This window comes from Marinobacterium maritimum (assembly GCF_039523155.1).
Classification (GTDB): domain Bacteria; phylum Pseudomonadota; class Gammaproteobacteria; order Pseudomonadales; family Balneatricaceae; genus Marinobacterium; species Marinobacterium maritimum.
This window is the reverse complement of the sequence record NZ_BAAAET010000001.1, coordinates 1291295-1348370: the sequence shown is the minus strand read 5'-3', so window position 1 is coordinate 1348370 and position 57076 is coordinate 1291295. Positions and strand designations below refer to the sequence as shown.

The 57076-nt window shown below is 56.9% G+C and carries 53 protein-coding genes and 2 tRNA genes (1 of these 55 only partly in view); 38 read left to right on the top strand and 17 right to left on the bottom strand.

Annotated features, from left to right (window positions below; genetic code table 11):
- The 11 genes from ABD013_RS06185 to ABD013_RS06135 form a co-directional block, all read left to right on the top strand.
- Positions 1 to 590: the 3' portion of a response regulator gene (locus tag ABD013_RS06185; protein ID WP_343803772.1), read on the top strand. It extends 1 nt beyond the left edge of the window; the window shows 590 of its 591 coding nt (coding positions 2–591); only part of the start codon is in view: it crosses the left edge, with 2 bases visible at positions 1 to 2; it ends in the stop codon at positions 588 to 590.
- 42 nt (positions 591 to 632) lie between these two features.
- Positions 633 to 1706, top strand: coding sequence for an HDOD domain-containing protein (locus ABD013_RS06180; RefSeq protein ID WP_343803769.1), 1074 nt, complete (start codon positions 633 to 635; stop codon positions 1704 to 1706).
- The gene (locus ABD013_RS06175; protein WP_343803766.1) at positions 1696 to 2970 is read left to right on the top strand and encodes an ATP-binding protein; all 1275 of its coding nucleotides are present in this window, start codon (positions 1696 to 1698) and stop codon (positions 2968 to 2970) included. Before ABD013_RS06180 ends, ABD013_RS06175 begins: the two co-directional genes overlap by 11 nt.
- Positions 2971 to 2993: 23 nt before the next feature.
- The gene (locus tag ABD013_RS06170; RefSeq protein ID WP_343803763.1) at positions 2994 to 5366 is read left to right on the top strand and encodes an ATP-binding protein; all 2373 of its coding nucleotides are present in this window, start codon (positions 2994 to 2996) and stop codon (positions 5364 to 5366) included.
- Between the two features lie 124 nt (positions 5367 to 5490).
- A complete protein-coding gene (locus ABD013_RS06165) occupies positions 5491 to 6387 on the top strand; it encodes a PhnD/SsuA/transferrin family substrate-binding protein (protein WP_343803760.1) in 897 nt (298 codons plus the stop codon).
- Entirely contained in the window at positions 6384 to 10175 is a 3792-nt protein-coding gene (locus tag ABD013_RS06160) for a response regulator (RefSeq protein WP_343803756.1), read from the top strand. The genes ABD013_RS06165 and ABD013_RS06160 overlap by 4 nt, the downstream gene beginning before the upstream one ends.
- Positions 10176 to 10195: 20 nt before the next feature.
- Positions 10196 to 12295, top strand: a complete 2100-nt coding sequence (locus tag ABD013_RS06155; protein WP_343803753.1) for a putative bifunctional diguanylate cyclase/phosphodiesterase — start codon at positions 10196 to 10198, stop codon at positions 12293 to 12295.
- On the top strand, positions 12295 to 13389 hold the full coding sequence (locus ABD013_RS06150) for a methyl-accepting chemotaxis protein (RefSeq protein WP_425543392.1): 1095 nt from the start codon (positions 12295 to 12297) through the stop codon (positions 13387 to 13389). Before ABD013_RS06155 ends, ABD013_RS06150 begins: the two co-directional genes overlap by 1 nt.
- 527 nt (positions 13390 to 13916) lie before the next feature.
- A complete protein-coding gene (locus ABD013_RS06145; RefSeq protein WP_343803747.1) occupies positions 13917 to 15470 on the top strand; it encodes a methyl-accepting chemotaxis protein in 1554 nt (517 codons plus the stop codon).
- A 165-nt stretch (positions 15471 to 15635) separates the two neighbouring features.
- Positions 15636 to 16559 (top strand): tRNA 2-thiocytidine(32) synthetase TtcA, encoded by a 924-nt coding sequence (ttcA, locus tag ABD013_RS06140; RefSeq protein ID WP_343803744.1) that lies wholly within the window; start codon positions 15636 to 15638, stop codon positions 16557 to 16559.
- Between the two features lie 99 nt (positions 16560 to 16658).
- A complete protein-coding gene (locus ABD013_RS06135; RefSeq protein ID WP_343803741.1) occupies positions 16659 to 17438 on the top strand; it encodes an enoyl-CoA hydratase in 780 nt (259 codons plus the stop codon).
- Positions 17439 to 17462: 24 nt separating this feature from the next.
- Here the strand turns inward: ABD013_RS06135 and ABD013_RS06130 are convergent, their stop codons facing one another.
- From ABD013_RS06130 to ABD013_RS06115, 4 genes are all read right to left on the bottom strand, one after another.
- Positions 17463 to 18200 (bottom strand): sulfite exporter TauE/SafE family protein, encoded by a 738-nt coding sequence (locus ABD013_RS06130; protein WP_343803738.1) that lies wholly within the window; start codon positions 18198 to 18200, stop codon positions 17463 to 17465.
- An 84-nt stretch (positions 18201 to 18284) separates the two neighbouring features.
- Complete coding sequence (locus ABD013_RS06125; RefSeq protein WP_343803735.1) at positions 18285 to 19022, bottom strand: DUF3726 domain-containing protein; 738 nt, start codon at positions 19020 to 19022, stop codon at positions 18285 to 18287.
- A 10-nt stretch (positions 19023 to 19032) separates the two neighbouring features.
- Positions 19033 to 20742: a hypothetical protein gene (locus ABD013_RS06120; RefSeq protein ID WP_343803732.1), complete on the bottom strand. Its 1710-nt coding sequence runs from the start codon at positions 20740 to 20742 to the stop codon at positions 19033 to 19035.
- A 314-nt stretch (positions 20743 to 21056) separates the two neighbouring features.
- Positions 21057 to 21962 (bottom strand): LysR family transcriptional regulator, encoded by a 906-nt coding sequence (locus tag ABD013_RS06115; RefSeq protein WP_343803729.1) that lies wholly within the window; start codon positions 21960 to 21962, stop codon positions 21057 to 21059.
- A 268-nt stretch (positions 21963 to 22230) separates the two neighbouring features.
- Between ABD013_RS06115 and ABD013_RS06110 the strand changes: the two genes are divergently transcribed.
- The 5 genes from ABD013_RS06110 (at position 22231) to ABD013_RS06090 (ending at position 28043) form a co-directional block, all read left to right on the top strand.
- On the top strand, positions 22231 to 23121 hold the full coding sequence (locus tag ABD013_RS06110) for a porin (protein ID WP_343803726.1): 891 nt from the start codon (positions 22231 to 22233) through the stop codon (positions 23119 to 23121).
- A 316-nt stretch (positions 23122 to 23437) separates the two neighbouring features.
- Complete coding sequence (locus ABD013_RS06105) at positions 23438 to 24880, top strand: aldehyde dehydrogenase family protein (RefSeq protein WP_343803723.1); 1443 nt, start codon at positions 23438 to 23440, stop codon at positions 24878 to 24880.
- A 12-nt stretch (positions 24881 to 24892) separates the two neighbouring features.
- Positions 24893 to 25894 carry a dipeptidase gene (locus ABD013_RS06100; protein WP_343803720.1) on the top strand — a complete coding sequence of 334 codons (1002 nt, stop codon included), beginning with the start codon at positions 24893 to 24895 and terminating at the stop codon, positions 25892 to 25894.
- Between the two features lie 109 nt (positions 25895 to 26003).
- Positions 26004 to 27575, top strand: coding sequence for a BCCT family transporter (locus ABD013_RS06095; RefSeq protein ID WP_343803717.1), 1572 nt, complete (start codon positions 26004 to 26006; stop codon positions 27573 to 27575).
- Between the two features lie 90 nt (positions 27576 to 27665).
- A complete protein-coding gene (locus tag ABD013_RS06090; RefSeq protein WP_343803714.1) occupies positions 27666 to 28043 on the top strand; it encodes a RidA family protein in 378 nt (125 codons plus the stop codon).
- Positions 28044 to 28111: 68 nt separating this feature from the next.
- On the opposite strand, the gene ABD013_RS06085 is transcribed toward ABD013_RS06090, so the two are convergent.
- The 4 genes from ABD013_RS06085 to ABD013_RS06070 form a co-directional block, all read right to left on the bottom strand.
- Positions 28112 to 29539 (bottom strand): two-component system sensor histidine kinase NtrB, encoded by a 1428-nt coding sequence (locus ABD013_RS06085; RefSeq protein ID WP_343803711.1) that lies wholly within the window; start codon positions 29537 to 29539, stop codon positions 28112 to 28114.
- Positions 29540 to 29718: 179 nt separating this feature from the next.
- Positions 29719 to 29817 carry a cytochrome bd-I oxidase subunit CydX gene (cydX, locus tag ABD013_RS06080; protein WP_343803708.1) on the bottom strand — a complete coding sequence of 33 codons (99 nt, stop codon included), beginning with the start codon at positions 29815 to 29817 and terminating at the stop codon, positions 29719 to 29721.
- Positions 29818 to 29833: 16 nt separating this feature from the next.
- The gene (gene cydB / locus ABD013_RS06075; RefSeq protein WP_343803705.1) at positions 29834 to 30976 is read right to left on the bottom strand and encodes a cytochrome d ubiquinol oxidase subunit II; all 1143 of its coding nucleotides are present in this window, start codon (positions 30974 to 30976) and stop codon (positions 29834 to 29836) included.
- Between the two features lie 17 nt (positions 30977 to 30993).
- Positions 30994 to 32571 carry a cytochrome ubiquinol oxidase subunit I gene (locus ABD013_RS06070; RefSeq protein ID WP_343803703.1) on the bottom strand — a complete coding sequence of 526 codons (1578 nt, stop codon included), beginning with the start codon at positions 32569 to 32571 and terminating at the stop codon, positions 30994 to 30996.
- A 266-nt stretch (positions 32572 to 32837) separates the two neighbouring features.
- On the opposite strand from ABD013_RS06070, the gene ABD013_RS06065 reads away from it, so the two are divergent.
- The 12 genes from ABD013_RS06065 (at position 32838) to ABD013_RS06010 (ending at position 42959) form a co-directional block, all read left to right on the top strand.
- Positions 32838 to 34160, top strand: coding sequence for a sigma-54 interaction domain-containing protein (locus ABD013_RS06065; protein WP_343803700.1), 1323 nt, complete (start codon positions 32838 to 32840; stop codon positions 34158 to 34160).
- 106 nt (positions 34161 to 34266) lie between these two features.
- The gene (gene soxC / locus ABD013_RS06060) at positions 34267 to 35601 is read left to right on the top strand and encodes a sulfite dehydrogenase (protein ID WP_343803697.1); all 1335 of its coding nucleotides are present in this window, start codon (positions 34267 to 34269) and stop codon (positions 35599 to 35601) included.
- The gene (locus tag ABD013_RS06055) at positions 35585 to 36607 is read left to right on the top strand and encodes a c-type cytochrome (RefSeq protein WP_343803694.1); all 1023 of its coding nucleotides are present in this window, start codon (positions 35585 to 35587) and stop codon (positions 36605 to 36607) included. The genes soxC and ABD013_RS06055 overlap by 17 nt, the downstream gene beginning before the upstream one ends.
- 99 nt (positions 36608 to 36706) lie before the next feature.
- Entirely contained in the window at positions 36707 to 37066 is a 360-nt protein-coding gene (gene soxX, locus ABD013_RS06050; RefSeq protein ID WP_343803691.1) for a sulfur oxidation c-type cytochrome SoxX, read from the top strand.
- A gap of 31 nt (positions 37067 to 37097) precedes the next feature.
- Complete coding sequence (soxY, locus tag ABD013_RS06045) at positions 37098 to 37559, top strand: thiosulfate oxidation carrier protein SoxY (protein WP_343803688.1); 462 nt, start codon at positions 37098 to 37100, stop codon at positions 37557 to 37559.
- Positions 37560 to 37586: 27 nt separating this feature from the next.
- A complete protein-coding gene (gene soxZ / locus ABD013_RS06040) occupies positions 37587 to 37895 on the top strand; it encodes a thiosulfate oxidation carrier complex protein SoxZ (RefSeq protein WP_343803685.1) in 309 nt (102 codons plus the stop codon).
- A gap of 20 nt (positions 37896 to 37915) precedes the next feature.
- Positions 37916 to 38782 carry a sulfur oxidation c-type cytochrome SoxA gene (gene soxA, locus ABD013_RS06035; RefSeq protein WP_343803682.1) on the top strand — a complete coding sequence of 289 codons (867 nt, stop codon included), beginning with the start codon at positions 37916 to 37918 and terminating at the stop codon, positions 38780 to 38782.
- 12 nt (positions 38783 to 38794) lie between these two features.
- Positions 38795 to 39220 (top strand): SoxAX-binding protein, encoded by a 426-nt coding sequence (locus ABD013_RS06030; protein WP_343803679.1) that lies wholly within the window; start codon positions 38795 to 38797, stop codon positions 39218 to 39220.
- A 76-nt stretch (positions 39221 to 39296) separates the two neighbouring features.
- A complete protein-coding gene (gene soxB, locus ABD013_RS06025) occupies positions 39297 to 41078 on the top strand; it encodes a thiosulfohydrolase SoxB (protein ID WP_343803676.1) in 1782 nt (593 codons plus the stop codon).
- Between the two features lie 63 nt (positions 41079 to 41141).
- Entirely contained in the window at positions 41142 to 41882 is a 741-nt protein-coding gene (locus tag ABD013_RS06020) for a hypothetical protein (RefSeq protein WP_343803673.1), read from the top strand.
- Entirely contained in the window at positions 41879 to 42433 is a 555-nt protein-coding gene (locus ABD013_RS06015; protein ID WP_343803670.1) for an elongation factor P hydroxylase, read from the top strand. Before ABD013_RS06020 ends, ABD013_RS06015 begins: the two co-directional genes overlap by 4 nt.
- The gene (locus ABD013_RS06010) at positions 42426 to 42959 is read left to right on the top strand and encodes a hypothetical protein (RefSeq protein WP_343803667.1); all 534 of its coding nucleotides are present in this window, start codon (positions 42426 to 42428) and stop codon (positions 42957 to 42959) included. The genes ABD013_RS06015 and ABD013_RS06010 overlap by 8 nt, the downstream gene beginning before the upstream one ends.
- A gap of 29 nt (positions 42960 to 42988) precedes the next feature.
- Here the strand turns inward: ABD013_RS06010 and ABD013_RS06005 are convergent, their stop codons facing one another.
- The 3 genes from ABD013_RS06005 to ABD013_RS05995 are packed head-to-tail and all read right to left on the bottom strand — an operon-like array spanning position 42989 to position 44597.
- Positions 42989 to 43459 carry a copper chaperone PCu(A)C gene (locus ABD013_RS06005; RefSeq protein ID WP_343803662.1) on the bottom strand — a complete coding sequence of 157 codons (471 nt, stop codon included), beginning with the start codon at positions 43457 to 43459 and terminating at the stop codon, positions 42989 to 42991.
- A gap of 8 nt (positions 43460 to 43467) precedes the next feature.
- Positions 43468 to 44085 carry an SCO family protein gene (locus ABD013_RS06000; RefSeq protein WP_343803659.1) on the bottom strand — a complete coding sequence of 206 codons (618 nt, stop codon included), beginning with the start codon at positions 44083 to 44085 and terminating at the stop codon, positions 43468 to 43470.
- Positions 44082 to 44597, bottom strand: a complete 516-nt coding sequence (locus ABD013_RS05995; RefSeq protein WP_343803656.1) for a hypothetical protein — start codon at positions 44595 to 44597, stop codon at positions 44082 to 44084. The genes ABD013_RS06000 and ABD013_RS05995 overlap by 4 nt, the downstream gene beginning before the upstream one ends.
- Before the next feature lie 148 nt (positions 44598 to 44745).
- Between ABD013_RS05995 and ABD013_RS05990 the strand changes: the two genes are divergently transcribed.
- Positions 44746 to 45606, top strand: coding sequence for a diguanylate cyclase domain-containing protein (locus ABD013_RS05990; RefSeq protein ID WP_343803653.1), 861 nt, complete (start codon positions 44746 to 44748; stop codon positions 45604 to 45606).
- 325 nt (positions 45607 to 45931) lie between these two features.
- The gene (locus tag ABD013_RS05985) at positions 45932 to 46234 is read left to right on the top strand and encodes a hypothetical protein (protein ID WP_343803650.1); all 303 of its coding nucleotides are present in this window, start codon (positions 45932 to 45934) and stop codon (positions 46232 to 46234) included.
- A gap of 104 nt (positions 46235 to 46338) precedes the next feature.
- Here ABD013_RS05985 and trpB read toward each other — a convergent pair whose 3' ends face one another.
- Entirely contained in the window at positions 46339 to 47541 is a 1203-nt protein-coding gene (gene trpB, locus ABD013_RS05980; RefSeq protein ID WP_343803647.1) for a tryptophan synthase subunit beta, read from the bottom strand.
- 137 nt (positions 47542 to 47678) lie between these two features.
- Positions 47679 to 47918 (bottom strand): hypothetical protein, encoded by a 240-nt coding sequence (locus ABD013_RS05975; protein WP_343803644.1) that lies wholly within the window; start codon positions 47916 to 47918, stop codon positions 47679 to 47681.
- 120 nt (positions 47919 to 48038) lie between these two features.
- On the opposite strand from ABD013_RS05975, the gene pdxB reads away from it, so the two are divergent.
- Genes pdxB through ABD013_RS05960 form a run of 3 tightly spaced genes read left to right on the top strand, consistent with a single transcriptional unit; the run spans position 48039 to position 51018 of the window.
- Positions 48039 to 49193 (top strand): 4-phosphoerythronate dehydrogenase PdxB, encoded by a 1155-nt coding sequence (gene pdxB, locus ABD013_RS05970; protein ID WP_343803641.1) that lies wholly within the window; start codon positions 48039 to 48041, stop codon positions 49191 to 49193.
- Positions 49190 to 49903, top strand: a complete 714-nt coding sequence (locus ABD013_RS05965) for a flagellar brake protein (protein WP_343803638.1) — start codon at positions 49190 to 49192, stop codon at positions 49901 to 49903. The genes pdxB and ABD013_RS05965 overlap by 4 nt, the downstream gene beginning before the upstream one ends.
- Positions 49900 to 51018, top strand: coding sequence for an ATP-NAD kinase family protein (locus ABD013_RS05960; RefSeq protein WP_343803635.1), 1119 nt, complete (start codon positions 49900 to 49902; stop codon positions 51016 to 51018). Before ABD013_RS05965 ends, ABD013_RS05960 begins: the two co-directional genes overlap by 4 nt.
- Before the next feature lie 65 nt (positions 51019 to 51083).
- On the opposite strand, the gene htpX is transcribed toward ABD013_RS05960, so the two are convergent.
- Positions 51084 to 51974, bottom strand: coding sequence for a protease HtpX (htpX, locus tag ABD013_RS05955; protein ID WP_343803632.1), 891 nt, complete (start codon positions 51972 to 51974; stop codon positions 51084 to 51086).
- Between the two features lie 125 nt (positions 51975 to 52099).
- On the opposite strand from htpX, the gene ABD013_RS05950 reads away from it, so the two are divergent.
- Positions 52100 to 53014 carry a class I SAM-dependent methyltransferase gene (locus tag ABD013_RS05950; RefSeq protein ID WP_343803629.1) on the top strand — a complete coding sequence of 305 codons (915 nt, stop codon included), beginning with the start codon at positions 52100 to 52102 and terminating at the stop codon, positions 53012 to 53014.
- On the top strand, positions 53011 to 53490 hold the full coding sequence (locus tag ABD013_RS05945) for a 3'-5' exonuclease (RefSeq protein ID WP_343803626.1): 480 nt from the start codon (positions 53011 to 53013) through the stop codon (positions 53488 to 53490). The genes ABD013_RS05950 and ABD013_RS05945 overlap by 4 nt, the downstream gene beginning before the upstream one ends.
- Here the strand turns inward: ABD013_RS05945 and ABD013_RS05940 are convergent, their stop codons facing one another.
- Both ABD013_RS05940 and ABD013_RS05935 read right to left on the bottom strand, forming a co-directional pair.
- Positions 53491 to 53859, bottom strand: a complete 369-nt coding sequence (locus ABD013_RS05940; protein ID WP_343803623.1) for a hypothetical protein — start codon at positions 53857 to 53859, stop codon at positions 53491 to 53493. It lies immediately after the preceding gene.
- Between the two features lie 114 nt (positions 53860 to 53973).
- A complete protein-coding gene (locus ABD013_RS05935) occupies positions 53974 to 55188 on the bottom strand; it encodes a pyridoxal phosphate-dependent aminotransferase (protein ID WP_343803620.1) in 1215 nt (404 codons plus the stop codon).
- A gap of 205 nt (positions 55189 to 55393) precedes the next feature.
- On the opposite strand from ABD013_RS05935, the gene ABD013_RS05930 reads away from it, so the two are divergent.
- The gene (locus tag ABD013_RS05930) at positions 55394 to 56062 is read left to right on the top strand and encodes a DNA-3-methyladenine glycosylase I (protein ID WP_343803617.1); all 669 of its coding nucleotides are present in this window, start codon (positions 55394 to 55396) and stop codon (positions 56060 to 56062) included.
- Here the strand turns inward: ABD013_RS05930 and syd are convergent.
- Complete coding sequence (gene syd / locus ABD013_RS05925) at positions 56059 to 56631, bottom strand: SecY-interacting protein (RefSeq protein WP_343803614.1); 573 nt, start codon at positions 56629 to 56631, stop codon at positions 56059 to 56061. The two genes, ABD013_RS05930 and syd, sit on opposite strands and share 4 nt — an antisense overlap.
- A 214-nt stretch (positions 56632 to 56845) precedes the next feature.
- Between syd and ABD013_RS05920 the strand changes: the two genes are divergently transcribed.
- Positions 56846 to 56922: transfer RNA gene (locus tag ABD013_RS05920), tRNA-Asp, on the top strand.
- Positions 56923 to 56968: 46 nt separating this feature from the next.
- A tRNA-Val gene (locus ABD013_RS05915) sits at positions 56969 to 57044 on the top strand.
- The last annotated feature ends 32 nt before the right edge of the window (positions 57045 to 57076 follow it).

Here is a 57076-nt window from a genome sequence, read left to right as displayed (position 1 = left end):
TGAAAACACTCACCACTGGTGAAATCGCCAAAATGTGTGACGTCAATCTGCGGACGGTAATCCGCTGGATTGATCGCGGTGACTTGAAAGGCTTCAAACTGCCGGGTCGCGGGAATAATCGTGTCCAGCTTGAAGATTTTCTGCACTTTTTGCAAGCGCATGGCATGCCGATACCGCCTGAGCTCAGTAGTGAGGAGAACTCCCGCATACTGATTATCGATGACGAGGCGGCTGTAGCCCGCTCCATTGGTCGAGTCTTGCGCAGTGCCGGCTATGACACGGAAATTGCAAACGATGGTTTTCAAGGCGGCAGCCTGCTGATGAAGCAGCAGCCAGCCCTGGTGACCCTCGACCTGCGCATGCCTGGCATTAGCGGTTATGACGTCCTCAAGTTTATTCGCACGACGCCTGAAACAGCGACGACCAAGGTAATCGTGATCTCGGCACTTGACCAGCCCTCGCTGCAGCGCGCGCTGGATGAAGGTGCCGATGCTGTGTTGTCGAAACCTTTTGATAATCAACAGCTGACCGACCTGGTCAAGGCGCTCTTGCCGTTGCAGGGGCAGCAGCACACGAGTCCGGCAGAATAACGCGACATAAGGTGAAAGGGCGGTCGTCAGGAGGTCGTTGTGATGGAGTGTCCGGCAATTGTATTCATTGATGATGAGCCGAGTGTGCTCAATGCCCTGCGCAGGCTGCTCAGGATCAGTCACCGGGACTGGAAAATGCACTTTTTCAGCTCACCAGTGCAGGCTCTGGAGGCTCTGGCAGATATAGCCCCGTGGGTGGTGGTGGCGGACAAACGCATGGCCGAAATGGACGGCGTAGTGTTGCTGCAGCAGGTTGCAGAGCGCATGCCGGAAACGATACGGGTTCTGCTGAGTGGCGATGCCCGTCTCGACAGCGCCATGGAAGGGGCGGTGGCCGCTCATTTCGTGCTGCGCAAGCCGTTCGAGCGTGAAACCATCGACCACTTGCTGACGCGAAGCCGCGTACTGCATCAGTTGCCCTTGAGTCTGTCGCGTCGTCGCCAGCTGGGACAGATAAACGGCCTGCCGGTGTTACCCCGAATCTATCAGCAGATCACTCTGGAGCTTGATCAGGAAGAGCCTGATGTGGCTGTGGTTGCGAGCCTGATCCGGGAGGATCAGGGGTTGTTGAGCCGGGTACTGCAGTTGGTCAACTCGCCGTTCTTCGGTTTCACTGCTCGCACTCAGGAAGTCGAGGTTGCCGTGATGCGCCTCGGTCTGCAGACAATACATAACCTTGTGCTGATCACTGAGCTTTATCACCAGGGGCCTTCGCGCCTGCTCAAGGTTGGTGAGCGCCTGATGCGGGAGGCCTTGCTGCTGGCTGAGCAGGTTGGGACTGTCTGTGATTTGCGTAAGGTCAGCAAGCAGGTCAGGAATCTGGCGGTTATCAGTGGGTTGCTGCACAACATTGGTGAGCTGGTGCTGGCGCTGCATGCAGTGCCAGCAGAGGGAGATGCGTCGATCGTCGAGGATGAAATGCAGCTGGTGGGTGCCTATCTGCTTGAGCTTTGGGGCTTTGAGTCGGGTGTGGTGGAAGCAGTGCAGCACCAGCGGGATGAGGTATTGCCTGAGGACAGCGAGCCCGTAGCCGAGCTTCTTAACATGGCGCTGAAAATTAAGTCGGGCAGCGCTGATGAAGCACAGATATTGAAGATGGACCAGGATGAGCACTGAACCGACTAGCCGGCATGATCCGGAGTTGTATGCACGTATCGTCGACCAGATGGGGCATAGTGTCATCGTTGTCGACGGTAGTCGCTGGGTGCACTTTGTCAGTCGCTCCCTGGCGCGGCAGCTGGGAGAACCCTCTGATGCGATGTTGCACACCTCGCTTTATGACCTTTGTCCTGGTTTGCCTCGGGCCTGGATGGAAGAGCAGTTTGCTCAGTTGGAGCAACTGGGCGAAACCGGCACTGAAACGATTCGCTGGCGGGTAAGCAGTAACCTGTTCCAGCCACTGGTCGAGCTGCACACTGAGCTGGTGGGTGGCCGAATGTATTACCAGTGCGAACTGTTTCTGCTGCAAGGTCAAGCTGAGCCTCTGTTCTGCCTCACCTTGGATGGCCCTGTTCCTGAAACGGCGGGACAGAATGAAACCTTTACGGATTTTTGTCAGGCGCAACTGGATCAGGCTGAGCAACGGCTGCAGCACTCCGAAAAGCTGGTGACACTGGGGCAGCTGGTCGCCGGCGTGGCCCACGAGATCAATAACCCGGTTTGTTATGTCAAAACCAATTTGCAGACACTTCAGCAGTATGTGGGTCACCTGGACCGCCTGTTAAGTGAAAGCCTGACGTTGGCTGAAACCAGCGGCAACGCCAGCCTGTCTCAAGAGCTGGGTCAGCTGAAGCAAAAGTTCGACTATGACTTCATCCATGAAGAGCTGCCGCTGCTGTTGGCGGAAACGACCGAAGGGGTGCAGCGCGTCGAGGAGATTATCTCGACCTTGCGTGATTACGCGCGCAATGATGCCAGTGAAGGAGAGTGGGTTGATCTGAATGAGCTGCTCGAGGCTGCGTTGAAGCTGGTACATCATGAAATCAAGTATGTGGTGACGTCAGTACAGCGAGATTACGACAGTTTGCCCAAGGTCTGGTGCCGTCCATCGCAATTGACCCAAGTGGTGGTCAATTTGCTGGTGAATGCTGCACAGGCGATGTCCAGGGGAGGGGAAATTGAACTCAGGACGCGCTTTCTGGAAACAGAGGGTCAGGTTGAGATCGACCTCTGTGATCAGGGAGAGGGGATTGATCCCGAGATCATGCCGGTGTTGTTCAATGCCTTCGTGACCTCCAAACCGCCCGGCAAGGGAACGGGGCTGGGGTTGTCGGTTTCACAGCAAATCATCAGCAGTCATCAGGGAACGATCAGCGCCAGCAACCGTGAAGGGGGTGGCGCCTGTTTCAAAATCCTGCTGCCGGTTGGGGCCAGGGATTAATCATTCAGTTCGAGAGCGCACCTATGGGCAAGCATCGCGGTGGACAGGACAAAAGTGTTTTCCGGGTACTCTGGGGTACCTACATTCGGAATGCGTTGATTCCGATCGTTTTCATTGAGCTGGCCCTGATCGTCGCTTATCTGGCTACCAACTACCTGGTTCGTGACCAGAATATCGCCACCATGCAGCGCAGTGCTCAGGAATCGCTGCTGGAAACGGCACGGATCGAATCGGATGTTATTACCACGCAGCTGCAGGGAGTCACCGAAATGACCGACCTCTTTGCAGCGATGATGCGGCATGCCTATGATCAGCCCTTCAAGCCCGATGAACAGGAATTGGCGCGTTACAGCCTTAGCGATAACGGGGTCTGGTATACCCGACCGGATACGCCGGGTGCGGCCGTGTTCTACTCAGCCTTTACCAAAGTTGGTGAGGCAGAAAAAAACAAAGCCTGGCAGCTGGCGCAAATCGATCCGCTGATGAAGCAGATTGTGGACAGCAGTTTGCTGGTCACTCAGGCCTATCTGAACACCCACGACTCGATGAACCGGATCTATCCGGGCTTCGACGTGCTGGCCCAGTACCCCTTCGACATGAATATCCCGGAGTACAACTTCTATTACGAGGCGGACGCCGAGCACAACCCGGAGCGCCAGGTCGTGTGGACCGATGTCTACATCGATCCGGCGGGGCAGGGCTGGATGGCATCGGCGATCGCACCGGTTTATCGCACCGGTACAGACTTCCTGGAGGGTGTTGTGGGCCTGGATATCCGGGTGTCCGAAATCATTCGTCAGGTACTCTCGTTAAAGCTGCCCTGGGACAGCTATGCCCTGCTGGTGGACAGCACCGGTACCATCATGGCCATGCCGAAGGCCGCCGAACGGGACTGGCAGCTGCGGGAATTGACGGATCACGACTATGCCACCGCGATCATGCAGGATACGTTCAAGCCGGAAGAGTTTAACCTGTTCCGACGTGATGACAGCCAGCCACTGGCGCAGGGGCTCAATCAATCCGATTCGGGCGTTGTCGCCCTGGAACTGGATGGGCTGCCCAAGCTGGCAGCCTGGTCGCGGATTCCCGGAGCTGACTGGCACCTGCTGGTGGTAGCAGACCAGTCGAGCCTTTATGCCGATGCCAATGCGTTGAAGGAACGTGTGGACCAGATTGCCGTGGGCATGATTCTGGCGTTGCTGGCCTTTTATCTGCTGTTCATGATTTATCTCTACCGCAAGTCGGTCAAGGTCAGTCTCCGTTTGTCTGAGCCGATGCGTGCATTAAGGGCGATGATCTATCAAATTGGCGAAGGCCAATATCGGCCACAGCCGGCAGCCAGCGATATTGTTGAGCTGTCCGCGGTCTCTTCCGGGTTGAAGGATATGGCGTTGACCCTGGAGCAGAGTCGCAATCAGCTGGATGAAGCAAACCGGCGTCTGGAAAGCATGAACCAGGCGCTGGAGCAGCGGGTAGAAGAGCGCACCCAGAAGCTCAAGCAGACGAATGAGGCGCTGCGCCACGAGCGTGAGGAGCAGGCCCGACTGATCCAGAAGCTGAAGGACACTCAGGCGCAACTGGTGCAGTCGGAAAAAATGGCGTCTGTCGGTGTGCTGGCGACGGGGGTCGCGCATGAGATCAATAATCCTCTGGCCTTCGTCAGCGCCAACGTGTCTATTCTCAACGACTACGTGCCTGCCTTGCTGCGGTTGCATCAGGGGGCGGTGGAGCTGATGGCCGAGGCCGAGCGTACGGCACTGAAAAAACTGGAGGAGCAGGAGAAGTTCTCCTATATCGAAGAGGATCTGCCGGATCTGCTGGCCGACTCTCTCGAGGGGATACGCCGAATTCGTCACATTACCGAGAGCCTGCTGGAGTTTTCCCATGCCGGTGATACGGCGTGGCAGTCTTGTGATATCAACCATTGTGTCGAGACCACCCTGGTGATCTGTCACCATGAGTACAAGAACAAGGCGAAAGTCCTGAGCGAACTGGATCCCTTGTTGCCGAAGGCGCAGGCGGTTCCGGCCCAGATCAATCAGGTGATCATGGCGCTGGTCGTGAACGCGGCTCAAGCAACCCGGGTGAATGGCCTGATCCGCATCGCTACCTCCCATACCGGCAGCGAAATCCAGATCCGAGTTGAGGACAATGGCTCGGGCATTGCGCCCGAGGATCTTGATCATATCTTTGAGCCCTTCTACACCACCAAGGATGTAGGGCAGGGGACCGGTCTGGGGCTGGCCGTGACCTACGGTATCGTCAGCGCTCATCATGGGCGTATCGAAGTGGACAGTACCCCGGGTGAGGGCAGCAGCTTCAATGTCATTTTGCCGATCAAACAGCAAAGTGTGACATCTGCTAACGACAAGCGGGTTGAGGTTGAAGGCGCCTGACGTCTTTTCCTGGGGCATCAGCAACAGACATGCGCAAATAAATGTCTAATTTAAACAGCTGTTTATTGCTATTGGCGGATGCCTGAGGGATGATGAATTCAATACTTTTGGTTGGACTATAGATGTGTCTGGAATAAGGCTCTGGGGCGCTCAACTGGCGCTTTTTCTCTCAGTGTTCATCTTTACGCATCAGCTGGTTCAGGCTGAACCGTCCGGGCCGGTTGTCCGGTTCGCGCCCTTGCCGATGGTCAGTCTGGAGCAGATGACGCGGGAATATTTGCCGTTTCTCGACTATCTGGAAAAGCGCTCAGGGCGTCGTTTTGAGTTGGCTTACCATGCCTCCTACGATGAACTGCTTAATGCCCTGGTCGCCGGTGAAGTTGATCTGGCCTATCTAGGCCCTCTGCCCTATGTCGCGCTGACCGAACAGACCGATAGCATCATTCCCATCGTGCAGCTGCTGGACAGCAAAGGTGCTTCGGATTACACCTGTGCCATCGTCCATTTTGCCGATCATCCTGCCGAACTGATGCATAGCGGCAGGCCCCATCGTGTGGCTCTGACGCAACCTCTTTCGACTTGTGGCTATCTCTCGGTCGAACGTTACCTGAACCAGCACCAGACCAGTCTTGAAAGTGAGCATTACGAATATACCTACACCGGCAGTCACGAAAATGTGGCCATGTGGGTTATTCTGGATGACTTTGACTTGGGGGGCATCAAAACCCAGATTGCCCGTCGTTATCAGCACCTGGGACTTCGGATCGTCGATGAAACGGACCCCGTACCCGGTTTTGTGCTCGTGGCCAACCGGGCAACCATGGATGCCGGCCTGATCGATCTTATTCGAGAATCCATGCTGAGCCTGCATCCGCGCGAGAATGAGTCTGATCGCGATGTGGTCAGGGCCTGGAGCGCTAACCTGCGTTACGGTGCCCGCACAGTGGATGAGCAGGCCTACGAAAGTATCCGCAACCAATGGCGGGAGCTGAAGGTCGACTTGATGAGGAGTGCCGAGTGAACCTGCGCATCTTCGCCATCGCCCTGGGGGGCTTTTTGCTGTCGGCATCGCTGGGTGTAGCCAGCATTCAGCTGCTGGTCAACTTCGAGGTTCGCAACCAGCTCGATGCGCGGCTTGAGCAGGAGTCCGTTGCCTATCGGGCGGTTCTTCAAGGCCTCAGCAAGGTTTCCCGCACCCTCTACGATGAAACCATCAATACCCCGGCAGTGACGGCCCTGGTACACGATATCCTGCACACTCATGGTGATGAGCAGGATATTGCCCGGGGTAAGTTGTTGCGGGAACTCTATCCTTCCTATCTGCGCCTGCAAGAGCAGGGGATCAGGCAGCTGCATTTTCACAGCCCTGATGGTTTGAGTCTGCTGCGCTTTCACCGTCCGCTCAAGTACGGTGATTCCCTGTTCGAATTGCGAGAGTCGGTCCGGCTTGCCAATACAGAGCTCAAGCCTGTCGAAGGGTTTGAAGTGGGGCGTCTGTTTCACGGCTTTCGCTTTGTGTTTCCTCTGTTTCATGCAGGGGAGCACATTGGCAGTGTGGAAAGCAGTGTCTCTTTCAAAACAATCGAGGATAGTCTGCAGGCATTGGTGTCCAATGAACTGTTCGAGTTTGTGCTGAACCGGGATCGGGTGTTCGCAATGTTGTACCCCAGCGAACGCTCCATTTATCAGCCTTTTGGGCTCAATGATGAGTATGTGATCGAGGATATAGGCGCCAAGCTTGGTACGCCGCGTGTCGTGCCCGAACTGCAACAGCAACTGGAACCCATGCTGGTTCCAGATCAGGCGCAGATTCATGCTCGGATGATCAAAGGAAAGCCTTTCGGGCTGACGGTCAAATTGAAGGGCCAGCGTTATGCTGCTCTGTTTCTGCCGGTTTTCGATGTGTCAGAAGAGGTTGGGGCCTATATTCTGACTTTTGCCCAAGTGCCGGAGATTGAAAATATCTACCGCAACGGTCTCTGGATTCAGCTGTCATCTCTGGCGCTGTTGGCAAGCCTGGCCATGGGCTATTACCGGCGTCAGACAACGAATATCACCATCGCGCGTGAGCGCGAGAAACTGCAGTCGATCACAGAGCGTATGGCCGAAGGCCTCTTTGTGCAGGATACAGAGGGACGTATCACCTTCCTCAACGAGGCGGCCGAAAGGATACTGGGGGTGAAGGCAAAAGAAGCCATCGGACAGGTCGCTCATGACCTCTTTCATGTGCACTACGATGCCAATGGTTGCCCGGTATCCATTGATAATTGTCCCATACGCACGGTGACGTATCAGGGCGATGTTTACGAGAGTGAAGATGAATACTTCCGGCGCGTATCTGATCAGCAACTGGTGCCGGTGCAGGTGACCAGTGCCCAGTTCCTTGTGGCAGGGGAGCCCGCGGGGTCGATCACCATCTTCCGAGACATCACCCAGCGCAAGCTGGATGAAGAGCAGCTTAAGCTTTCGGATATCGTGTTCAGCACTACCCACGAAGGTATTGTTGTAACCGATGCTGAACTTCAGGTGCTGGCCTGCAATGACGCCTTTGTAAATTTGACCGGATACACTCGTGATGAGTGGCTTGGGCGTCATATCCGCATGTTGCGTTCTGCTGTGCATGATAAGGCCTTCTATGAAACGATGTGGGCACAGATAGGTGAGCATGGACATTGGGAGGGGGAAGTCTGGAACCGTCGCAAGGATGGTTCACTCTATCCCCTGGCGCAAACAATCAATGTTGTGCGCGACGAGGTCGGCCAGATTACGCACTTTATGTCCGTGATGTCTGATATCACCGAACAAAAGCGTTACGAAGAAGAGCTGAAACAGGCCCGACATGAGGCGCTGGAAAGTGCCCATGCCAAAGCCGAGTTTCTGGCCAACATGAGCCATGAGATCAGGACGCCGATGAATGGCATTCTGGGGATGCTGGAACTGGTTCAGGAGACAGAACTGTCACCTGAGCAGAAAGACTTCCTGGGCATTGCGCAGAGTTCAGGGCGGACGCTGATGTCGTTGCTGAACAGCCTGCTGGATCTGTCCAAATACGAAGCAGGCAAGGTCGATATGGAGCAGATCGACTTTACACTGCGCCGGCTGCTGGAGGAAACCGTTAAGCTGTTTGCCCCACAGGCGCAGGGCAAGGGGCTGGAGATTGCGGCCCTGATCGATGACAGTATCCCCGAGTATGCCAACGGTGACCCGACGAGGTTGCGTCAGGTCATCACTAATCTGCTGGGCAACGCCATCAAGTTTACGGAGCAGGGTGAAGTGTTGCTCACGGCAACGGTGGTGGGCACAGAGGATACCGGGATGCGTCTGCATGTGGTGGTCAAGGACACGGGTATCGGTATTGCTACTGAAGCACAAAGCCGAATCTTCGACAGCTTCAGCCAGGCAGACGGCTCTACTACACGCAAGTATGGGGGAACCGGGCTCGGCTTGACCCTGAGTCGTGAGATCGTAACTCATCTGGGCGGGCAGCTCTGGCTGGAGTCCGAGTTGGGACAGGGCAGTGCCTTTCATTTCACGATTCAGTTGCGGGAAGCAATCGAACCTGCCGCCCTGTTTGTCCCCAATGCAGAGCTGAGAGGTTTGAGAGCACTGATTGTCGATGATAACGAGACTAACCGTTTGATCGTGGAGCGTTACTGCGACAGCTGGAATATTTTCCACCAGAGTGCGGCGGATGGTGAAGAAGCATTGCGTCTGATGGAGGGAGCCTGGATGAAAGGGAAGCCTTTCGACCTGGTGCTGACTGACATGATGATGCCGGAAATGGACGGTATCGCGCTGGCCAAGCGGATCAGGGCGGATAATCGTTTTGACTCGGCCCGTCTGTTGCTGATTACCTCCTACACAGGACGTGCGCTGCATCGACAGGCGGATGCGGCCGGTTTCATCTGCATGCTGGCCAAACCGATCGGGCGCGATGAGCTCCATGATGCGATCGAGCGAGCTATTGCGGCGGCCCCTCAGGCGCTGCCGTACACGTCGTTAACAGCTGAAGGTACGCCAGCTCGACCGCTCAACCTGCGCGTGCTGCTGGCTGAGGATAATGAGGTCAACCGCCTGGTGGCGACCGCCAGTCTGGATCGCTTGGGCTGCACGTTCGTTGTTGCCGAAAATGGCGAAGAGGCTTTGCAGTGGCTTAAGCATGAGAGCTTTGACCTGGTCTTGATGGATTGCCAGATGCCGGTAATGGATGGCTTAACGGCAACCCGGAAATTCAGAGAATTTGAACGGCATGAAGGGCGCGCGGCAATACCGGTCATCGCCATGACGGCTTTTGTTTCAGGGGATGATATCCAGCGCTGTTTGGCGGCCGGGATGGATGCCCATATTGGCAAGCCTTTTGATCCCGAGGCCTTGCGGGCCTTGCTGCTGGAATATGGGGGCGCCCCGACAGCTTCAGAAAGCACGGATAATGCCAACTGCGTTCAGGCTGAGGCGGCAGAAGAAGATGTCCCTGTGTTGAAGCAGCAGGTACTGGATGAACTGGAGCAATTGTTGGATGGCGAGCTGGATGTGATTCTGCAGCCGTTCATTGAGCAGATGCCCCAGTTGCTGGAGCAGGTGCGCACGGGCCTTGAAACGGATGATCTCGACCTGTCCCACCGCGCGGCCCATACGCTGAAGAGCAGTGCGGCCAATGTTGGCGGAATGCGGGTGTCTGAGTTGGCCAAGGCCCTGGAGCAAAGCGTGTACAAGCAGGACTCGGCGTTGCTGAAGCAGCAGTATCAGCAGTTGGCCGATGCTGCAGATCAATTAATTCAGGCACTGACCGGCTTTATGGCCGTACGTTGAAACAGTGACTTCAGGAGTGAATGTTGGTTGAGCTGAATACTTCCCCACTTTCGGATAGCCGGATTCTGGTGGTCGATGATGACCTGAGCACGCGGCTGATGTTGGTGAAGATCCTGCAGAAAGAGGGGTATGAAGTACTGCAGGCACCGGATGGTGCTGCGGCATTGGAGCTGCTGCGGCCTGGCAGGATGCCGGATCTGGTGTTGCTGGACGTCGTGATGCCCGAGTTGGATGGTTTTGACGTCTGTAAACATATCCGCCAGCAGAAGTTGACGATGCCGATTGTCATGCTGACCGGTCTCGATGATGTGAGTGCGATTGACCAGGCGTTTGGCTGTGGCGCGACGGATTTCATAACCAAGCCAATCAACTGGCCGCTGCTGATTCGCCGTGTTCGCTATTCTCTGCGTACCTACAGAATGACCTGTGCACTGGATCAGGTCCGCGTCATGCAGAAGGAAGCCCAGGAGGTCGCTCAGCTCGGCTTCTTCGAGTGGCGCCCGTCGTGTGGTCGGTTGGACTGGTCGACCGGCCTGCTGGAGCTGTTCAGTCTGCCGACCGATATCGGGCACAAGGGGGTAAACGGTTATCTCGAACGGGTCAGTTTGACCGATCGTGAACAGGTACATCAGCATCTTGAGCGGGTGGCGGCCGGACATCTTGAAAAAGCGACCTATGCCCATGGTTTCAGTGCCGGTGACAATGAGCGCTATGTGCGGGTCATTGCGCGCAGAACGGCGGCCGATAGCATCCTGTGTGTGCTGCAGGACATCACGGACTTTTACCAGGCGCGCCAGACCGTTGATTTCCAGCGCCGCCATGACAACCTCACCCAGCTTTACAACCGCAGCAGCTTCTATTCACGTGTGGATGAGGCGCTGGCCGGAGACGGCAGCTGTGCGGTGCTGAGCATCGACATCGATCGCTTCCACATGATTAATGAAACCTTTGGCCAGGGTGAAGGCGATAAGGTATTGCAGCTGTTTTCACTGCGTCTGCAGGCGGCAACTCAGGGTTTTTACTCGCTGGCCCGCCTTAGCGGGGATGAATTTGCGCTCCTGATTGCCGATCTCGATGATGTTGAAGGTCTGGCAGCATGGGTGGAGCAGTTGCAGTTGCGACTGGGAGAGGCGTATGACATTGCGGACCAGCCGGTGTTTATTGAGACCAGCATCGGTATCGCACTGGGGCCGGAGCACTCAACTGAAGCCAGTCATCTGATCAGTGCGGCGGTGCAGGCGCGGCTGGTCGCCAAAAAAGCCGGGGGAAGTCGCTTCAAGATTTTCGACGAAAGCTGTCAGCAGGACTACGCACGTCAACTCTATATCGAGTCGGAGCTGCGGCATGTGCTGCAAAGGCGCGAGCTGAAACTGTTCTATCAGCCACAGCTCGATCTCAAAACCGGAACAGTGGTGGGTGTCGAGGCACTGATTCGCTGGCAGCATCCGGAAATGGGCCTGGTGTCACCGGTCGAATTCATTCCAATTGCGGAGCAGATGGAGCTGATCCATGGCATAGGTTATTGGGTTGCTGAAGAGGGGATCCGGCAGGCCAAGGCCTGGCATGACCAGGGAATGCCGTTGCGTGTTGGTATCAACCTTTCTGCCCGTCAGTTCAGCGATGAGATGCTGGCAGACAAGCTGTCGAGAATGCTCAAGGACTCGGCGCTGCCGCCGGCGTTGCTGGATGTGGAGATTACCGAAAGTGTTGCCATGGATAACCCTGAGCAGGCGTTGTTCATGCTGCGCAAACTGCAGGATCTGGGAGTGTCCCTGGCGCTTGATGATTTTGGTACGGGCTACTCGTCGCTGGAATATCTGCAGAAGTTCGCGGTCGACTACATCAAGATCGACAGAGCTTTTGTCAGTAACCTGATCACGAACCCGGCGGACCAAGGCATTGTCAGAGCTGTCCTGGGTATTGCGGAGAGCCTTGGGTCCCGAGTAATCGCCGAGGGCGTTGAAACGGAGGCGGAGCTGCAGCTGCTGAGCTCCCTTGGTTGCGACGAAATACAGGGCTATCTGATCGGACGCCCCATGCCTGCCAGTGAAATTCCAGCGGTCATTGCGCAATACACGCATAACGAAAGCAGAACAATAATTCACGAGACAAGCCTATGATGTTCTTTGGAAAGGCTGCAAGGCAGAGAGAGATCAGCGCACTCAAGCATGAATTGGCGAGCACGCATGAGCGCTATGAACAGCAGCTGCGAGAGTTGAAGGACCTGGTCGCTGAAAAGGACCGCCAACTGGTACAGATTCAGCAGCATGGAGACAGCGAAGCTGAGATCATGAAGTATCAGCTTCAAGGCGGCGAGATGCTCACCTCCATTCGGGAAGGGCTGGCCAGTTCGGCAGAGCAACTGATCGATGAGCGCAAGTCGCTGAAACAGCTTGACGAAATTTTTGATCATACCCGCCAGGCGTTGCAGAAGCTTAGCCAGAGAGCGGATCTGATTAATGAGCACGCCAATGTCAGTATGGAAGCTGCCACGGTGCTGGATACAACCGCCAACTCCATCAGCCAGCTGGTTGCCAGCATTCAGGAGATCTCTGATCAGACCAATCTGCTGGCCCTGAATGCGGCGATTGAGGCGGCCCGTGCCGGTGAGGCAGGGCGTGGTTTTGCCGTAGTCGCCGACGAGGTGCGTAACCTTGCAGGCAAGGCGCATTCTGCCAGCCAGCAGATCGAAAAGCTCGTGGGCCAGGTGCTTGAACAGACTGTCTCGATCAAATCCATCGTGCATGACAACCAGAACAGCGCCGCGGATGTGTCCGCCTCTTCAACGCAGATTGACGGTGTGGTCGGCGATGTTATTGTGCGTTCTGATCGTATGCAGCGCGTGATCCGTATTGCCACCACGGCCTCGTTCCTGAACACGGTCAAACTTGATCATGCGGTCTGGAAAAACCAGGTCTATGGTCTGATTGAACGGCACGATTTTTCAGTCGGAGCCAACCGGCACACCGAATGCCGTCTGGGCCAGTGGTACTACGAAGGTTATGGCAGTAATAAATACTCCGACCTGGGCAGCTTCAAAGCGCTGGAAGAGCCACACCGCCAGGTGCATGATTCCGGTCGAGAGGCGCTCGCCTGCGGTCTGCGTGGTGATTACAAGGCCATGCTCAAACGTCTGCAGCAAATGGAAAGCGCCAGCCTCAAGGTGGTGAAGGGGATTGATACCTTGTTAATGGATGTAGTCCGTACTTTGTAAAGGATGAGAGCAATACCTTCCATCTCAACCGTTCTTCAACTCATTTCCCTGGTACTCCGCAAGCAGAGGCAGGCTTTTAGCCTGCCTCTTGCGCCACAAAGATAGCTTCCTGCGTTTTTGTCCAGATACTTACGAGTCTGTCAGTACTGATCCAGTCGCCCGATCTCCCATTCCAGCTGATTCATTTTGGACTCCGGCGCCCTATTTGCTGCGCAATTCGTTGCCATTACTTGCCTGAAACCAGTTTCTCTGGGCTTTCTCAACCACTTACAGGTCCCGCATAGCGTGAAAGGGCATTCACGGGGCCGTTGTTGTGTTGAGACCTGGTGGATAGAGGGTGCGGTATGATGTCGCATATTGCGTTAAACAAATATAAAACCTGTTTGTCATAAATGTCACATGGTATATCATGCACGCAGCAGCAAAGGGTATTGATTCGAAAGTCCCAAGGAGCGACTGACCAAGTTGAGATATCCCAAGTAGATCTGAGCTGCGTCGAATAACCTCTATCGCATGGGAGATGTGTGATGAAAAACAATGGCCCCCTGTCCAATCGTGAACAGCGTTTTGGTTCGGATGTGAAGCTGATCTCGGCCACGAACCTGAAGGGTGTGATTACGCACTGTAATGACGCTTTTGAGCGTGTCAGCGGTTTCAGTCGGGATGAGCTGATTGGCCAGCATCACAACATTGTTCGCCACCCGGACATGCCGGCAGAAGCCTTTGAGGTGATGTGGCATCACCTTCAGTCCGGCCGCCCCTGGATGGGGATGGTGAAGAATCGCTGCAAAAACGGGGATTTCTACTGGGTCAGTGCCTATGTTACGCCGGTAACGGAAAATGGTGAGGTAGTCGGCTATGAGTCTGTTCGCTCCTGTCCAGCGCGTGAAGACGTTCAGCGGGCCGAGAAGCTGTATCAGCGGATCAATAAAAAAAGACGTCAACTGCATGTGCCGCGTTATCTTCAGCAGTTGTTGCTGGCCTTGGTCTTTATTGCGCCGGCGCTTCTGTTGGCGAATACCGTGTCTCTGCTGGCCAGTACCCTCTGGCTCATGGTCGCGTTACTCGGGTTTGGTGGCCAGCAGTACCTGCAGCACCGTCATGACTTGAACCTGCTCCGGAATGAACTGAAGGGGGTTTTCATGCACTCACTGGCGGCCGGTACTTATACCAATCAGCAGGGTATGATCGGCAATGTTATGGTCGGCGTGATGAGCCTGAGAGCCCATCTGGATGCGGTCTTGACCCGAATTGAAGATGCTTCTGGTCAGGTTGCACAACAGTCTGACCTGGGGTTGAAACTCTCCGAAGTGGCACGTGAAGAGATGCTGACGCAGCGCCAGCAAACGGATCTGGTGGCCACGGCGATGCATGAGATGTCTCAGGCAATTCATGAAATCTCAAGCAATGTGCAGAAAACGGCAGGTCAGGCGGATCATTCGCGTGAACTCGCGAGCCAGGGCGGGGAGATTGCTCAAGTTACCCGCAGCTCGATAGAAGAGTTGCGTGACAGTGTCTCGGCGATAGGTACTGCTGTGCGTCAGTTGGCTGAACAGACCGGTGCTATCGCGCAGGCCGCGGAGTCGATTGAGGCCATCTCCGAGCAGACCAACCTGCTGGCGCTCAACGCCGCTATCGAGGCGGCTCGTGCCGGTGATCATGGGCGAGGTTTTTCCGTGGTGGCGGATGAGGTGCGAGCACTTGCTGCCAATACCCGTGAATCTGCACAGAATATCCGGCAAATCGTGGAGGGTTTGACCGGGCAAGCCCATTCCTCGGTTTCAGTTGCTCAGGAAGGTGCGAAGGATGCCGAAACAGGCCTCCAACGTGTGATTGAGTCGGAAACCATGCTGCAGGGGATCGCAGACGCCGTAAACCGCATCTCCACCATGTCTGAGCAGATGGCAGCAGCAGTTGAAGAGCAGGCGCTGGTGTCAGAAGAAGTGAATCGACAGGTTAAGGAGATTTCTCTGCTGTCCGAAAGCAGCTTGGCCCGTACCGAAGAGAGTGCGGACAGCATTCGACGTTCGCAAAAGGTCTCCGCAGAGCTGCATGAGTTGGTCAACCGGTTCAAGCAGTAGTCGGGAAGTGTGCAGGGGCGTGGGCATTAACTCCTGTTTCGTTGAGAGGCTTGAAGCAAGGCCTCAAACACCTGTCAGGCCTGTCTGTGGTGTTGATAGTAGTGATTAGCCCGAATCATGTATAATTCGCGCTCAGTTTTTAACCCGTGGATTTCTCAGCGCCCTATGCACACCGACAGCCTCGACAAACAGACCAAAACCCGCCTGAACAAGCTGCAGAAGCGTCTGCGCCGTGAGGTGGGCCAGGCAATTGAAGCCTTCAACATGATTGAAGAGGGCGACAAGGTAATGGTGTGTCTGTCCGGTGGCAAGGACTCCTACGCCATGCTCGATATTTTGCTTAACCTGCAGAAAAGCGCGCCGATTCGCTTCGAGCTGGTGGCGGTAAATTTGGATCAAAAGCAGCCGGGCTTCCCGGAAGAGGTGCTGCCGACCTACCTGGAATCGATCGGTGTGCCTTTCCACATCGTTGAGCGTGATACCTATTCTATCGTCAAGGAAGTGGTGCCTGAGGGTAAAACGACCTGTGCGCTCTGCTCGCGTCTGCGTCGCGGTACCCTGTACGGCTTTGCCGATGAGATCGGTGCCAACAAGATCGCGCTGGGACATCACCGTGATGACATTCTGGAAACCTTCTTCCTCAACATGTTCTACGGCGGCAAGCTGAAGTCCATGCCGCCGAAGCTGGTGTCCGATGACGGCAAGAACATGGTGATTCGCCCGCTGGCCTACGCTCGTGAGAAGGATATTGCAGAGTATGCAGAGCTGCGTGAATTCCCGATTATCCCGTGCAACCTGTGTGGTTCTCAGGAAAACCTGCAGCGTCAGGTGATCAAGGAGATGCTGCAGGGCTGGGACAAGAGCCATCCAGGCCGCATCGAAACCATGTTCCGCGCCCTGTGCAACGTGGTGCCTTCACATCTGGCTGACCATCAGCTGTTCGACTTCAAGGGCCTTCAGCTGGGCTTTCCGCATGGCATCGCGCCGGATACCGGCAGTGCGCTGGGTCCCCTGGGTGATGATGAAGAAACCGGCGCCAACGGCTCCGGCGTTCAGGTGATGGAAAAGATCGACATCCTCTCGGTTTGACACTTAAGCCAAATCGCAAGGCTTGACCTCTGCTTCCCTTTTGCGGATATTCGGGTTTACCCTGATCAATAAGCCGCATAACAACAAAAGGGAGTTAGCATGTCTCAGTCACTTCTTCAGCGTCAGGATCACGAGGGTGTGGCCACCCTGACGCTGTCCCGCCCCGATGCCTACAACAGTCTGTCACTGGAATTGATGCAGGCGCTGCATGCCGAACTGGATAGTATTGCCGATGATCTGGCTGTGCGCTGCGTGGTGATCAGAGGTGCCGGCAAGGGCTTCTGTGCCGGGCACGACCTCAAGCAGATGCTGGGTGAAGGCGAAGAAAGTTACTATCGCTGCACCTTTGAAACCTGCTCCGGACTGATGCAGCGCATCGTCAATCTGCCGGTGCCGGTGATTGCTCAGGTCCATGGCGTAGCCACCGCCGCCGGTTGCCAGTTGGTGGCCAGTGCTGATCTGGCGGTTGCCGCCGACAATGCCCGTTTTGCCACGCCTGGCGTCAATATCGGTCTGTTTTGCTCCACGCCGATGGTGGCGCTGAGCCGAGCGGTGCAACCCAAGCACGCGATGGAGCTGCTGCTGACCGGTGAGCTGATCGATGCTCAACGTGCCTTCGATATGGGGCTGATCAACCAGCAGGTACCCGAAGCCGAGCTGGATTCGGCGGTGGCGACTCTGGCCGCGAAGATCGCCTCCAAGTCCCGCAAGACGCTGCAGATCGGCAAGCAGGCATTCTATCGTCAGCGTGAGTTGCCGTTGGCCGAAGCCTATGCTCACTGCAGTGAAGTCATGGTAGGCAATATGCTGACCGATGATGCCCAGGAGGGGATCGACGCCTTCATCAACAAGCGCAAGCCGGAGTGGACTCACCGCTGAAGTCCGGCTGGGGCCACCTCGGGCTCAAATCGTCCCGTTCAGAGCCAGAATCCCTTTGGTGATGGGCAGCAGGGCGGCGAGCAGCGAAATGGCCAGAATCCAGGGTTTCAGGGTGTTGATTTGCCAGAAACGCTCCGAGCGATACCCCAGATAGCTGCCCAGCGCCATGCCGGGCAGCAGTTTCAGTGATAGCAACAGGTGCTGCTCGACCAGCTGACCCGCACCGAACAGCATCCCCAGCGAAATCAGTGTGCCGATCAGAAAGAATCCGGCCAGTTCAGCCCGCGCAACGGCCGGATTATGCGCCTGATAGACCAGCGCCATTGGTGGGCCACCGATGCCGGTTGCGGTGCCAACCAGGCCGGAAAAAAAACCGCCCAGTGCCAGATTGCGCCCGCTGGTGCGCAGTTTGATGGCACGCCAGCTCAGCAGTGTCGCCAGCAGCAGGGTGGCGCCCAGAAACAGACCCAGCAAAGCCTGACTCATCGCCTGTACCAGCAGTGCACCGCACCAGGCACCGGGTACGCGTGCGACAATGGCCGGAAAGATGCGGCGCCAGCGCAGTGCATCCAAACCCTGCAAAACCATCACCACCGCAAGACTGAAGCCGATGATCAGGATGGGACCGGGGACATAGGCCGGATTGATCTGATACAGAATGGGCGCGGCCAGCAGGCCGTAGCCGATGCCGATACGGGACTGGACGAAGACGCCGGCGGCTACGACCAGCAGGGCGAGAAGCTCTGGGGCTGTATAGAACATCGATCAGATCCTGAAATGGAAAAAGCCCCCGAAGAGGCTAGTGCGTGACCTCAGGGGGCTTTGTTGAACTGGATAATACCGATTTCAGCGGCCGCCGGCATCCGCGCGGGAGCGTTCGCTGTTTTCCACCAGAACTTCTGCACCGATGCGGTTGATCTCGTCCCAGAGGGCGGGCTTGATCTCGATCCCCATATCGACGCTATGTTCCTTGTTCTGCTCGACCTGAGAGGCGCTGAGCAGACGGGTCTTGCGATGATTGAGGGTCGTTGAAAGATCTACCCGGGAACTGCAGATGATGGTCAGTGCTTGCTTGTCTTCTGGACTGGCATTCAGGCAGGTGGTTGCTTCGCTGTAGCTGGGATAGCGCTCTCCCGCCTTGATGGCGGCGGTGTGCTCGCTGATGTTGCGTTCACCGTTCTGCCAGTAGGCCGCCACGCTGATACCGCGTCGACCGCAATCAGTCAGCGCTTTCAGAATGAACATGCGGTTGTGGCAGTTATGTACGGTCACGGTGGCAATACCGCTTTCGAGCGCCTTGGCGTGGGCCAGGTCCACGGCGGCTGCAATGCAGTTCAACGCGCTGCGGCCGTGGCTGTCGATAATCGCCGAGGTGCTGTCCTCGTACACCACACTGCTCAACGGCTTGTCACTGTCATTGCGGATATAGGGCAGGGCACGTTCCAGCTCACCAAGGCCGTTGAGGCCGTGTTTTTCCAGCCAGAGGATCATGTTGGCGGCGTCCTCGTAGTTGCCGACAAAGTAGCCACTGGCTTCGAAGCAGCGACGCAGGGCCGCTTTCAGTTCGTTCATGGAAATATTCATGGGCTACTCCTTACTGCTGTGGTGCCAGAGGCATGAACCAGTCATCGCCGAATTGCTTGCCGATATCTTCCAGCAGCGGAGCGCCCTGGAACATGGTATTGCGTACCCAGAGCCGGGAACGCGGATCGAACTTGCTGACGCCGAAGAATGCCAGCTTGCAGCGCAGCAGGTGCATCGGCAGAACGTTGCGGTCCAGCAGGTTGGCCTGAATATCACCGTAGATGCAGCGATTCATGCTCTGGATGCGACGCACGATACCGCGCATCTTGGGCCGTGCGACCATAAAGCGTGCCGTGGTGTGATCCGGGTGCTGTTCAACGTACTCGCATAGCTGGTCGTAGCACTTGCGCACGGCATAGCCTACGCCCAATGCCATCTGCTTTTTCTTGGCCTCGGCATCGGCCACGCTGCCTAGGCGTGGTTCCATCTTTTCTTCCGACCGGTACCAGCAGGTTTCACGGGTGCCCTCAACGCTGAAATCGATCGCCAGCGCCCAGGCGTAGCGGTTTTCGATCACGTCTTTCAGGGTCTGCAACGGCATCAGCGGATCCAGATCGAGGAATTCCTCGGCACAATGAAAATCTTCCAGATCGTCCACCAGCTCGGGATAGAGCTCAAGCAGAATGGAGACCAGCATCTCCTGTCCCTGCAGGGAACAATGTTGCTGACTCCAGTCGAGCAGCCCGTCCCAGTTCTCGAACGGCTGTGCCGCCTGAGCTGCAAGTGCTTCCAGGTCGACCAGCACCTGCTGGTTGTTGCGGGTTTGCCACTCGTCCTCGGTCCAGATTTCACGGGTATGTCCGGTGCAGCGGTTGATCAGCTCGTTAAGCTGCTCGCGTATGCGTGGCGTAATGGCACCCAGAGTCCGCACACGGGCCAACGCCAGCTCACGCATCTCGACCCACTGGTTGATCAGCAGTGGGTGGTTGACCAGATAAGGCGCCATGCCCAGACCGGTTGAATTACCGATACCGAAGTAACGCTTGATCTCCGGTTTCATCGGCTGGAAGCGTTCGGGAGCACGGTGACGCGCAATATGCTCCGCCTGCAACAGACTGAAGTTGCGCAGCATCAGGCAGACAAACATTTCGGCTGCAAAGGGGCGGGCAAAGTCTTTGTAATGGGTTCGAACCTTCTCCCAGTCGGCCATGCCCAGCTTTCCACTGCCATAAACGGCTGTGGTGCGGTACAGGTAGCCCACCTTGGCGATGCGCTCGATGTCGGGCTGTTCACCCTTGGCGAGTTGCTCGACTACATAGTCGAAGTTGCGTGCACTGCGGTTGGCACGGGAGAGGACAAAGACGCGGGCATCGACACGGCCCGCTTCCTGTTTGGGCACGTTCTGGCGCAGCTTTTCCAGATAGATGTCATCGACTTCGCCTTCTACCAGTGCCATGGTCAGGTCCCACTGGGTGGCGATAACGCGGTCATTACGCGCTTCCGGCGACAGGTAGTTGGAGAACAGCACGAAGCTGTACAGGCCCTGGGGGGCGCGTACTTCATAGACCACGGTGCCGTAACCGTCCTGGTCCAGTTCAAAGCGGGCCGGCTCGATCTGCCAGCGCTCGCGCATGATGCGACGTACCAAGGTGCGCATGAAGCTCAGGCGGCTCTGGTGCATGGCACCGAGTCGTTCCAGATTCATGACCTGCTCGGCGGGGCGCAGGGGAAGCGCATTGTCACCCCGCAGTGAGGTTTGGATAGCAGCAGGCGTTGTCATTATTATGATCCTCTATTTTGCTCCACATCTTTTTGGGTAGTTGCTGCCACAAGGGGCAGCGCAGCATAGATGTGATGGAAACCTTGCGCTCTGGGTCTCTGCTGGCTTCCTGTTTAGTTATAGTCGGCAGAGAGAGGGACACCGGTGGTGACGGAGTTATCTTGGTGCAAAGCCGGGTGTGAGGACAAATGAAAAGGATCTATCGCCTGATAAGCTGGGCTTATCGAAAACGTTTTGGCTATTATTTTTTCTATGTATATCGGCTGCTCAGGCTCGGTATTTCTGAATGTTCAGAGCTGCCGAGCTGAATGCCGTCAGTCTGTTTCGGGCTGAGGGTTCTGCTCCAGAATGAATTGCACCAGTGCCTCGGCTGCGGGCGACAGCGACTTGTTACTCAGGCGTACGATACCGATGCTGCGCACAACCTGAGGTGTGCTCAAAGGGATGAATACCAGGGTGCTGCTTTCCTCGGGAAAGGCGAATCGGGGGAGAGTGGTTACTCCCAGACCCGCTTCCAGCATCGCAACCAGCGAGATCATGTTAGAGATGTAGAACTGAGAATCGTGCAGTATCGGTTCCGCTTCTGTCCCTTCCAGCAGTCGTGAGGTGCCGTTGCTGATCAGGCGATGTTCGCGCAGGGTTTCCCAGTGCAGTTCTTCCTGTCCCGCCAGCGGATGGTCGCGGCGGCAAACGACGCCGACATGGTCTTCCCAGATCGGTGTAAAACTCTTGTCACCATGCTCCTCGGCATGCCACAAGCTGGCAATGCCAAAGTCCACCTGCTGATTTTCCACCATGCTGAGCACTGCGGCAGCGTTGTCGTCATAGAAGCTGATATGCAGGTCGGGGGCATTTGCTACGAAGCGGGACAGGATGTCGGGCAGCATGCGGCTGGCGATGGAGGGGACCGAGGCCAGGCGTAAATGGCCGGTCTTGTGTTCGGCCATAAGTGTCATGTCTTCGGCGATGCGGTCGTGATGTGCGATCAACTCCTTGGCCTGGGGCAGGAAATGGCGGCCGAAAGGGGTCAGCTCGGCGTTGGCCGATTTGGCATTGCGCTTCTCGAACAGCGACTCGCCCAGCTTGTTCTCAAGATCCTTGATTGATAACGAGATGGCCGGTTGAGTCCTGTGGGCTTTTTCGGCGGCCGCATGAAAGCCTTTCAACTCGGCGACCCAGACGAAGTGTCTGAGCTGGGCGATTTTCAATTCGGGCAGCATGACAGGACCTCCAGAGGCATCGGGCTACTATCGATAAGATAGTCTTATCGTCAGATATTTTTTATTAATTTTTGTTATTAAAAAACGGGCTCTAGCATACCTTCATCCACAGGGTGGACACCAGACCAGAGGGGGCGGGTCGATCTCGAACCAGGCTCCGAAGGGCTGGTGATGTGCAGAGGCTGGCTCTCGGCTTCTGTGTTCAAGTCAAACAACCATGAACCGTCTCAGGTGCCTGTAGTCTGGAGTACCCATAATGAAAATAAGAATGACATGTCTTTCACTCGCTTGTGCTTCCCTGATGCCGCTGGTGGCCACCGCCACTGAACCGGAGATCAACTTCTATGGCAGCCTGCGTGTCCAGCTGGAGAAGACCGGTCATACCGAAAGTACAGATTTCAAGGATGCGGCCAGCCGTATTGGTGTTGAAGGTCGCCATCAGCTGGATGAATCTCTGGCCGCTTTTGCCAGGTATGAAGTCGCGCTTGATCTGGACGAGCGCGAGGTCGGGGATGAGCGTCAAGGCTATGTTGGCCTGACAGGCGATTTTGGTACCTTGATGGCCGGACGCTACTGGTCAGCCTTTTACAATGCGGTCGGCTATGCCGGTGACCAGCTGTGGTGGGATTCGGCCCCGGCCTACTACTCTCTGGATGGTGATTTCCGCATTGGTGATTCGATCATGTACACCAGCCCGGATGTCAATGGACTTCAGTTGTCGGTGCTGGCCCAGTTCGATGATGACTCCAATGATGATGAGGTGGAGCAGTCACAGTACACCGCAACCTATCAGGCCAGCGACAGCCTCAGGCTGGCGGTGGGCTATATCAATGATGACAATGACTCTGTCGGGATTGCGGCTTACTACACGGGTGAAGGCTTCTACATCAACGGTGCCTATATCGACAAGGACAATGCTGGCAAGGGTGCCGACCTGATTGGTGGTATCCGGGCGGATAAAAACCTGTATACCCTTGCCCTGTCCACCCTCGAGGATGAGTCAGGGGCCGGTAACGACTTTGATGCCGTGACCCTTGGGTACCAGTATGACCTGCATCCCAAGGTGAAGCTCTGGGTTGAGGCGATGGCCTGGGATGGTGTTCTTTATGGCAATGAGGATTCCCATACGATCAACATTGGTATGAATTACGACTTCTGATCTTCGCTCCAATCCGCCCGTGCGTAATGGTGTCCCCTTCTGTTACGCATGGGCACTTAATCGTTTTACCCCGTCCTGGCTTCATCACGGCACGTCTGCCCAGACTTTCGCTATGCCTTTGAGCGCCTGATCCCTGTTTTCAGTGTACTCCAGCCAGCATGTCGGCCTGGTCTCGTTGGGCCGGAAGGCATGTCTGGGTCGTCCCGCCGTTAAACCTGCCCATGATAAGAAAGACTAATCATTAAATATTATTTATTAATTTTTATTATTAAATCGTCCTGCCTAAGATGAACTCATCAACTTGGTGGAGGTAATCATGTCTGAATCAATCTTTCGTAACTATATCGCCGGTGAATGGGTCGAAGGCGCGAGTGTCATCGCGAATATCAGCCCGGCCGACATCAGTGATGTGATCGGTCAGTATGCTCAGGCTGACAAGGCACAGACTGAAGCTGCAATCGCCGCGGCCATCAAGGGACAGCAAGAGTGGCAAAAGAGCGGCCTGGAGCAGCGTTACTCCGTCCTAATGTCAATCGGTGACGAACTTATTGCCCGCAAGGATGAGCTGGGTGAATTACTGGCGCGCGAAGAGGGCAAGACGCTGGCCGAAGGTGCGGGCGAAGTCTATCGCTCAGGTCAGTTCTTCCATTACTACGCTGCTGAAGTGCTGCGCCAGATGGGCGAAACCGCCGACTCCGTACGTCCGGGCATCGAGGTGGAAACCCGCCGTGAGCCGGTGGGTGTGGTTGGCATCATCACGCCCTGGAATTTCCCGACAGCAACCGGCGCCTGGAAGATTGCACCGGCGCTGGCCTTCGGTAACGCCGTGGTGTGGAAGCCGGCGAATCAGGTGCCGGCATCCGCCTGGGCGCTGACCGAAATCATCTCGCGTCAGGGGTTGCCGGCCGGTACCTTCAACCTGGTGATGGGGCCGGGAGCCGAGGTCGGTGATGTACTGATCCACTCTCGCGATATCAATGCGCTGACCTTTACCGGCTCGCTGGAGACTGGTCGCAAGGTGGCTGCCGCCACGGCTGTAAACCTGGTCAAGTGCCAGCTCGAGATGGGCAGCAAGAACGCCCTGGTGGTGCTGGATGACGCCGATCTGGACAACGCCGTGGAATGTGCCGTCAACGGTGCCTTCGGGGGAACCGGCCAGAAATGTACGGCCTCTTCCCGCCTGATTGTAACCGAAGCTATTCACGACCGTTTCGTTGCCGCCGTGATCGAGCGCATGAAGAAACTGGTCGTGGGCCACCCGCTGAAAGAGGGCGTGCATATCGGTGCCGTAGCCGATGCCCGTCAGATGGAGCAGAACCTGGCTTACCTGGAACTGGCCAAAAGCGAAGGCGGGCAGCTGGCCTACGGTGGCGAAGTACTGAACGAAGACACCGAGGGTTACTTCATGCAGCCGGCGTTGTTCACCGGTACCACCAACGAGATGCGCATCAACCGTGAAGAGGCCTTTGCGCCGATCGCCTGCGTGATCAAGGTGAAGGATTATGAAGAAGCACTGGCGACACTGAACGATACCAACTTCGGTCTGACCGGCGGCATCTGCACCCAGTCACTGAAGTATGCCACCGACTTCAAACGTCGCGCCAAGACCGGTTGCGTGATGATCAACCTGCCGACGGCCGGTACCGATTATCACGTGCCTTTCGGCGGCCGCAAGGACTCCAGTTTCGGCCCGCGCGAGCAGGGCAGCTATGCCAAGGAGTTCTACACCGTCGTCAAAACCACCTACATGCGTGCGTAAACGGAGCCGGCCATGAACCAGAACCTGCACAAAGACCTGGTCGTGATCGACGGCCTCCAGTACTCCAACTGGAACCGTCAGATCTTCGAACAGTTGCGCGAGGGCGGCGTCACGATGGTGCATGTCACCATCGTCTATCACGAGCAGATCCGGGAGACCCTGCTGCGCATCGCCGAGTGGAACCGCCACTTTGAGTACAACAGCGACCTGATCATGCCGGTGAAATGCGCGGAGGATATCCGTCGCGCCAAGGCATTGGGCAGAGTGGGCATCATGTTCGGTGCCCAGAACTGCTCGCCGATCGAGGATGATATCGGCATGGTCGAGGTGATGCGCGAGCTGAACCTGATGATCATGCAGCTGACCTACAACAACCAGAGCCTGTTGGCCTGCGGTTGCTACGAAGCGGAAGACAGCGGTGTGACCCGGTTCGGTCAACAGGTGATCCGGGAGATGAACCGCGTCGGCATGGTGGTGGACATGAGCCACAGCGGCGAGCGCAGCACTCTGGATGCGATCGAGCTGTCAGAACGTCCCATCGTGATCTCCCACGCCAACCCGACCAGCTTTCATGCGGCCAAGCGCAACAAGTCAGACACTGTGCTGAAGGCGCTGGGCGAGTCCGGTGGGCTGCTGGGGTTCAGTCTTTATCCGTTCCATCTCAAGAACGGCTCCGACTGCACGCTGGAGGAGTTCTGCGACATGGTAGCGCGCACCGCCGATCTGATGGGCGTGGAGCATATCGGCATCGGCACCGACCTGTGTCAGGAGCAGCCGCTGTCGGTGCTGGAGTGGATGCGCAACGGTCGCTGGTCGAAGGAGATGGACTACGGCGAAGGTTCCAAGTCCAATGCTGACTGGCCGCGCCCGCTGTCCTGGTTCCGTGACAGTCGCGATTTCCCCAACCTGACCGCTGGCCTGCAGGCACGTGGTTTCAGTGATGAGGATGTGGCCCGGATCATGGGGCTGAACTGGCTCAACTTCCTTGAGGACGGGCTGATGCCACGCAGCTGAGCGGGTTTCAGCCGGATTTGAAACATCGTGCGGCCTCAGCAGTGAAGCCGCACAGCCCCCACAGAATCTCCGAACAATCATAAATATAACAGCTCGCCAGGAGACTATTATGAGTACAACCACACAGGCTGCGACCGTCAGTCGGGAGCTTGATATGCCAGGAAAATCATGGCTTTCAGGCGTGGACCTCCCCGTATTCCTGATCAGCGGTGGGATTCTCGCCCTCTTTGCCGCTTTTGCCCTCTATGACATCGACCTGGTGTCCGGTTGGGTCAATATGGCCTTTGCCACTTCGACCCGGTACTTCGGTGCCTATTGGCAGGTACTGTTACTGCTGACCTTCATCATTGGCCTTGTGTTGAGCTTCGGTCGCACCGGCAGCGTGGTGATGGGCGGTACCAAGACACCTGATATCACCACCTTTCAGTGGATCTCCATAATCATGTGTACTCTGCTGGCGGGAGGCGGCGTGTTCTGGGCGGCTGCCGAGCCGATGGCGCACTTTACCTCTCCGCCGCCACTGTTTGCCGCCGATGGCGTTGAAACCGGCACCGTGGAAGCCGCTTATGCCGCGCTGGCACAGAGCTTCATGCATTGGGGCTTCCTTGCCTGGGCGATCCTGGGCAGTCTGACCGGCATCATCTTCATGTACCTCCATTATGAAAAGGGTTTGCCGCTGAAGCCGCGTACATTGCTGTACCCGGTGCTGGGTGAACGGGTAATGAAAGGTCCCTTGGGAGCCATAGTTGATTCCTGCTGCGTGCTGGCTGTCGTGGCGGGTACAGTCGGCCCGATCGGTTTCCTTGGCCTGCAGGTCAGCTTTGGTCTGGAAAAGCTGTTCGGTATACCCAATACCTATACTACCCAGGTGTTCATTCTGGTCGGCCTGATCTGCCTCTATACGCTGTCGGCAGTGAGTGGCGTTAACCGTGGTATCCAGATTCTGAGCCGTGCCAACGTGATTCTGGCAGTGGGCCTGATGCTGTTCATTCTGGCGTTTGGGCCGACCGGTTTCATCATCGACGGCTACCTGCAATCCTTCGGTATCTATGTCAGTGAATTCATTCCGATGGCGACCTTCCGTGCCGATACCGGCTGGCTGGACTGGTGGACCGTGTTTTTCTGGGGCTGGTTCCTGGGCTATGGTCCGCTGATGGCGATGTTTGTCGCACGTATTTCCCGTGGCCGTACCATCCGTGAAATGATTCTGCTGATCTCGGTGGTCGCACCGGTCATCACCTGCTTCTGGTTCACCATTGTGGGCGGGGCAGGCCTCTCCTTCGAGCTGAACAACCCCGGGGTGATCTCCGAGCCGTTTACCGGCTTCAACCTGCCGGCCGCGCTGTTGGCGATTACCGAGCAGTTGCCGATGGGTTTCCTGATCTCCGTGCTGTTCCTGATCCTGACCACCATCTTCGTGGCCACTACCGGTGATTCCATGACCTATGCGGTGTCCATGGTGATGACCGGTACCGACCATCCGCAGAGCAGTGTGCGCGTGTTCTGGGGCATCATGATGGGATTGATGGCCGCTTTGCTCATCTCTATCGGCTCCGGCGGCATTTCTGCACTGCAGTCCTTCATTGTGGTGACCGCGGTTCCGGTATCCCTGGTACTGCTGCCGTCACTCTGGATAGCACCCAAAATTGCCTGTCAGATGGCGAAAGAGCAGGGGCTCTAATCCTTGCTACGGCCGGCAGCTTCCGAGATGGAAGCTGCCCGGTCAAATTCCTTTGCTGATCTTCCTCTCTATTCAACGATTGAGAACACTATGAAAACAGCTGTGAAAACCGATCTTTTTGCATCCAAGGCCCCTCTGGAGTGGGCTGTTATCGCCAACGGAACCCTGTCTACGGCCCAGATCCCCATCGATTCCAACGGTCAGGTGGTGGAGGGCGGCATTGAAGCCCAGGCGCGCCAGACGATGGATAACTTCAAGCACACCATCGAAGCGGCCGGTTTGACGATGGCTGATGTAACCCAGGTGCTGATCTATGTGACCGACCGTTCACAGCTGCCGGTGTTCAACCAGGTCTATGCAGAGTATTTCGAAGCGCCATACCCGAACCGGGCTGCCATGATTGTGGCCGGTCTGGCCCGTGAAGAGATGTTATGTGAGATCGTGGCTTATGCGGCGGTGCCGGCATAAGGATCAAAAAAAGCCCCTTGCCGTTTGGCAAGAGGCCTCTTTCTTTCAGGCGGCGGTTGCCGCCTTTTTTAGTGCAGTTCCAGCTGAATATGGAAAGTGGTTCCCACATCCGGGTCCGAGGTTACCGCCATATGGCCCCGGTGCTGCTCGGTGATCACGAAGTAGGCGAAAGAAAGCCTTCTGTCGGCAGCGGCCGAGGGCTGTTCCACATTGGCGCTGTGAACATAGGGCTCGAACAGGTGCATCTGCTCTTCGCTGCTCAAACCTGTGCCGTTGTGCTGGATGCGAAGCGACAGGGAGTCGTAGGACTGGCCGACATACAGCTTGATCGTCGGCATGAAGTCCAGCCCCTTGGCCTGCGCTTTTTCGGCCAGTGACTGGTAGGCATGGCGGAACAGGCTCAGGAACACCTGTTGCAGCTCGGTGATATGGCAGGGCACCTGCGGGATTTCGTTTTCAAAGTGACGTTCAACCCGAATCTTGCCAAACGGGATGGCGTCCGGCAGTGACAGGGCTTCGCTGGCCTGGGTCAGAGAGTGCTCGAGAATATCGACCACGTTGGCCGGCTCGGCCTGGGCATTACGGCCACGGGCAAACTGCAGAAGGTTGCGAATCACGGATTCAACCTGGCGGCCGTTATCGGATGCGTGCTCCAGCAGCCCCTGCACACGTTCGAGTTCGTTGCTCTGAGCACTGTCTTCCGGCAGCAGGCGACCGGAGTCGAGGATGTTCTGGAAGCTACGCAGATCGAAGAGGATCGCCTGCAGCGGCGTGTAGATGTCATTGGCCATTGCCGTGGCCAGCTCGCCCATGGACGACAGTTTGTCATGCTGGATCAGCATGTTCTCGGTAATCACTCGGCGGGTAACATCATCTACCAGTACGACCACACCCGGCTCGACATAGTTTTCCAGCGGGTAGACGGTGATGTCCATGTGGTAGCTGCCGGGCTGGCTGTATCTCAGTGTCAGCGGCTGGCGCTTCTCCAGTGCCTGCTCGATATGCTGAGGCGTCACCGTGATGTCGGGGTAGATTGACCAGAGGTTACGTCCGATCGCCGCTTCGGCCTTGGTTCCGGAAACCTGCTCTGCACGGCGGTTCCAGTGCGTGATCATGCCTTCTCGGTTAAGGCCGACCAGTACCAGCGGCATGGAGCTGAGAATGTTCTGAATATAGGACTCGGAGGCCTGCAGACGCTTCTCGGTCAGCACGTGCTCGGCGACCTCTTTCTCAAGCTTGGCCGTACGGTCCTTGACGCGCTCTTCCAGGTGGCCTCGGATCTCTTCCAGCTCGATGTTATAGCGTCGGGCACGGCGCCAGGTAACAAACAGCACGAAGGCGGCTACCGTCAGCAGGATAATCAGAACACCGCTGGAAAAGTTGGCAACGTATTGCCAACGGGTGCTGCCATCTTCATTGCGGAAGGGGGCCAGCAGGCTGGCGTGCGTAAAGGGTGAGGTCAGTAACAGCGTCGTGAGCAGTAGAAGTCGAGTCATGATGGTGTAGGGGCGGAATGTCCGGGTGGAAAGAATGAGTGCTGGAGTGAGTATAACGGATAGCCGGGCATCTAAGGTATGTTGTTATCGATTTCACGGCTGTTTAAGCGTGAACAATACAAAAAAATATGAAAAAAGCGCCTGAAGGCGCCTTTGAGGGAGAGACGGTAATGAGACCGTCAAGGGGTGTCGATGTCTTCGTGCTCCAGCCACATCGCATTGATGATGCCAAACGAGCAGGCCAGGAGTACACCGAGAATCCAGGCGAAGTACCACATGGTTGTATCTCCTTAATCAGTAGGCTGAGTAATCATTGTCCTGAATGTAATCCACCGAAATCTTGGCCCAGAGTGAGCGGTAGCACCACAGGGTGTAGGCCAGGATGATCGGCACGAAAATGAATGCCGCTATCGCCATCACATTCAGGGTCAGGTGGCTGGAGGCTGCGTCCCACAGGGTCAGGCTTGAGTTGGGGCTCAGGCTTGATGGCATCACAAACGGGAACATGGATACGCCTGCGGTTGCGATGATGCCGGCCAGTGCCAGAGAGCTGAACAGGAAAGCCAGGCCGGGACGATTCATGCGTGCCAACAGGAATACACCGAGCAAGCCGATGAAGCCGGTGGCCGGAGCCAGCATGGTCAACGGATAAGTGCTGTAATTGGCCAGCCAGGCGCCCGCTGCAATTTCCACTTCTTTGGCCAGTGGGTTCGGCAGTGCACCCAGTTCGGGTTGGCTGACGATACGATAGCCGTCAATACCCATGCTGAGCCAGATACCGGCCAGTGCGAAGGCGATCAGTGTGACCAGTGCCAGTAGCTGGGCATAGCCCATGGCGCGGCGTTCTACATCACCGTGGCTGCGCAGATGAATCCAGACTGCACCATGCATGGACAGCATGGCCAGGCTGACAACACCGCACAGCAGGCCGAAGCCGTTGAGCAGACCGAACAGGTTGCCATCGTAGCTTGGACGCATGAACTCGTCATGCTGGAAGGGGACGCCCAACAGCAGGTTACCGAAGGCAACACCGAACACCAGTGAGGGCACTACGCCACCCGCGATCAGGCCCCAGTCCCAGGCGCGACGCCACTTGCTGTTGGCCAGCTTGGAGCGGTAGTCGAAGCCGACCGGGCGGAAAAACAGGGCGAAGAGTACCAGCAGCATGGCCCAGTAGAAGCCCGAGAAAGCCGCAGCATAAACCGCTGGCCAGGCTGCAAAGAGTGCGCCACCCGCGGTAATGAACCAGACCTGGTTGCCCTCCCAGTGAGGTCCCACGGTATTGATCACCACGCGGCGTTCGTCGTCGGTTTTGCCGATCAGCGGCAGCAGAGCGCAGGCACCCATGTCAAAGCCGTCGGTGATGGCGAAGCCGATCAGCAGTACGCCGACCAGTACCCACCAGAGCAGTTTTAGCGTTTCATAATCGAACAACATATCCAGTCTCCTCGCGATCAGACTTTGACGGCGTTGGCCGCAACGTCCAGCTGTTCATGGTGGTAGCGGCCGGTGTGAAGGCTGCTTGGCCCCAGGCGGGCGAATTTCACCATCAGGTAAATCTCGACAATGGCGAGCAGTGTGTAGAGCGCAATGAACGCGAACAGACTGCCCAGCAGGTCGGCCTTGGTCAGTACGGATGGCGCAACATAGGTCGGCAGGATTTCACCGATGGCCCAGGGCTGACGGCCGAATTCGGCGACGAACCAGCCCATCTCCGAGGCGATCCAGGGGGCCGGAATCGAGAACAGTGCCAGGCGCAGCAGCCAGGGCTTGTTGAACGATGTACGACGGGCGGTGAAGCAGAACGACAGCGCAAAGATCATCAGCATCCAGAAGCCGCAGGCCACCATGACGCGGAAGGCCCAGAACATCGGCGCCACACTCGGGATGGTGTCACGCGCGGCCATTTTGATCTGCTCGTCAGTCGCATCGACCACCTTGTCAGTGTATTTCTTCAACAGCAGGCCAAAGCCCAGGTCGACTTTGACCTGGTCGAATTCGGCCTTGAGTTCGGCACTGTCTTCACCATTGCGCAGCCGTTCCAGCAGGGCATAGGCGTGCATGCCGTTGCGGATGCGCTGTTCATGCTCGATGATCAGATCCTTGATGCCGGTGACTTCCTCGTCGATGGAGCGAGTGGCGATGATGCCCATTACATAGGGGATCTTGATCGCATAGTCAGTCTCCATGGTTTCGTCATTGGGCATGCCAAACAGGGTAAAGGCGGCCGGGGCCTCTTCGGTTTCCCATTCTGCTTCGATCACGGCCAGTTTGGTTTTTTGCACGTCACCGATCTCGTAACCGGACTCGTCACCGAGCAGAATAACGGACAGGGAAGCGGCAAGACCGAAAGCGGATGCGATGGCAAAGGAGCGGCGGGCGAAGGGAAGGTCGCGTCCCTTCAGCAGGTAGTATGCGCTGATGCCCAGTACGAACATGGCTGCAGTGGTGTAACCGGCGGAAACGGTATGGACGAATTTAACCTGAGCGACCGGGTTGAAGAACACTTCGGCAAAGCTGGTCATTTCCATGCGCATGGTTTCGTAGCTGAACTCGGAGCCGACCGGGTTCTGCATCCAGCCGTTGGCAACCAGAATCCACAGGGCCGACATGTTGGAGCCCAGAGCCACCAGCCAGGTCACCATCAGGTGTTTCACTTTGCTCAGCCGTTCCCAGCCGAAGAAGAACAGGCCGACGAAGGTGGACTCGAGGAAGAAGGCCATCAAGCCTTCGATCGCCAGCGGAGCACCGAAGATGTCGCCAACATAATGCGAGTAGTAGGCCCAGTTGGTGCCAAACTCAAATTCCATGGTCAGGCCGGTGGTAACGCCAAGCGCGAAGTTGATACCAAAAAGCTTGCCCCAGAACTGGGTCATATCCTTGTAGATCTGTTTGCCGGTCATCACATAAACGGATTCCATGATGGCCAGCATGAATGACAGCCCCAGCGTAAGGGGGACGAAGAGGAAGTGGTACATCGCCGTGATGGCAAATTGTAGCCGGGAAAGATCAACGATTTCCTCAGTGATCATTACCAGTCTCCTGTGAGGGTTAAGCAGCTGTGCGTAAGTTATGTCACTTGCAAAGCACTTTTTGTGCCATTTATTGCTTTATGTTTTGTGTGGATAACTCTTTGATATAAGCCACGAAATACGCAGCTTAGCGTATCGCCGAAGCATATTAATAGGGGGAACACAGCATCTCGGAAAGTGACATAGTGTCGCATGGGTGTCATATGTGTCAGTATGACTGGCAAAACTGTCAGGTGACAGCGACTGAACCGGATGCTGAGAGAGCGATGAATACCGACATCTTTGACCCTTCCGTGATCCTTGATGCGATACCCGAGCCTGCTGCCATTTTGTCGACTGAATATGAAATTGTCGCGACCAACGCGGCTTATCAGGCCTACTACGCGCCAGAAGGGAGGCGCATCCTTGGCAGGACGTGCTACGCCGTTTCACACGGTTATTCAGTGCCCTGTGACCAGGCCGGTGAGGCCTGTCCGCTCAAGGCATGCCGGGAAACCGGTCAGCGTCAGCGGGTACTGCATCTGCATAACACGCCGTATGGGGAGGAGCATGTTGATGTGGAGATGGCACCTCTGGAAGATCGACAAGGCAACCTGGTCGGTTATCTGGAAGTGATGCATCAGGTGAAGGAGGCACGGGCACAGGTATCAGAGCACGAGGGGTTGGTCGGCAGGGCGGCCGCTTTTACGCATATGTTGTCTCTGATTCACCGTGCCGCTCCCAGTGAAATTACCGTGTTGTTACTGGGAGAGTCCGGCACCGGCAAGGAGCTGGTCGCCCGCGCGTTGCATGACAGCAGCCCGCGTTCGCGAGCCCCGTTTGTCACCGTGGAATGTTCAGGACTCAGCGAGGGGCTGTTCGAGAGTGAGTTGTTTGGACATGAGAGGGGCGCCTTTACCGGTGCGGTCAGCCGCAAGAAAGGACTGGTGGAAGCGGCACGGGGCGGGACCCTGTTTCTGGACGAAATCGGTGAAATACCGCTCAACCTGCAGGTTAAGCTGCTGCGGTTGATTGAAACCGGGACTTTCCGGCCGGTAGGCAGTGTTGAGCCTCAGCACGCCGACTTCCGACTGGTCTGTGCGACTCACCGCAATCTGCGGCAGATGGTTGAGGATGGCAGCTTCAGACAGGATCTCTACTACCGTATCTCGGCTTTTCCGGTGCCGTTGCCTCCCTTGCGGGAACGGCGGGAGGATCTGTCGCTGCTGGTGTCGGTGCTGTTGCAACGCCTGCCAGGCGGGCATGCCGTGCGTTTGGCAGACGACACGCTTAAACGTCTTGCTCGTTACCCTTTTCCGGGCAATATTCGAGAGCTACGCAACTTGCTGGAGCGCGGTATCCTGCTGGCGGATGATGGCGTTATTCTGCCGCATCACCTGCCGCCAGACCTGAAGGACATGGATGCGGGAGACGTCTCGGCTGGATCGGCTCCTGAGTCAGTGCTGGACCGATTGCCGGTAATGCCGCTTGAGGAGTTGGAAGCATGCTATCTGGCCTCTGTTGCACGCAGGTTTCGAGGAGATCGTCAGGCGCTGGCGAAGGAGCTGGGAGTTAGTGAGCGGACCCTCTATCGCAAGCTCAAAACCTGATCGAGGTTAGACTAAAGTATAAAAGTTGTTATAGCCACTTCGTCTATTGTTATTACATAAAAATAATAAAGAGCCTGTGTGGGTTCATAACAATCGGAGGCTGGCTATGCCCAGAATCATCCGCAACACCAGTACGCGTGAAATGCTGACGCAGCTGGCGCGGGAGTCCGAGGGTCTGTCGCAACGGGACAGGCGCGATTTCCTGCGCCGGGGGATTACGGCACTCAGCGCTGCGGCTGTCGGTGCCGCGGTTCCATCCGCGCTTGCTGAGGGTGTTGACCCTGCCAACTTGCCGCCCAATGAGCCTGGCTGGAGCCGGCGTTTGGGGCATGGTGTTGTTGAAAATCCCTATGGTATGCCTTCGGCGTTTGAGCAGGATGTGGTACGTCGTACCGTCCCCTGGTTGACGGCTGAGTCGATCTCTTCCATTTCCATGACACCGCTGGCCGAGCTCAAGGGGATCATCACCCCGAGCGGTCTTGTGTTCGAACGTTATCATGCCGGTGTGCCGGTGATTAATCCGGATGAGCATCGGCTGATCTTGCACGGCCTGGTGGATCGCCCGCTGATCTTCACCATGGACGACCTGATGCGCTTCCCGTCAGTGTCCGAAATCAAGTTTCTGGAATGCCCGGCCAATGGCGGCATGGAGTGGAAGGGGGCGCAGATGGAAGCGCTTCAGTTCACCCATGGCATGCTTAGTTGCTGTGAGTGGACCGGTGTTCCGCTGCGGGTGTTGCTCGAAGAGGCCGGCGTCAAGCCCGAGGGCAAGTGGATTCTGGCGGAAGGCGCCGATGGCGCCCACATGAGCCGCTCTATCCCGATCGAGAAGGCGCTGGATGACACCCTGGTAGTCTACGCCCAGAACGGAGAAAGGCTGCGCCCCGAGCAGGGCTACCCGCTGCGTCTGATCAACCCGGGCTGGGAAGGTAATACCTCGATCAAATGGCTGCGTCGTCTGGAAGTGGGTGATCAGCCCTGGTATCACCGGGAAGAAACGTCCAAATACACCGACCTGCTGGCCAATGGCAAGGCGCGCAAATTCAGTTTCGTGCAGGAAACCAATTCGGTCATCACCCATCCCTGTCCGGAAAAACCGATTCGCCAAAGCGGCTTTATCGAGATCGAAGGTCTGGCCTGGTCCGGGCGGGGCATGATCAAACAGGTGGATATCTCCTTCGATGGTGGCGTCAGCTGGGTACCGGCACAGCTCAAGGGGCTGGTGCTGCCCAAGGCGCTGACCCGCTTCAGCCTGGTGACCCGCTGGGAAGGCCAGCCTTGGCTGCTGCAGGCGAGGGCGATCGATGAGACCGGCTATGTGCAGCCGACACTGAGGCAGCTGCGTGAGGTGCGCGGTACCAACTCCATCTATCACAAGAATTCAATCCATACCTGGAAAGTGGCGTCCAACGGGGAGGTGAGCAATGTTCAGATTACCTGATCACGACTGGCGTCCCCTGTGCGTTGGGCTGTTCCTCGCGGGCAGTGGTCTGGCCATTGCCGAGCCATTGGGCATCGGCCGAGCCGCCACCGCTGAGGAGATTGCCGGCTGGGATATCGATGTGCGACCCGATGGCATGGGGTTGCCGCCGGGACAGGGTAGCGTGATGGATGGTGAGATGCTGTACGAGTCCCGCTGTGCCAGTTGCCATGGCTCCTTTGGGGAGGGGATCGATCGCTGGCCGGTCCTCGCCGGCGGCTATGACACCCTGACGCTGGAGCGACCCACCAAGACCGTTGGGTCCTACTGGCCCTATGCCAGTACATTATGGGACTACATTCATCGCGCCATGCCGTTTACGGCACCGCGCTCACTCAGTGCCGATGAAACCTACGCCATAGCGGCCTATGTGCTTTACTTGAACGATATTGTCGACGAAGAGTTCGTGCTGACGCGGGACAACCTGGCCGAGATCGAGATGCCCAACCGGGATGGTTTCTTCCTCGATGATCGCCCGGACTCAACCAATACCCGCTGCATGGACAGCTGTGCCGATCCGCAACAGCTGCAGATGGTCGGTACGATCGGTGGTATCACCCCGGTTGGCCACTTCCGCGCTGGCGCTGATGCTCCAGCTGCTTCGCACGAAGCACAGAAAGCCCTTGAGGAGCAGAAGGAGCAGGAGCGCCTGAAGGAACTGGGAGTCGAGCTGGATACAACGCCTCATGCCGAAGTGACATTATCGGCCGCCGCTCAGGCGGGACAGCAGGTGTACGAAGCGGCCTGCGTCGCCTGTCATGGTACCGGGCTGGCTGGAGCACCCAAAGTTGGGGACTACCGAGCCTGGGCGCCCAGGATTGAGCAAGGGATGGCGGTACTGGTCAAGCATGCGGTTGAAGGATTTGCCGGAAAACAAGGCGTTATGCCTCCCAAAGGGGGGCGGGTCGATCTTTCAGACAAGCAGGTTTCCGATGCTGTCTCTTTCATGACAGAAAAAAGTCAGTAGAATAGCCGGCGCTAATATAGCTATTAGTAATTTATGGATTATAAATATATAACCAAAGGAAATAATAAGAAGTCCTTCTGGGACCGAGCGGAGGAAAACATGCGCAGACTGACCACCGCACTTTGTGCGGCTACAGCTGCTCTGACCCTGAGTGGCCCGCTGATGGCTGCGACGCAAGAGGAGCTGATCGAGCTCGGCAGAGCGGTCTATCACGATAAAACGCGTGGCAACTGCATATCCTGCCACAACATAAACGACCCCATAGCGAATCTGCCCGGCAATCAGGGGCCAATGATGATCGCCATGAAACAGCGTTTCCCTGACAAGCACAAGCTTCGGGCTCAGGTGTGGGACGCAACAGTCGCCAATCCGTTAAGCATCATGCCGCCAATCGGCAAGCACTGGATCCTGTCTGAAGACGAGATCGATGCCGTGGTCGAGTATATCTATCAGTACTAAGGCCCTGACGGGTAAACATGAGGATGAATATATGAGTATGAATCGTCGAACCCTGGTCAAGGCCGTTGCTGCAGGTGGTGCGCTGATGGGACTGGGTGTGTTGATGCCGCGGGTTGCGATGGCGGCCTGGGCCAAGGAGGCGTTTGAAGCCAAAGAGCAGGGCGCTGCCATCAAGGCGTTGTATGGCAGTGATGCCGCGACTGAAAGCGCTGACGTCATTCTTGATGCGCCGGACATCGCTGAAAACGGTGCCGTGGTACCGGTATCGGTCAGCACCAATATGGCCAATGTAGAGTCGATGAGCATTTTCATCGAGAACAACCCGTCGCCCCTGGCGGCCCAGTTCATCATTCCGGAAGGGACGGCTGCCGACGTATCGACCCGTGTGCGCATGGGAAAAACCACCAATGTAACAGCGGTGGTCAAGGCCGATGGCAAACTCTACAGCGCGACCAAAGAGGTCAAGGTCACCATCGGTGGCTGCGGCGGCTAACAGCGACAGGATCTGAGGAGACACACTATGGGTATCATGAAAGTCAAAGCCAAGGCGCGTGGTGGTAACACCGATGTGAAGATGATGGCCAAGCACATCATGGAAACCGGCCAGCGCAAGGACAAGTCCGGCAATATCATTCCGGCGCTGTTCCTGTCTGAAATCGAAGTCAAGCATGCGGGCAAGGTGGTCTTTGCGGCCAACCTGGGGCCTGCCGTGTCGAAGAACCCCTACTTTTCATTCAGTTTTGCTGGTGGCGCGTCTGGCGACACTCTGGAACTGAGCTGGAAAGAAAATACGGGCAAGTCCGGTACCGAAACAGCCGACATTCGCTGAGGACAACCACCGGAGTGAGTATGAAGACAATAAAAAAATTCCTGCTCGGGGCCGGCCTGGTGGCACTGTCACAGACAGGCCTGGCCGCGGAGAGCGGCTTTACCCTGGAAACGGTTGATCCCGAAGCGGATCGTCTGGCGCTGCAGAAATACTATCAGCAGCGCTTCCCGGGTGTGCCGCTGGAAGACTATGTCAATGGTATCTACGCTGTTGATCCGGATTCACGCAAGCAGTGGGATGCGTTGATGGAGTTTCCGCCCTATGAGTTTGATCTCGAAGAGGGCGAAGAACTGTTTAACACGCCTTTTGCGAACGGCAAGGGCTATGCCGACTGTTTCGACAATGGCGGCATCGGCATTCGCCAAAACTATCCCTACTGGAATAAGGCCGAGGGCACGGTCAAAACGCTGGAGCAGGAGATCAACGAATGTCGTGCCAGCAACGGTGAAGACCCCTTGCCGTGGAAAAAGGGCGATATTGCCAAGATCTCGGCCTATATGGCATTTACCTCCAGGGGTAAGCCGTTCGACATCGATATTCCGGCTGATGACCCGCGAGCGCTGCAGGCCTACCTGGACGGCAAGAAATTCTTCTATGCCAAGCGCGGTCAACTGAACCTGTCCTGTGCCAACTGTCACCTTCAGGGGTCTCGTATTTACATTCGTGCAGACCTGCCAGGACCGACTCTGGGTCAGCCAACCCACTTTCCGGTCGTGAGGTCCAAGTGGGGCGAGATTGGCACCCTGCATCGCCGTTACGAAGGTTGTCATCGAGACTCCCGTTCGGTGCCGTTGCCACCTCAGTCGGACGAGTTCCGCAAGCTGGAATACTTCCAGACCTACATGAGCAACGGGCTGGTCGTGAATGGGCCGGGTGCGCGCAAGTAACGGAGGCGAGGAATGAAAAAAACGACAATGATGCTGGCCGCCGTGCTGACGTTTTCGGCTGGGGCGGTCCAGGCGGAGTCTTTCGAGCAGGTGTTCGACCAGCAGCGCGCGCTGTATGGCAAAGGACATGAATTCACCTACGAGGGTAAAACCTACACGACCGACCATCCTGAAGAGGTGGAGGCGATGGCGGAGCCGAGTCAGGCGAATGCCGAGGCCCTGATCGCCAGTGCTGAAGCGCTGCGCGTAAAGTCGGCTGAGGTTGGCTACGAATGGCGTGATCCTGCCCGTTATATTGAGCAGGCGCGTGCCGCAGTCGCTGAAGGGCAGTACCAGCAGGCAATGAATCTGGCGGCACGAGCCAAGTACCAAGCCCGGATGTCGATTGCGCAGTATGAGGATGCCGAGGCCAACTGGCAGCGTGCAGTGCCTGAGTAAATATTGCTCTGCTTGAGTGCCAATGCCTGCTGACCCTGACCGGGTGCGGGCTTTTTGTCTGTGGAAGGTGAATGCCATGTCGATGACACGACGCGAATTTGCGCAGATGCTGGGCCTGGCCGGTATGGCCGGGATGCTGCCGATGAAAGGGTTTGCGGCCAGCAAGCAGCCCGCTGACCTGTACGAAGTGCCCAATTTCGGCAATGTACGCCTGCTTCATATGACCGACTGCCATGCGCAGCTGTTGCCGATCTATTTCCGCGAACCTAATGTCAATCTGGGGGTTGCAGGCGCGACCGGCAAGGCGCCGCATCTGGTGGGTGACAAGCTGCTGCAGCATTTCGGTGTGGCACCGGGCAGCCTCGAGGCGCATGCTTTTACCTTTCTGAATTACGGTGACGCCGCGCAACAGTACGGCAAAGTCGGCGGTTTCGCCCATCTGAAGACTTTGGCAGACCGCCTGAGAGACAGCTTCGGCCGTGAAAAGACACTGCTTCTGGATGGCGGTGACACCTGGCAGGGGTCGGGGACCTCGTACAAGACACGCGGCATGGATATGGTAAAGGCCTGTAATGCCCTGGGTGTTGATTTCATGACGGGGCATTGGGAGTTTACCTATAACCAGGCCGAGATCCTGAGCAATATCAAGGCCTTCAACGGCGAATTCCTGGCGCAGAACGTTTTCATCACCGAAGATGCGATGTTCTCCAGCGATACGGAATATCTGTTCGACGATTTTTCCGGCCGCGTGTTCAAGCCCTACAGCATTCGTGAACTGGGTGGTGCACGCATCGCGGTGATCGGACAGGCATTTCCGCGTACCAAGATTGCCAACCCGGCGCGCTTCATTCCCGACTGGACCTTCGATATCTACGATAGTCGTCTGCAGGAAATCGTCGATCAGGTGCGCAATGAAGAGAAGGTCGATGCGGTGGTGGTGCTGTCGCATAACGGTATGGATGTGGATCTGGCGATGGCCAGCCGCGTCTCCGGTGTCGATCTGATCCTGGGTGGTCATACCCATGACGGCATGCCGGCACCAACAGTGGTGAAGAACAGCGGCGGGCAAACGCTGGTGTTCAATGCCGGCTCCAACGGCAAATTCCTTGGGGCTTTGGACCTGGATATCCGTGACGGCAAGATTCAGGACTATCGCTATCGCCTTATTCCGGTGTTTTCCGAACTTATTCCTGCTGACAAAAGTATGCAGGCTCTGATCGACGAGATCCGTGCGCCACATCAGGACTGGCTCAACGAGGAACTGGCACTGGCCGGGGATCTGATGTTCCGCCGCGGCAACTTCAACGGTACCTTCGATCAGGTGATCTGTGATGCCTTGCGTGAAGTTGGCGATGCCCAGATTTCCCTGTCGCCCGGTTTCCGCTGGGGAACCACGGTGCTCAAGGGGCAGGTGATCAACATGGAGCGGGTCCTGGACCAGACCTGTCTGACCTACCCTGAAACCTACGTCCGCGAGATGAAAGGATCGGAGCTGAAGCTGATCATGGAAGATGTCGCCGATAACCTGTTCAACCCCGAACCCTACCTGCAGTCCGGCGGGGACATGGTGCGTGTGGGGGGCTTCGACTATGTGTGTGAACCGAACCGCAAGATTGGTGAGCGTATCAGTGACATGACGCTGGATAACGGTGAAAAGATCGAGGCCGACAAAACCTACAAGGTCACCGGCTGGGCGACTGTTGGTGCACAGTCCGAAGGTCCGGCGATCTGGGATGTCGTCGCCGAGTATCTGCGTGACCGTAAGGAGGTACACGTCAGCAAGCTGAATACACCCGTGCTCAAGGGGGTAAAAGGCAACTCGGGTCTGGCTGATTACCCTGCTGAAGTGACCGGGTAGCTGCCGTTGCTGCACGGCTTCCGATAGAATACGACTTTTACCGTTTTCTACTGAGGCCTGTGCATGCACGTTATACGACCCTGTATCGCCGTGCTGGCATTGGTGCTGGCGGGCTGTAATGCCGCTGCACCGACCCAGCCCGCGTCCCCGACAGCATCATCCGAAATGCCAACGGCTCAGAATGAGAGCTCGTCTGCTGCTCAGCGCAACATGGCTGCTCAGGCCCAGGCTACCAGTGCCTCATCCGGTCAAAGACAAGCTCCTGCAAACCCCATTCAGAGTGGTTTTGATCAACTCAGTGGGCGTTTGACCCTGCTGCAGGAGCAGGTGTTACAGCTGCGCTCCAATAGCCAGCGGCTGGTAGAGCAGAACCAGATGTTGCTCAACCGCCTGCAGGTGTTGAGTACGCCAGCCAGTACTGAAGGTGAGGATGCAGCAGAGGCGGGCACTACCGGTGGTGCCGCCGAGCAACTGGATGCGGCGATCGGTCAGTTGATGCAGCTGTTGAACCAGATTGAAACGCCAGCAGGCGACGGTGGCCAGTTTGCCGTGGTGACCACCTATACCCGGCAGGGAGCCTGGATTCTGTTGCGCTATGACCGACATACGGGGGAAACCTGGCTGGCCGATGCTGGTCGCTGGCAGCCGCTGGCGGATGTAAACTATCTCAACCTGTCATCCTACCGGGTGCTGGTGCAACGTGCCGACCAGGATGCCAAGGGGTATGTCGCGGTGCGTATCGATGAGCAGAACGGCATGAGCTGGTGGCTCAATGGCGACCGCTGGCAGGAGTACGAGCAGTGAGTGAACCGGACTACCAGGCGTTGATCGAGATCTTCAATCGACTTTTTTTGCCCAGCTATAACACCGAACTGCTGGCCGGGGATGATGAGCCGATCTATTTGCCGGCTGATGCCGAGCATGCTCACCATCGGGTGATCTTTGCTCACGGCTTCTACGCCAGTGCATTGCATGAAATCTCGCATTGGTGCGTCGCAGGCCCAGAGCGGCGGCTACTGGAAGACTTCGGCTACTGGTACAAGCCGGATGGTCGCACGGCCGCCGAGCAGGCGGAGTTCGAACGTGTTGAAGTCAGACCTCAGGCGTACGAATGGATTTTCAATCAGGCCGCCGGGCGCAGGTTCCATTTCAGCGCCGATAACCTGTCGGCAGGTCTTGGGGCCAGTGACCAGTTCAAGCAGGATGTGCTGAGTCGAGTGCATCAGCTACTGACAGAAGGTTTGCCGCCACGGGTGCAGATGCTGGTTGATGCGCTCAGGCAGCATTATGGCACTGAGCCGCTACACCCCGAGCAGTTTACGCTCGAGCCCGAGTGGGGGCTGTGTCATGCGTAACCTGAAGGTTTTGGCCGGGGGCTGGCAAAATTGCCAGCCTGATGAGCCTTTTGCTCTGCCTGACGGCGAACAGCTGCTGGCTCTGGAGTGCTGTGAATATGAAGATTGGCGCTATCAGCGGTTGGCGCTGAAGCGTTCAGGGGAGACATTCCAATACCTGTATGCAATGTCATCCGAGGGTGTCTGGGTGCTGGGCGTCTTTGATACGCCGGGGCAGGCGGATTTTTTCCTGGCATTGCATAACGAAAATCCGTTGATGGTGCCGGCACTGTTGCAGGCGGGCATGGAAGGTGATGCGGTCAGGGTTGAGCAGGGCAGGTTATGTTATCCGCAGTACGAAGGCCTGTATCGAGTCGGGTTCAAGTCCTATCAGGTTGATCCGGATACCGACGACTCCAGTCTCAAATCGCTGTTGTATGTGGATCGCTACAACAGTCAGGGGCTAGGTGTGCTGCCGGAGAAGGAGGCCTGTCTGAAAATATACAGCCACTTCGACGGTCGTCTTCGTGGCTGCAAAATGTGCTAAAAGGGCAATGCTGAAAGGGTGAAGCAGGGTTAATGCATCTTGCCGTGTGACATCGGCTGGCCATGCCCCATGCCAGCGGGCATTACCATCTGTACCGGTACGTCCAGCTGTTCGGAGGTACCATCATCGAACTCCAGCGTCATGTCGATCTGGCTGCCATCCTGGAGGGGGGCTTCCAGGCCGATCAACATGATATGCAAGCCGCCTGGTGCCAGTTCTACCTGGCTGTTTGCCGGCAATTCAATGGCATCAATCTGGCGCATGCGCATCACGCCCTGATCCTGGGTGTGAGCATGCAGTTCCACCACCTTTGCTGCACTGCTGCTGGCGTTAACCAGGCGAGTGGCTTCGCCCTGGTTGTTGATCTGCATGAACACGGCGCTATTGGGCTGGCCGGGGGCCGTTGCTCGGGCGTAGGGGGTTTTCACGGCAACGTCTGCTGCCATGGCCGCGCTGCTGAGGAGTATCCCGGTAGTGAAGAGCGTAAACAGTCTTTTCATGTGATGTGCTATCCCTGAGTGTTAAGAATCGCTTGCAGGCTGTTGGTCAGCTCCCGAGGCGAGCTGTTGTGCAGCAGTGTCTTGACGAGCTGGCCTTCGCGGTTGACCAGGTACAGCCTGGAAGAATGATCAACCGCGTAACCCATAGCGGAGTCTTTCAGCTCGACTTTGCGGTAGAAAGCACCGTATTGGCGAACCACCTGGTCAATCTGTTCACGCGTGCCGGTCACACCGACCAGCTGAGGCGAGAAGAAGGCAGCGTAATCGGCCAGCTTTTGTGGTGTGTCTCGTTCGGGGTCTACACTGATGAAAATGCCTTGAATCTGTTTCCGCTGGTCATCGGGCAGCTGCTTCAGTGATTGCGTCAATACGGCCAGCGCCGTTGGGCAAACATCGGGGCAGGAGGCGTAACCGATATAAATAACGCTGACCTTGCCGCGAAAATCGGACAGCGAAACCGGCCCCTTGGCTGAGGTGAGTGTGAATTCTCCACCCAGATTGGCATCGCCCATGGCGAGCCGGTCTTCCACCGGCTGGGGGCGGAAGACGAAGGCGAGCGCCAGCCCGGCCAGCAGGCACAGGGTCAGCAGGAGCAGAATTTTGAGTGTCTTCAGTTGCGTGTTCATCGTGCTTCAAACTCGAACAGGTGCTGTTGCGTCCCCTCAGGGGTCTCGATTGCCAATGTCAGTTGCCAGCGCATGCTTCCGGTGGTGCAGACAGCCAGCTCCGTTTGCCCTTGCCAGGGTGTATTGGCACTACTTGTATCAGCACTGTTTGTTTCGGAAATACGCTGAAGCTCGAACTGGTTGATGCCCATGTACATGTCAGCCCCCTGGAGGTCAGCCAGTATGCGATTGGCGTTCATCCCGTCCAGGCTCAGCGCCAGCTTCAGTGGGCTGAGCGAACGCATGGGCAGGGGGCCTGCTTCCAGCTGTAACCTGCCGTTGCTAAGCTCTATCTGGCAGGGTCCCTGCTGCAGGTCACATTCATGGCGTATAACGCCCGCCTGCGGTGCCAGGGATTGCTGGTACCAGGTGGCACCCGCCAGGACCGCCAGTAGTAGCAGGCCCAGCAGCAAAAACTGGATCAGAGAGCCCTTTTGTCCAGCGGTTTGGTTCGGTTGACAGGATGATGTCATTATCGTCTCAGTTTAGATGGGTCGATCATGCGGAGGAAGTGACAGATTGTCGCACTTGAATCCGGCCATAGTCGAGTTTGTCTGGCATGCGGAGGCAGGATTCGCTATCGTGAGGCCTCGGTAAACGGCAACAACAGAGATGAAACCGATGAGTGAGAGCAGTGCCATGCAGGCTGAATATGAAAATGCAGTATCCAATCAACAATTGATGCAGCTGATGGACGGCCTGGATGAGTTGGTCATGATGTTGCGCCTGGATGGTACCTGCGCCTGGTGTAACCGTGCCTTCGCCGAATTATTGGGAAAAACACGTGAAGATTTGCTGGGCAAAGCCTATCCGTTACCCCAGTTGCGTGAGTTGATGGTGGCTGAGCCTCAGCATGCAGTTGAGGCCTGGATCGATGCTGGTGAAAAGGGCATGCGTCTGATCCGACTCAGTGCGATTTCCGGGCAGGATGCTGAGGGCTGTGTCGAATCCTTGCTGATTACCGGTCGCGACATGACACCCTTGTATCGTCTGCAGCACCCACTGCATGTCACTGGCAATGGCGAGCTTCTACCCGTGACTGCACCGCAGGTATCTGCTCGTATTGAACACGCCTTGCAGCGTGCTCAGCGTGCCGAGGAGTACGTGGTCTTCCTGGCATTGCAGATCTGTGGTGCCGCTCAACCTGCTGTCGATGAGCAGGGCTATGGTGCATCGCTGGAGCGCGTGGCCGCTGCCTTGCAGCAGAAGATTCGCCAAGGAGATACCTTGACGCGCCTGGACTCCGGTGCCTACCTGCTGGTTCTGGAGCAAGTGGATTGCCCAGAGGCGATCGCTGTCGTGGTTGATAAGCTCTCGGTAGCACTGAGCGAAAACCAGCCGGCGGATCTGCCCGCCCTGGCCGTCAATATCGGGGTGGCGATCAGTCCCGACGATGGCTGTGAGCCGCTGGAACTGGTGGATCGAGCGCAGCAGGCGATGCAGCGTGCCATCATGACCGACGAGAAAATCTGCTACTTCTGATACCGTCAATGGCAGGGGTTCTGGCCTGCCATGACTGCCTTCCGGCTGCCGGCCGTAATTGACCCTGCAGCCGCTCGGCTGGCCCTGGCATTCGCCGGTTCCGTGCCTTCCTTACCGTACTCTAACCCCGTGTGGCTTGCCTTCAGTACCACGCTAACATCAAACAATCCGACTCCAAGTGTCTCTCACCCGGCAGCGCCTTGTTCCAGCCGCTCGGGATATTGTGAGTCCTCTGCACTATGCTTCCTGTTAGCGGACCAATCGATGGGTCTGGTAGTCGACGATCGAAAGGAAGCATCTTTTAACCAGATACTGGAGACTTGCCATGAGGAGTCTATCTGGTGCCGGGGTGCTCTTAATTATCTGTTGTGCGTCAATCATGTCCGGATGCAAGGCTCTGACCCCGGAGCCAAAACGTGACACCATTTTTACCGCGGTAAAAATTGTTGATCGTATCGAAGGTCATCCAGACGCGCTCGCCATTACCCGTTTCAACGGTACGGGTGTCTGTGAAATCGAAGTGCGACGAGATGTATATCCGGATTGCCTTGCGCACGAAGTGATGCACTGCTTTTCGGGTAATTGGCATGCAGGTAAGGAGACAGAGATGTTTTGTGACCTGCGCTGAAGAAGAGTTCTGCCAGAACAGGATTCATGAGGCGAGCTGCAAGGGAGTAAAGGAACAGAGGCGTGCCGACTGGTTGCCCCTATCCCTTTATTGAAAAGCCTGGCTTACAGCCCCAGCTTCTGCGCCACGTAATCGGCGTCTTTATCGCCACGACCAGACAGGTTGACCAGGATGCACTGATCCTTGTCCAGGGTCGGTGCGGTGCGGATCGCCCAGGCAACGGCGTGGGAGCTTTCCAGTGCCGGAATAATACCTTCAACGCGGGACAGGGTCATGAAGGCATTCAGACACTCGTCGTCGGTGGCGGTGTCATACTGTACTCGGCCCAGGTCCTTGAGGTAGCTGTGCTGCGGGCCTACACCCGGGTAATCCAGACCGGAGGCGATGGAGTGTACCGGCATCGGTGTACCGTCTTCCTGCTCCAGTACGTAGCACTTCATTCCGTGAATTTCACCCGGCTTGCCCAGAGACATGGTGGCGGAGTGCTTGTCGGTATCCAGGCCGTAACCCGCCGGCTCAACGCCGACCAGGTTGACGTTCTCATCGTCCAGGAATGCAGTGAACATGCCGATGGCGTTGGAGCCGCCGCCGACACAAGCGGTAACGTATTCGGGCAGCTTGCCTTCACGCTGCTGGAACTGCTGGCGTGCTTCTGTGCCGATGATGCTCTGGAAATCACGCACCATTTTCGGGAAGGGGTGCGGGCCGACAACGGAGCCGATAGCATAGATGAAGTTTTTCGGATCTTTCAGGTACTCTTCGAAGGCACTGTCGACGGCGTCCTTCAGTGTGGCGGTACCGCGGGTAACCGGAACCAGTGTGCAGCCCAGGATTTTCATCTTGACGACGTTCGGGTGTTCCTTTTCGATATCCACTTGGCCCATGTGGATCTCGCAGGGGATGCCGACGAGGGCGCAGGCGGTCGCCAGGGCAACGCCATGCTGGCCGGCACCGGTCTCAGCGATTACCTTGGTTTTGCCCATGTACTTTGCCAGCAGTGCTTCGCCCAGGCAGTGATTGATCTTGTGGGCGCCGGTGTGGTTGAGGTCTTCGCGCTTGAGGAAGATGCGTGCGCCGCCCAGTTGCTCGCTCAGTCGGCGGGCATAGAAGATCGGGCTGGGACGACCAACATAGTCAGCGAACAGGTCAGCGAGTTCCTGCTGGAATTCAGGCTTTTGTCGGATCTCTTCATAGGCGGTGTTGATTTCGTCCATGACGGTTTTCAGTTCGGGCGGGATCAGCTGGCCGCCATACTCACCGAAATAGCCGTTGGCATCGGGCATCGGGGAAAAATCAAATTTGCTCATACTCACTCCACATGTACGGGCCGCTAGCAGTTGTCAGCAGGCATCGGGCTGACAGTGCCATGTAACAGCAACATTTGCTTAGGGTAAGTGACTATAAAGCGCTGTTGGGGGAGTGCCAAGCGGCAGACGGCAAAAACTCAGCTGAAATCAAAGCCCAGCTGTTCTTCGCGACCCTGTTTACGACGGAAACCGCGCTGGCGCTGTTCGCGACCAATCTCGCGCAGCAACTCCAGGGCGTTACTGTAGGAGTCCACCAGAGTGTGAGTGTAGGAACTGGAACCCTGATTATTGCCCCAGCACTGGGTCACTACCCAGTCGCCTACCAGGTCCCGATAGATTCGGACGACCAGGTAATCGTTTTGTTTTTGCCAGCGCACAACCAAGGAAGCGTTACCGTTCAATGACCCCGAGGGAGGATGTCTCTATAATGTGGCGCGTGATTGAGCCTGAATCCCCGGCATTTGTAAAGCCCTGAGCATGAAATAAGGATTTCCTCTGTGACAGCAGTACCCCATTTGACCATCGTGGCGGATGAAAATATACCGGCCCTGGCACCCCTTTTTCAGCGTTTCGGGACCCTGCGTACCTGTGCAGGGCGCAGCATGCGAGCGGAGGATCTGAAGGATGCCGACGTAGTACTGGTGCGCTCCGTTACCCGGGTAAACCAGGCGTTACTGGCGGGCACGCCAGTGCGTTTTGTAGGAACTGCCACCATTGGCACCGACCATATCGATCAGGACTGGTTGCGTCAGCAGGGGATAGGTTTCAGCAGTGCGCCGGGCTGTAATGCGGATTCGGTGGTGGAGTATGTCTTGAGCAGCCTGCTTCAGTTGGCGTTTGAGCAGCGCTTTAACCTGCTGGACAAGGTGGTCGGTATTGTCGGTGTCGGCAATGTGGGTGGGCGTTTGCAGCAGCGCCTGCAGGCTTTGGGTATCCGTGTATGTCTTTGCGATCCACCCAGGCAGGCGGTTGAAGGTGGTGATTTCTTATCGCTGGATCAAATGCTGGTCGAGGTCGATATCCTTGCCCTGCATACACCGCTGATCCAGAGCGGTGAGTGGCCGACGTATCATCTGCTAAACGCTGAAAACCTGCCCCGACTAAAGCAGAACGCCATTCTGCTCAACGCGGGCCGAGGCCCGGTCATCGATAATACCGCGTTGCTGGAGGTCAGTCTGGCGCGCCCGGATCTGACGCTGGTGATGGATGTTTGGGAGCATGAGCCTGCCGTATGTGCTCGGCTGGCAGAGCGCTGCGCCATCGCAACACCGCATATCGCCGGCTACTCGCTGGACGGCAAGATTCGCGGTACCTGGATGTTGTATCGAGCGCTCTGTGAGCAGCTGGGGCTGCCTGTCGAGACGGAATTGAAGGATGTATTGCCTGCGTCTAGCGTTCGCTCGCTGACATTGACCGATGCCGAGGATCTGCTGACGCCGGCACGTCTTGTCTATGACCCCTACCGGGATGACCGGGCCTTCCGCAAAATCGTGCATTTACCGGAAGCTGAGCAGCGGCAGGCCTTCGATCGCTTGCGGCGCGAATACCCGGAGCGGCGGGAGTACTGCACGCTGCAGCTGGCCATCGAGGATGATACGCCGGGCAACCATCTGAGGGCGATGGGCTTTGCCACAGCCGGGGTGAATTCATGACGGACATGGCTGCGCTGATCAAGGGGCGTCGCAGTGCCACTCTGGCCGATATTGCTCCAGCCAGTGGTGAGAAGATCCGCCTGGAGGTGCGTTCACCGCATCAGCGTCTGATGGTGCAGCTGATGGGCTACAAGGAGTACCAGAGTGTGCTGGTGAGTGCGCCGCGGCAGCAGGGCGTGGTGTTGCATGAAGGCACCCGTTTTACTGCGCGGCTGATGAGCGGTAACTACCTGTGTACCTTCGAAAGCCGCCTGTTGCAGGTGCAATCACGGCCCTTCGCCTACTGGCATCTGGAGTATCCAGACCAGGTTGAAATGCAGCTGATTCGTGCTCACTCGCGAGTGCCGATTGTGCTCAGCGTTCGGGTCGAGCCTGACGAGCCGGGGATGCTGGTGTCGGGCGAGTCGCAAGCGGCCATCTGTCGAGACATCAGCCTGCAGGGCGCGCAGCTGGAAAGTACACGACCTCTGGCGCAGCCGGGCGAAAGCCTGTGCGTTACGGCTCGGGTGCGGGTGGCCGGTATCGATCACCTGCTGCTGTTGCCGGCAGTGGTGCGCAACCTGCAGCAAACGGAAAACGGCCTGATCAATGCTTTTACTCAAGGGGTGGAGTTCGTTGATCTGGAGGAGGAGACACGGCTGGTGCTGGCCGGTTTCGTCTATGAGCAGCAGCTTATTGGTCTGGGTGAACTGGAGGAGGCTGAATCATGAGTTTTCGCTTGGGGCTGATTATCAACCCGCTGGCAGGGGTGGGTGGCAGTGTCGCCCTGAAAGGCAGCGATGGTGCCGAGGTGGCTCGCCAGGCCCTGGAGCTGGGGGCCGTGCCGCGGGCGCAGGAGCGCACCCGGGCCGCACTGGAGCCCCTGCAGGGGATGGATCTGGAAGTCCTGACCTGGGCCGGTGATATGGGAGGCGATCTGGCTTGTGAGATGGGGTTTGCAACCCGAGTGCTGGGGCAGGCCAATAGCGTTCCAAGTAGCGCTCAGGATACCTGCAGTGCAGCCAGAGCGTTGCTTGAGGCCAGGGTCGATCTGGTGCTCTTTGCCGGTGGTGATGGCACGGCGCGCAATATCTGCGAGACGCTGGGCGAGCGTATCCCGGTGCTGGGCGTTCCAGCCGGGGTCAAGATTCATTCCGGGGTGTATGCGTTGACGCCTCAGGCGGCAGGGCAACTGGTGGCGATGCTGGTTCAGGGTGAACTGGTCTCCATCGAGGAGCAGGAAGTACGTGATCTGGATGAGGAGGCCTTCAGGGCCGGACAGGTGCGTGCCCGCTTTTATGGTGAGATGCGGGTCCCGTCCGAGCACCGTTACCTGCAGCATGTGAAGAATGCCAGTAACCGCGAAGACGAGTCACTGGTTCTGGATGATATCGCGGCAGACTTCGTCGATCAGATGGAGCCCGATATTCTCTATCTGATGGGTTCGGGTTCGACAGTGGCGGCAATCATGGCAGAGCTGGGTCTGGACAATACGCTGTTGGGCGTCGATGCGGTGCTGGATGGCGAAGTGATCGCGGCAGACTGCACGGCAAAGCAACTACTGGAACTGACTCAGGGGCGTGATGTGCGCATTGTGATTACGCTGATCGGTGGGCAGGGCCATATCATTGGACGAGGTAATCAGCAGCTCAGTGCCGAATTGCTGAAGCGGGTAGGGCGTGACAACCTGCACCTGGTTGCCACACGAACCAAACTCAACGCGTTGGAAGGGCGTCCTCTAATTATCGACTCCGGTGATGCCGAGCTGGATCGCGACTGGAGCGGCCTGGTTCAGGTTCACACCGGCTATCGAGACGCGGTGCTTTACCGTATCGCTGTGCCTTGATGGCAAGGTGCCCCCCAGCAGGCATGAAAAAGGCACCCGAGGGTGCCTTTTCTGTTTTGGGGCGCTTAGCGCTGCTGTTTCAGCGCGGCAATTCGATCATCCAGCGGCGGATGGCTGGAGAACAGCTCCATGAAGCCCTGCTTCAGGTGGCTGTTGATGCCGAAAGCGGTCATCTGCGACGGCATCTGGTCCGGGATGCCGTACTCGGCTTTAAGGCGCGCCAGCGCGCCGATCATGGCGTGCGGACTAGCCAGGTGAGCACCGGCTTCGTCAGCCCGGTATTCGCGGCGGCGTGAGAACCAGGCCACGATCATGGAGGCGATGACGCCGAAAATGATCTCGAAAATGAAGGTGGTGATGTAGAAGCCGATGCCGACACCGCCTTCGCCTTCCTCGTCGCGACGCAGAAAAGAGTCCACGGCATAGCCGACGATGCGGGCAAAGAACATCACAAAGGTGTTTACCACGCCCTGAATCAGGGCCAGAGTCACCATGTCACCGTTGGCTACATGGCCGATTTCATGTGCCAGCACCGCACGGATCTCTTCAGGGCGGAAGCGCTGCAGCAGGCCGGCGCTGACCGCTACCAGCGCATCGTTCTTGTTCCAGCCGGTGGCAAAGGCGTTAGCCTGCTGAGCCGGGAATATACCCACCTGCGGCATCTTGATGCCGGCCTGCTGGGACAGCTCGGCGACGGTGTCCAGTAGCCAGCGTTCTTCTTCGCTGCGCGGCTGCTCGATCAGCTGGGTGCCGGTGGACATCTTGGCCATCATTTTGGACATCAGCAGCGAGATGATGGAGCCGGCAAAGCCGAATACAGCACAGAAAATCAGCAGAGAGGTCAGGTTAAGACCTGAGCCGCTGAGGTAGTGGTCCACGCCCAGCAGGCTCAGCGTTACGCTGGCAACCAGAATCACCGCCAGGTTGGTGGCGAGAAAGAGGATGATTCGCATCATGGGGGTCATCGTTCCTTAAGTTGGGTTTGCTGCTTAGATATGGGCACTAGGGTAAAGTTTCAATGTGCGTTGGCCGCACTTTGCGGCAATGGGTATACTGCGCCACTTTTGTGAAGGACGGATGGATGCAGGCGATCATCGAGTGGATGGAGCAGCAGCTACGGCAGGCTGATGGCGAGACGCGTCGACTGTTTCATGGTCGTGGCGGTGCCGTACCCGGATATGAGTGGTTGGTGATCGACTGGCTGCCGCCGGTGGCGGTAGTGCGTTCCTATAAGCTTGCCGAGCCGGCTGAAATTGGTCCGCTTGTCAGTTGGCTGGAGCAGCAGTCTGAAGTCGAGGCGGTGGTCTGGCAGGCGCGCGGGCAGGGGCCGGAAGGTGATGTGAGGGTGCTTCATGGCAGTGTCATGGGTGTGCATACGGTCAATGAGGCGGGGCTGCGCTACCAGGTGGATGCGTTGGCGCCTCAAAACTCGGGCCTGTTTCTTGATATGCGCCCCGGTCGTCAGTGGCTAAGAAAACATGCTCAGGGTGCCAGGGTGCTCAACCTGTTCGCCTACACCTGTGCCTTTTCGGTAGCCGCCATCGCCGGTGGTGCTGAGCGTGTCGTCAACGTCGACATGAGTTCGCGTTCGCTTTCCATTGGGCGTCAAAATCACCGGCTCAATGGTCAGGAAAGTGCCGATGTGCGTTATCTGGCGGTCAACCTGCTCAAGTCCTGGAGCCGGGTGCGCAAACCTGGTCCCTATGATCTGGTGGTAATCGATCCGCCCAGTTTTCAGCCGGGCAGTTTTGTCGCGGTGAAGGACTATATCAAGGTGCTGCGTCGCTTGCCGGAGCTGACCCGGCCGGGAGCCAAGGTGCTTCTGTGCCATAATGACCCCAAAGAGACACGTCAGTTTCTGGAATCGTTGATGCAGGAAAACCTGCCGGACTTCAGGTGTCTGGAGTGCTTTGGTGCCGGAGAAGATTTCCCGGAGGTCGGTGAGTTTCGGGGACTGAAGGTGACGGTCTATCAGCGAGAGGAGTTGCCCGCTTGATCTGTATCGACCTGGAAGCCAGTGGCCTGGCGCATGAATCCTACCCGATCGAAATCGCTTGGAAATGCACCGATACCGGTGACAGTGACAGTTTTTTGATCAACCCGGACAGTGTGCCTGAGTGGCAGTACTGGGACGAGTTTGCTGAAGAACTGCACGGCATCGAACCTGAATTACTGCAGCAGGAGGGAATCAGTGCAGATCAGGCTTGTCTGCGATTGAACCGGGCGCTGAAGGGGCGCGAGGTGATCAGTGATGCCTTTGAGTACGATGGCTTCTGGCTGCGTCGTCTGTTCGAAGCCTGTGGCATGCAGCCGAGTTTCCATCTGGTTGGGCTGGAGGCGGTCCTGAGCGCCGAGGAGCGAATCCAGTATCAATTCATTGCTCGCTCCCAGTTTCGCCGCCATCGGGCGCTGCAGGACGTAGAGGATCTGATTTCCGCCATTACAGCCGCCCGGAGCGGGGTGGTCAACTGATCAGGGGTTGCTGACCTGCTCTTCGATCAGGCTGCGCAGTTCTTCATAGGTGTCCACATTTTCGGGGGAGAAATACAGCTTATAGTACTGGCGTTCGACCAGTCTCCCCTTGTTGCCGTTAATGGTTTCCTTGTAAGTCGCATACAGATAGGTCATCTGCAGGTGTATGACCCGTGTCTGCAATGGCAGCTCAAACTCATGTCCTTCCAGGTCAAAGCGTGTCTTGCGCTCCTTGATGGTGTAGAAGGAAATCTCCGCTACCTGGCTCAGATTGAGCAGGAAGTTAGAGGTGACGGGCACCAATCGGCGCTTTTCCAGGCCGTTGTGCTCCATCTGGATGCCACAGTTCTTCTTGATTTTGATAAACATGATGAGGCTCTCTATCAGTGCTGTCAGTGGTTGGCTACTGAAAGAGAGTATATGTCACTTGGGTGACGTTTTGCTGACAGCCCCGCCTGCTGGCAGGGCTATCTCAGTCAGCTGTTACTGCTCGTAGGTGCGCAGGAAGGTGTCGAGACGCTCGATGGCGTCGCTGAGCAGTTCCTTGGAGGGCAGGAACACCAGGCGGAAATGCTGGGTATCCGGGTGGTTGAAGCCACTGCCCTGGACGATCAGGACCTTCTGCTGCTGCAGCAGGTCAAGTGCGAACTTTTCATCGTTACGGATCGGGTAGCGAGCCGGGTCCAGTTTCGGGAACAGGTACATGGCACCTTTCGGCTTGACGCAGGACACCCCCGGAATGTCATTCAGCATCTCCCAGGCCAGGGTGCGCTGCTCGTACAGTCGGCCGCCGGGCACGATCAGCTCGTTGATGCTCTGGTAGCCGCCCAGTGCTGTCTGGATGGCGTGCTGAGAGGGTACGTTGGAGCACAGACGCATATTGGACAGCATCTCGTAGCCTTCGATCAGATCTCTAGCCTTGTGTTTGGGGCCGCTGATGATCATCCAGCCAGAACGGAAGCCGGCTGCACGATAGGTTTTTGACAAGCCGTTGAAGGTGATGCAAAGCACGTCATCGGCCAGCGAAGCCAGGGAGGTGTGTTCGCTGCCATCGTAGAGGATCTTGTCGTAGATCTCGTCGGCAAACACGATCAGTTTGTGCTCGCGCGCCAGTTCCAGAATCTCAAGCAGCAGGGATTCAGGATAGAGCGCACCGGTCGGGTTGTTTGGGTTGATCACTACGATGCCGCGAGTATTAGGAGTGATCTTGCTGCGAATATCGTCGATATCCGGGAACCAGTCCTGCTGTTCGTCACACACGTAATGCACCGGGTTACCGCCGGCCAGGCTGACCGCGGCAGTCCAAAGCGGATAGTCCGGAGCCGGAATCAGCATCTCGTCATTGTCGTTCAGCAGGCCCTGCATCGCCATCACGATCAGTTCGGAAACGCCGTTGCCAATGTAGATGTCTTCGATGCCAACATTGCGGATGTTCTTGCGCTGGCATTCCTGCATCACCGCCTTACGCGCCGAAAACAGACCCTTGGAGTCGCAGTAGCCCTGAGAGGCAGGCAGGTTGAGGATGACATCCTGAACGATCTCTTCCGGTGCTTCGAAGCCCCAGGGGGCCGGATTGCCGATATTCAGCTTGAGGATGCGGTGGCCTTCCTCTTCGAGGCGCTTGGCCTCCTGCAGGACGGGGCCGCGAATATCATAGCAGACGTTGATCAGTTTGTTGGACTTGCGAATGACAGACATCTTCTCGTTCCTGAGAGTTCCAGGAGCGACGGACGGAGGTAGTGAAATAACCGGGCGTGGCTCTGACTGGACAGCAAAATTAAAGTGCCCAATCATACGCGTTCGGCGGTGGCGGTGACAATGGCGGCCCCGCTTCTATCCGGCAACGGAGAAGTGTGAATTCAAGGGTGCTGGCGATGGAAAGGCGCAGTAGGGAGGGGAGTACATGAAAAACTGGTCTGGCCTGTGTGATCAGGCGTTGAATCTGCATCCAGATCTATCTCTTGAGGAGATGCTGGGTGCTCTGCCGGCTGATCGCGAGGCATTGAGGAAACTTTCTGACAGTGAGATTTTTTCGATGCTGACGCGTCGCGTGTTTCGTGCCGGTCTCAAGCATTCTTTGGTGGATGCCAAGTGGCCCGCATTCGAGAAGGCTTTCTACCACTTCAATCCGGAGGCGGTACAGGAAATGAGTGACGAAATGCTGGAGAATCTGATGCAGAACGATCAGATCATTCGGCATTTCGGCAAGATCAAGGCGACCCGAGACAATGCCATGCTGATGGTGGATCTGGCGCAGGAGCATGGCGGCGTGGCCCGGCTGATCGCTGATTGGCCGGAGGAGGATATTATCGGGTTGTGGACGCTGCTGAAGAAGAGGGGGAAGCAGTTGGGTGGCAATTCAGGGGCCTATTTCCTGCGCATGTTGGGCAAGGATACATTCATTCTCACGGATGATGTGGTAGCAGCACTGAAGGCCCAGGGGGTGATCGACAAGAAGCCGACGGCTCAGCGTGATCTTCAGCGTGTACAGTCAGCGTTTAACGAGCTGCGACAGCAGTCCGGCAGGCCTTTGTGTCAGATAAGCCGGCTGCTGGCGCGAAGTATCGGTTAGTGCTGATCGGCGATCTGGAGCGGTGTCAGGCTGTGCAGGAACTCGGCCATGGTGTCGGCAAGCTTTTCCTGCGGGGCCTTTCCGGGGCGTTCCAGCCAGATGCTGCCATTCTGGTTATCCAGGCTGAGAAACAGATCGCTGTCAGGCTCAAGGGTGCCGAAAAACAGGGTCAGCGGTCGCTTTTGCTTCTGTTTGCTAAGTGCGTGTCCAATCAGGTTGCTGCGCAGTCGTTCCATGTCCTCGGCATTCCAGGCCTGTAATAGGCAGATATGGCGGCCATCAGGCAGTTGAGCGGGCAGAGGGTCTGACCAGTAGCGACTGAAAAACTCGACGATGTCCGGGTGCAGTTCAAGCTCCAGTGCTTCGGCCAGGCGTAGGAACATGTCAGTGCCTTCAGCGTTGCGCACTGGGCGCCAGCCCACGGCCACGCCACCATTTGCTGTGTGCTGATAACAGGGGCTGGGCCAGTCCGGATCATAGGGGAGGCGAGGCCAGCCGGATGACGTGTGGACTGTTTCCAGCCGTGCCATGAAATCATCCAGTGCTTTTGCTGTATTGGCATCTATCATATCAGTACCGCATTCTGTGAGACTGGCTTGGACTCTGGCGTAATGGTGGCTGGACCGCAAGTGCTTGTTACAGATTGATTAATCTTTGTACTTCCCTGTAATAAAACGAAATTTTTTGAATTTAGTGATTGACAACTTTCAGGAACTCCTTAAAATGCGCACCTCATTCACGGGGTGCATGCTTAGACGCACGGCTCGGTGATTTGAAAAGAGTGGAGCGGTAGTTCAGTTGGTTAGAATACCTGCCTGTCACGCAGGGGGTCGCGGGTTCGAGTCCCGTCCGTTCCGCCACTTCCTTCCAAAGAGCTCGGAAGGTCGTATCAAGAGCCAGCGTTTTGGGCGAATAGCTCAGTTGGGAGAGCATCTGCCTTACAAGCAGAGGGTCGGGGGTTCGAACCCCTCTTCGCCCACCAAGACGCGGAGTGGTAGTTCAGTTGGTTAGAAT

Bases quoted from the DNA above. Each gene is read 5' to 3' on its own strand.
- ABD013_RS06000 (WP_343803659.1), bottom strand. From the start codon at position 44,085: ATGAACACGCAACTGAAGACACTCAAAATTCTGCTCCTGCTGACCCTG.
- ABD013_RS05985 (WP_343803650.1), top strand. From the start codon at position 45,932: ATGAGGAGTCTATCTGGTGCCGGGGTGCTCTTAATTATCTGTTGTGCG.
- ABD013_RS06170 (WP_343803763.1), top strand. From the start codon at position 2,994: ATGGGCAAGCATCGCGGTGGACAGGACAAAAGTGTTTTCCGGGTACTC.
- ABD013_RS06005 (WP_343803662.1), bottom strand. From the start codon at position 43,459: ATGAAAAGACTGTTTACGCTCTTCACTACCGGGATACTCCTCAGCAGC.
- ABD013_RS05960 (WP_343803635.1), top strand. From the start codon at position 49,900: ATGAGTTTTCGCTTGGGGCTGATTATCAACCCGCTGGCAGGGGTGGGT.
- ABD013_RS05990 (WP_343803653.1), top strand. From the start codon at position 44,746: ATGAGTGAGAGCAGTGCCATGCAGGCTGAATATGAAAATGCAGTATCC.
- soxX (WP_343803691.1), top strand. From the start codon at position 36,707: ATGCGCAGACTGACCACCGCACTTTGTGCGGCTACAGCTGCTCTGACC.
- cydX (WP_343803708.1), bottom strand. From the start codon at position 29,817: ATGTGGTACTTCGCCTGGATTCTCGGTGTACTCCTGGCCTGCTCGTTT.
- syd (WP_343803614.1), bottom strand. From the start codon at position 56,631: ATGATAGATGCCAATACAGCAAAAGCACTGGATGATTTCATGGCACGG.
- ABD013_RS06105 (WP_343803723.1), top strand. From the start codon at position 23,438: ATGTCTGAATCAATCTTTCGTAACTATATCGCCGGTGAATGGGTCGAA.
- ABD013_RS06070 (WP_343803703.1), bottom strand. From the start codon at position 32,571: ATGATCACTGAGGAAATCGTTGATCTTTCCCGGCTACAATTTGCCATC.
- ABD013_RS06055 (WP_343803694.1), top strand. From the start codon at position 35,585: ATGTTCAGATTACCTGATCACGACTGGCGTCCCCTGTGCGTTGGGCTG.
- ABD013_RS06130 (WP_343803738.1), bottom strand. From the start codon at position 18,200: ATGTTCTATACAGCCCCAGAGCTTCTCGCCCTGCTGGTCGTAGCCGCC.
- trpB (WP_343803647.1), bottom strand. From the start codon at position 47,541: ATGAGCAAATTTGATTTTTCCCCGATGCCCGATGCCAACGGCTATTTC.
- ABD013_RS06095 (WP_343803717.1), top strand. From the start codon at position 26,004: ATGAGTACAACCACACAGGCTGCGACCGTCAGTCGGGAGCTTGATATG.
- soxY (WP_343803688.1), top strand. From the start codon at position 37,098: ATGAGTATGAATCGTCGAACCCTGGTCAAGGCCGTTGCTGCAGGTGGT.
- soxA (WP_343803682.1), top strand. From the start codon at position 37,916: ATGAAGACAATAAAAAAATTCCTGCTCGGGGCCGGCCTGGTGGCACTG.
- ABD013_RS06110 (WP_343803726.1), top strand. From the start codon at position 22,231: ATGACATGTCTTTCACTCGCTTGTGCTTCCCTGATGCCGCTGGTGGCC.
- ABD013_RS06100 (WP_343803720.1), top strand. From the start codon at position 24,893: ATGAACCAGAACCTGCACAAAGACCTGGTCGTGATCGACGGCCTCCAG.
- ABD013_RS05935 (WP_343803620.1), bottom strand. From the start codon at position 55,188: ATGTCTGTCATTCGCAAGTCCAACAAACTGATCAACGTCTGCTATGAT.
- ABD013_RS05930 (WP_343803617.1), top strand. From the start codon at position 55,394: ATGAAAAACTGGTCTGGCCTGTGTGATCAGGCGTTGAATCTGCATCCA.
- ABD013_RS05965 (WP_343803638.1), top strand. From the start codon at position 49,190: ATGACGGACATGGCTGCGCTGATCAAGGGGCGTCGCAGTGCCACTCTG.
- ABD013_RS06120 (WP_343803732.1), bottom strand. From the start codon at position 20,742: ATGACAACGCCTGCTGCTATCCAAACCTCACTGCGGGGTGACAATGCG.
- ABD013_RS06180 (WP_343803769.1), top strand. From the start codon at position 633: ATGGAGTGTCCGGCAATTGTATTCATTGATGATGAGCCGAGTGTGCTC.
- ABD013_RS06135 (WP_343803741.1), top strand. From the start codon at position 16,659: ATGTCTCAGTCACTTCTTCAGCGTCAGGATCACGAGGGTGTGGCCACC.
- htpX (WP_343803632.1), bottom strand. From the start codon at position 51,974: ATGATGCGAATCATCCTCTTTCTCGCCACCAACCTGGCGGTGATTCTG.
- ABD013_RS06155 (WP_343803753.1), top strand. From the start codon at position 10,196: ATGTTGGTTGAGCTGAATACTTCCCCACTTTCGGATAGCCGGATTCTG.
- ttcA (WP_343803744.1), top strand. From the start codon at position 15,636: ATGCACACCGACAGCCTCGACAAACAGACCAAAACCCGCCTGAACAAG.
- cydB (WP_343803705.1), bottom strand. From the start codon at position 30,976: ATGTTGTTCGATTATGAAACGCTAAAACTGCTCTGGTGGGTACTGGTC.
- soxZ (WP_343803685.1), top strand. From the start codon at position 37,587: ATGGGTATCATGAAAGTCAAAGCCAAGGCGCGTGGTGGTAACACCGAT.
- ABD013_RS06115 (WP_343803729.1), bottom strand. From the start codon at position 21,962: ATGCTGCCCGAATTGAAAATCGCCCAGCTCAGACACTTCGTCTGGGTC.
- ABD013_RS06125 (WP_343803735.1), bottom strand. From the start codon at position 19,022: ATGAATATTTCCATGAACGAACTGAAAGCGGCCCTGCGTCGCTGCTTC.
- ABD013_RS06145 (WP_343803747.1), top strand. From the start codon at position 13,917: ATGAAAAACAATGGCCCCCTGTCCAATCGTGAACAGCGTTTTGGTTCG.
- ABD013_RS06150 (WP_425543392.1), top strand. From the start codon at position 12,295: ATGTTCTTTGGAAAGGCTGCAAGGCAGAGAGAGATCAGCGCACTCAAG.
- ABD013_RS05995 (WP_343803656.1), bottom strand. From the start codon at position 44,597: ATGACATCATCCTGTCAACCGAACCAAACCGCTGGACAAAAGGGCTCT.
- soxB (WP_343803676.1), top strand. From the start codon at position 39,297: ATGTCGATGACACGACGCGAATTTGCGCAGATGCTGGGCCTGGCCGGT.
- ABD013_RS06065 (WP_343803700.1), top strand. From the start codon at position 32,838: ATGAATACCGACATCTTTGACCCTTCCGTGATCCTTGATGCGATACCC.
- ABD013_RS06090 (WP_343803714.1), top strand. From the start codon at position 27,666: ATGAAAACAGCTGTGAAAACCGATCTTTTTGCATCCAAGGCCCCTCTG.
- ABD013_RS06020 (WP_343803673.1), top strand. From the start codon at position 41,142: ATGCACGTTATACGACCCTGTATCGCCGTGCTGGCATTGGTGCTGGCG.
- soxC (WP_343803697.1), top strand. From the start codon at position 34,267: ATGCCCAGAATCATCCGCAACACCAGTACGCGTGAAATGCTGACGCAG.
- ABD013_RS06175 (WP_343803766.1), top strand. From the start codon at position 1,696: ATGAGCACTGAACCGACTAGCCGGCATGATCCGGAGTTGTATGCACGT.
- ABD013_RS06085 (WP_343803711.1), bottom strand. From the start codon at position 29,539: ATGACTCGACTTCTACTGCTCACGACGCTGTTACTGACCTCACCCTTT.
- ABD013_RS06010 (WP_343803667.1), top strand. From the start codon at position 42,426: ATGCGTAACCTGAAGGTTTTGGCCGGGGGCTGGCAAAATTGCCAGCCT.
- ABD013_RS05950 (WP_343803629.1), top strand. From the start codon at position 52,100: ATGCAGGCGATCATCGAGTGGATGGAGCAGCAGCTACGGCAGGCTGAT.
- ABD013_RS05940 (WP_343803623.1), bottom strand. From the start codon at position 53,859: ATGTTTATCAAAATCAAGAAGAACTGTGGCATCCAGATGGAGCACAAC.
- ABD013_RS06030 (WP_343803679.1), top strand. From the start codon at position 38,795: ATGAAAAAAACGACAATGATGCTGGCCGCCGTGCTGACGTTTTCGGCT.